The sequence below is a fragment of the Tessaracoccus yangjingae genome, assembly GCF_055326235.1.
This window is the reverse complement of sequence record NZ_JBUZNN010000009.1, coordinates 57672-104706: the sequence shown is the minus strand read 5'-3', so window position 1 is coordinate 104706 and position 47035 is coordinate 57672. Positions and strand designations below refer to the sequence as shown.

Genomic DNA, 47035 nt, shown 5'->3' with positions numbered 1-47035 from the left:
TTTTTTGGTGGTTTTGTGTGTGGGGTTGGGGGGTTGGGGGCCTCGTCTTTCTCCCCCCCCCCGACAGGGTGACGCTCAGAGCGCGTCGAGCTCCAGGCCGGCGCCGGCCTGCTGCTTCATCTCGGCCTGCTCGGCGAGCATCCGCAGGCGCTGCGCGCGGCGCGCCTCCTGGCGGTCCGGGTCCGGCACCGGGGCGGCCATGAACAGCCGCTGGGTGTAGGGGTGCTCGGGGTGCTTGGTGACCGCGTCGACCAGGCCGGACTCGACGATCTCGCCGCGGTACAGCACGGCCACGCGGTGGCTGACGTGCCGCACCACCGCGAGGTCGTGCGTGACGAAGAGCAGCGCCACGCCGGTGGCCTCCTGGATCTCGACGAAGAGGTCCAGGACGCGGGCCTGCGTGGACAGGTCGAGGGCGGAGACGGCCTCGTCGGCCACGATCAGCTTCGGGTCCAGCGCCAGGGCCCGGGCGATGGCGATGCGCTGCCGCTGGCCGCCGGAGAACTCCTTGGGGAGCCGGCTGCCGGCGTCGGTGGGCATGTGGACCTTGTCCAGCAGGTCCTTGACCCGGGCGCGGGCAGCCTTGCCCTCCACACCGTTGGCGGTGAGTGGCTCGGCGAGGATCTGCTCGATCGTCATCGACGGGTTGAGCGAGGAGTACGGGTCCTGGAACACCACCTGGATGTCCTTGGCCAGCTTCCTGCGCTCCCGACGGTGCAGGTGCGAGATGTCCTGGCCGTCGAAGGTGATCGACCCGCCGCTCACCGGGGCGAGCCCGAGGACGGCACGGCCGAGCGTGGTCTTGCCCGAACCCGACTCACCCACGAGCCCCACCGTCTCGCCCGGCATGATGTCGAGGGAGACGGACTTCAGGGCGTGGAACGGCTTCCGGCCGCCGCCACCGGGGTAGATGACGTCGAGGTCCTTGACCTCCAGCAGTGGCCGGCTCATGAGACGCCTCCTTGGACGAGCGGCGGGCGGACGGGGCCGTCCTCGTCGAGCATGGCGTCGAGGAGGGAGCGGGTGTAGTCGTGCTTTGGGGCCTTGAAGATGGAACGGACGGGCCCGGTCTCCACGATCAGACCCTCCTTCATCACCGAGACGCGGTCACAGAGGTCGGCCACCACGCCGAAGTTGTGCGTGACCAGGAGAACGGCCATGTGGAACTCGCTCTGCAGGTCCCGGATGAGGTCCAGCACCTCGGCCTGGATGGTGACGTCGAGCGCCGTGGTGGGCTCGTCGGCGATGAGCAGGTCCGGGTCCGAGGACACCGCGCCCGCGATGAGGACGCGCTGCGCCATGCCGCCGGAGACCTGGTGCGGGTACGCGTTGAACGTGCGCTCCGGCTCGGGGATGCCCACCCGCTCCAGCAGTGCGAGCGCCCGCGCCTTGGCGGCCTGCTTGTCCAGGCCCTGGGTCTTGCGGAGCGGCTCGACCAGCTGGCTGCCGATGGTGAACATCGGGTCCAGGTTGCTCATCGGCTCCTGCGGGATGTAGGCGATCTTCTTGCCACGGACCGCGGCATGCCCGCGGGTGGTGCCCGAGACCAGGTCCGTGCCCTCGAAGACGATGGATCCGCCGAGGACCCGGCCGCCGGTGGGCAGGAGCCCCAGGACCGCGAAGGAGGTCTGGGTCTTGCCGGAGCCGGACTCGCCGATCAGGCCGTGCACCTCGCCGCGCTTGATGGTGAGGTCCACGCCGTGGACCACCTCGATGACGCTGCCGTTGGGCTGGTCGTAGCCCACCCGCAGGTCCTTGACCTCCAGCAGCACCTCCCCAGTGCGCTCGGCGGTGCGGGCGTCGTCGTCGTGGCGCAGCGTGGCCGGGTTGGCCGGCCTGTCCGCGAGCGCCGACGGCTTGCGCTTCTTCCGGCCCGCCGTCGCGGTGCGCTCCAGGGCGTCGCGCATGGCGTTGGCCAGGAGGGTCAGCGAGATGGTGGTGAGGCCGATGGCCAGGGAGGGCCAGAGCATGTTGATGGGCTGGCGGTACATGACCTCGAACCCGTCCTTGAGCATCGAGCCCCAGGTGGGGGTCTGCGGGTCGCCGATGCCGAGGAACTCGAGGCCGGACTGGATGGCGATGGCGATGGCCATGATCATCGAGGCCTGGATGATGATCGGCGCACGGACGACGCCGAGGATGTGCCGGCTCATGATGCGCGCGTCGGACAGGCCGGCCACGCGGGCCGCGTCGACGTAGAGCTCCTCACGCACCGCGCTCACCGAGGCGTACACCAGGCGGTAGAACGACGGGCTCATGAGGAGGCCGAAGATGACCATGGACCAGTACACCGACGGCCCGACGACGGCGCGGGCGGCCAGCAGGACGATGATGCCCGGCAGCGCCATGGTCAGCGAGGTGACCCAGGTGAACGTGGTGTCCAGCCAGCCCTTGTAGTAGCCGGCCAGGAGGCCCGCGGTGACGCCGATGAGCAGGGCCACGATCAACGCGACGAGCGCCGCGGAGATGGAGATCTGGGTGGCGGACAGGAGCCGGGAGAAGATGTCGCGGCCGGCGCCGTCGAAGCCCAGCAGCGAGCCGTCGCCGGCGGGGGCCAGGATCTTGTAGGCGTCTGCCTTGTTGCCGTCGAGGGGGGCCAGCAGGGGCCCGAAGACGGCGGCGAGGCCGACGAGGGTGAGGAAGCCGATGGCCACGACGGCCACGGGGTTGCGGAACACTCGCCGCAGGACGCCGGACTTCTTCGCGGCCGGCGCGGCCACGGGGATCTGGAGTGGTGCTTCTTGGCTCATCCGAGTCTCACCTTCGGGTTCAGCAGGCCTTGTGCGATGTCGATGACCAGGTTGACGATGATGACGATGATGGCCGTGGCCACCACCAGCCCCATGACCATGGGGATGTCGCCCTGGGTCGTGGCGCCGACGGAGAGCTGGCCGAGGCCCGGCATCTGGAACACCTGCTCCACGATGACCGCACCGCCGAGCATGCCGATGAACTGGACGTTGAGGACCGCCAGGGCGGGGCTCAGCGAGTTGCGCAGCACGTGCTTGAAGACCACGCTGCGGGTGTCGAGGCCTCTGGAGCGGAGCGTACGGACGTAGTCCTTCTGCAGCGCGTCGACGACGGAGCCTCGGATCTGCTGGGCCACCGAGGACGAGCCGCCGATGGCCAGCGCCGTGATGGGCAGCGCCACCGACCGGGCCCACGGCCCGAAGCCTTCCCGCAGGGGACTGAATCCTGTGGCGTTGAACCAGCCGAGTTCGATGGCGAACACGAACACGAGGCCCACCGCGATGAGGAAGCCGGGAACGGCCATGCCGAGCACGGTGAGGAACTGGATGCCGCGATCCACCCATCCGCCGGACAGCGCGGCCAGGACGCCGAGGATCACCGCGACCACAGCCGTGATGAGGGTGGCGCCGATGACCAGCGAGAGGGTGACCATCAGGCGGCTGGTGACGCCGTCGATCACGAGCTGCCCGGAGAACCAGGAGCGTCCGAAGTCACCCGTGACGGCGTTGCCGAGCCAGGTGACGTACTGCTCCCAGAGGGGGCGGTCGAGGCCCAGCTCGGCCGCCTTTGCCGCCACCTGTTCCTGGGTGGCGGTCTGCCCGACGAGGCGGCGCGCGATGTCGCCGCCGCCGAGATACAGCAGGAGGAAGGCCAGGGTGGTGATGGCGAACACCAGCACCACCCCGGCGATCAGCCTGCGTCCGATGAAACGCAGCATCTGTCCCAGTTTCCGATCAGGCGGGCTTGGTGTCGTAGAGGTTGGGGATGGTGTTGGTGGGGAGCATCTTCACCGTGGTCTCCGGATCGGTGGCCACCACTCCCGTCACGCGGTAGAACGGCGCGAACCAGGCCTCCTCGACGATGTGGGCGTTGAGCTCCTTGATGAGCGCCTCGCGGCGGGCGTCGTCGGCGGTGCGGTACTCGTCCAGGATCGCGGTGACCTTGGGGTCGGCGTACTTGAACGGGTTGAACACGGCGGTCTCGGCGATCATGAACTGGGTGAGCTGCCAGTCCGGGTTCTGCTCGAGCGCCATGAAACAGGCGGAGAACTTCGGCGCCAGGAGGTCGGCGATGAAGTTCTGGCCGGGCTGCACGTCGTTGACGGTGATGTTGAGCTCGGACAGCTGCTGGGCGATGAGCGCGTAGACGGTGCTGCCCAGGATGGGCGAGCTGGGCATGTCCATGGAGAAGCCCGCCTCGTAGCCGGCGTCCTTCATGAGCTGCTTGGCCTTCTCGACGTCGAAGGGGTAACGCTCGTCGAGGGCCTCGTCGTAGGCGGCCGACGTGGGCGGGAACACCTGCGCGGTGACGGTGCCGTAGCCCAGGGCGACGGCCTGCAGCATCGCGGGGCGGTCGAAGACGTGGTTGATGGCCTGGCGGACGCGGACGTCTGCCAGTTCAGGGGTCTGCTTGCCGCCGCGGTCGAGCAGGAGGAGGCCCTGGAAGTCGAGCTCGTTCTTGTTGAGCGTCCATCCGGCGCCCTCGGCCTCCGGGAAGGTCTCGGCGGAGGAGAGCTTGCCGTAGTTGATCTCGCCGGCGCGCAGCGCGTTGAGCATGGCGGTGGTGTCCTGGAAGACGCGCATGACGATGGTGTCGTAGTGCTGCACGTCGGGGTTCCAGTAGCCGTCGCGCTTGACGAAGGTGTAGCTGGTGTTGGTGACCGTGTTGGCGACGTCGAGGGTGTAGGGGCCGGAGCCGACGGGGTTGGTCGGCAGGTCGGCGTTGCCCACAGCGGCGGGGCTGGCCACGAGGCCGGCGGTGCGGGTGAGGTAGTTGAGGAACGCGGGATCGGGCGCGGTGAAGGTCACGACGACGGTGGACTCGCCGTCGGCCGTGATGGTGTCGACGTTGGCCATGTAGCCGGCGTCGGGGCCGGTGCCGGTCTTGAAGCGGTTCATGCTCACGGCGACCGCCTCGGCGTTGAGCTTCTCGCCGTCGGAGAAGGTCACATCGTCGCGCAGGGTCAGGGTGAGGGTGGTCTGGGCCTCGTCGTACTCGAACGCCGTGGCGAGCCAGGGATCGATGGTGTTCTCCGGGGTGGCGACCAGCAGGGTGTCGTACACGGCCTGGTAGTAGGGGAGGCGGTTGCCCCACTCCGCGACGGAGGGGTCGAACGACATCGGCGCGGTGATGAGGCCCATCACGAGCTCGCCCCCGCCGGTGCCGCCACCGCTGGGGGTGGCCCCGCCGGACTGGGTGGAGCCGTTACCGGCGTCGTCCGAGCAGGCTGTGGTGATTCCCAATGCGGCAACCGCGAACGAGGCGGCGCCGAGCCTGAGGAAGTCCCTACGGATCATCTTTGGTCCCTTCAACACTATGGCCGCCGCACCCTTGCTGCGACCTCGTGAGGGAACTCTAGCAAGAAAACCGAGCGAGTGGTAGGTTTTGATATGAAGTCGTTACAATTGTTTGAGATCGCGACCAAAGGGGGTTGCCATGACGCTTTCGCCGATCCTCCCGGATGAGATGCCCAACGGTCCGAGGGGCAACTACCGCAAGACCGCGGTCACCCGCGCCCGGATCCTCGACGCCGCTCTCGAGGTCTTCGGCACGCAGGGCTACGACGCCGGATCGCTGCGGGAGGTGGCGGCTCTGGCCGGCATCAGCCAGGCGGGGCTGCTCCACCACTTCCCCAACAAGGTGGCCCTGCTGTCGGCGGTGATCGAGCGGCGCGACGAGGGCGCCAACGAGCTGTCCATCGGGAGGTCGACGGGCATCGAGGTGCTGGGGTCGCTGGTCGAGTACGCGCGCGAGAGCGCCTTCAAGCCAGGCGAGATCGAGCTGTTCGCGGTCCTGTCGGCCGAGGCGACCAGGCCGGAGCACCCGGCCAACTCCTACATGAGGCGCCGCTACGAGTGGGTCACCGAGATCGCGGTGGAGTCCCTGACGGTGGCCAGGGATGCGGGCCACCTGCGGCCGGGCGTGGACCCGGTGAAGGTGGCCTCCCAGATGTTCGCACTCTGGGACGGGCTCCAGATCCAGTGGCTGCTGAAGGTCAATGACGTGAACGTGGCCGACGGGGTGGAGCACTTCCTGGACCTGCATCTGGTCAAGCCGCTCCGCGAGCTCCTCGACGAGACCCGGACGCGCGGAGACGGCGACCCAGCGCCGCCGCGCAGATCCACCGCGCTTGCGCCTTCCCCCACCACCTGAAGTCCGGCGGTCCGGACAGGACGGGGCCCGGGTCGATGTCCGACCCGGGCCCCGTCCCCCTACGCCTCTCAGCGCTGCTTCAAAACCGCCTTGGCCGCCGCGAAGCGGGCGATCGGCACGCGGAACGGCGAGCAGCTCACGTAGTTGAGCCCCACGGAGTTGAAGAACTCCACCGAGTCCGGGTCACCGCCGTGCTCGCCACAGACGCCGGTCTTCAGCGTGGGCTTCACCGAGCGGCCCTTCTCCACGCCCATCGCCACGAGCTGACCGACGCCCTCGACGTCGATGGTCTCGAAGGGATTGCGCTCCAGCACCCGGTCCATCACGTACTGCGTGAGGAAGCCGTTCTCGGCGTCATCGCGGGAGATGCCGATGGTGGTCTGGGTGAGGTCGTTGGTGCCGAACGAGAAGAAGTCGGCATGCTCGGCGATCTTGTCCGCCACCAGCGCCGCGCGGGGCAGCTCGATCATCGTGCCGACGGTGTAGTCCAGCTCCCGGCCGGCCTTGGCCAGCTCGTCCTCGACAGCCGCCACGACGATGGCCCGCTGGGTGTCCAGCTCCTGCGTCAGCGCCACCAGCGGGATCATGATCTCGACGCCCACGGTCTCGCCCTCACGGTCCAGCACCGCAAGCGCGGCGCGGACGATGGCGCGGGCCTGCATGTCCGGGATCTCCGGGTACAGCATGGCCAGACGGCAGCCACGGGTGCCGAGCATCGGGTTCAGCTCGTGCAGGCGCTTCACCTGGGCCAGCGTCGCCTTCGCGTCCGCCAACTCCTCGGCGTCCCCGCCCTGGAGCTCGAGCCGCTGGACGAGCAGCGACTGCTCGACGAGGTTGGGCAGGAACTCGTGCAGCGGCGGATCGAGGAGCCGGACCGTGACGGGGAGGCCCTTCATTGCCGTGAAGATGCCCTCGAAGTCCACCTGCTGCATGGGCAGGATCTCGGCGAGCGCGGCCGCGCGCTGCTCCGGGCCCTCGGCCAGGATCATCTTGCGCACCGCGGGCAGGCGGTCCTGAGCCATGAACATGTGCTCGGTGCGGCACAGCCCGATGCCCTCGGCGCCCAGCTCGCGCGCCTTGGAGGCGTCCTCGAAGTTGTCGGCGTTGGCGCGGACGCCGAGGCGGCGCACCTCGTCGGCCCACTCCACCACACGGGAGAAGTCTTCGTTGATCTGCGGCGGGATGAGCTCCAGGCCCTCGCCGTAGACGAGGCCCTCGGTGCCGTCGAGCGTGATGATCTCGCCCTCGGCGATCACCCGGTCCCCGATGGTGAGCGTCTTGCCCACGGGATCGATCTTGATCCCCTGGGCGCCCGCCACGCAGGGCTTGCCCATGCCGCGGGCCACCACGGCCGCGTGCGAGGTCATGCCGCCGTGGGCGGTGAGGATGCCCTGGCACACGATCACGCCGTGGATGTCGTCGGGCGTGGTCTCGAAGCGGACCAGGACCACGGGCTCGCCGCGACCCCCACGCTCCGCGGCCGTGTCGGCGTCGAAGACCACCTCGCCGACGGCGGCGCCGGGCGAGGCCGGGAGGCCCTGCGCGATGGCGTCCTTGCCGTGCGACGGGTCGATGGCGGGGTGCAGGAGCTGGTCCAGCTGGCCCGGCTCGATGCGCAGCAGAGCCTGCTCCTTGGTGATCAGGCCCTCGTCGACGAGGTCCGAGGCCACCTTGAGCGCGGCGGCGGCGGTGCGCTTGCCGTTGCGGGTCTGCAGCAGGTAGAGCTTGCCGTTCTCGACGGTGAACTCCATGTCCTGCATGTCGCGGTAGTGCTGCTCCATCTTGTGCATGGTGGCGATCAGCTCGTCGTAGGCCTGGGGAAGCACGTCGCGCATCTCGCCCAGCGGCCGCGGCGTCCGGATGCCGGCCACCACGTCCTCGCCCTGCGCGTTGACCAGGAACTCGCCGTACAGCGACTTCTCGCCCGTCGACGGGTTGCGGGTGAAGCACACGCCGGTCGCGGAGGTGTCGCCGCGGTTGCCGAACACCATCTGCATGATGTTGACGGCCGTGCCGAGGTCTGCCGGGATGTTGTTGGCGCGGCGGTACACCTCGGCGCGCGGGTTGAGCCAGGACTTGAACACTGCGTCGATGGCCCGGTTGAGTTGCTCGACGGGATCTGAAGTCCACTCACCGCCCAGCTGCTCGTTCGAGATGTCCTTGAAGGTCTGGACCAGGCCCTTGAGGTCCTCGGCGGACAGGTCCGTGTCCTGGTCCACGCCGCGCTGGTGCTTGAGCGCGGTGAGCGCGTCCTCGTAGTAGTGGCCGGGAATGTTCTCGACCACCTCGCCGTACATCTGGATGAAGCGGCGGTAACAGTCCCACGCGAAGCGCTCGTTGCCGGACTCCTCCGCCACGGCCGCGACGGACTCGTCGGAGATGCCGAGGTTGAGGATGGTGTCCATCATGCCGGGCATGGAGTGGACGGCGCCCGAGCGGACGGAGACGAGCAGCGGCTTCTCGCTGCCGCCGAGCGTGCGGCCGGTGCGCTCCTCCAGGCGGGCAAGGCCCGCCGCGATCTGGTCCGCCAGACCCTCAGGCCACTCGCCCTTGCGCTTCATGGTCTGGACACACGCCGTGGTGGTGACGGTGAACGCGTCCGGGACGGGAACGCCCACGCGGTTCATCTCCGCGACGCCGGCGCCCTTACCGCCGAGAAGGTTCCGCATCGTCGCGTCGCCCTCCGACAGGTCATAGATGTAACGATCCTCGCTCATGCTGGGGAAATCTCCTTTGACAACCCTGGGGACCTCGATGTCCCCAACCGTCGCCCAGCCTAGACCCGACACCTAAGCGACGCGGGCTAGGGGTGAAGTTCTTCGCGCCGGGGACCGTCAGGGGGACCAGGGCGTGCCGGGGCGGACGATGCCCGGCGGCCGCCGAAGCCGCGAGCCCACCTTCTTGGCCCGCTCGTCGACCATCTCGATGATGCGCGACGCCGCCTCCTCGATGGCCACCCCGGTGGTGTCGACGATGGGGCAGCCGAGGCGCTTCTGCACCTTGCCGATCTCGTCGAGCTCGTCGTAGATCCTGACCAGGTCCGCGTAGCCGTCCTTGGTCCCGAAGCCGCCCATGCCGCGCACCCGCTGGCCGCGGATCTTCAGCAGCCGCTCCGCGTCCATCGTGAGCCCGACGATCCGCCACCGGTCCAGCTCGAACAGCTCCTTCGGCGGGTCGATCCCGGGCACCAGCGGCACGTTGACCGCCTTGTAGCCCATGTATCCGAGGTAGATCGACAGCGGGGTCTTGCCCGAGCGGGAGGGGCCCACCAGGCAGATGTCGCACTCGCGCAGCGCGGCCGGCAGCGAGCCGTCGTCCATCCGCACGGCGAAGTCGATGGCCGCCATCCGCACGAAGTACTCGGCCTCCACCCCGGGGGGACGCATCGGCACCTGGTCCGCCTCGATGCCGGTGATCCGCTCCAGCGCATGCATCGCGTCGGTCATGAGGTCGGCGTAGGGGAGGTCGGCGTCGCGGCAGAAGTTGCGCACCAGGTCCGCCAGCTCCTCGTTGACGAGGGTGAAGAAGACAGCGGCGGCCGGCGCGCTGTCGCGGACGGCCTCCAGCGCGCGCAGCAGGGCGGCCGTCTTGTTGATCTTCCGGTGCCGGACGATGGTGAACTCGCGGCTGGGGAACTGGGTGATGGCGGCGCGCGCGATCCGCGCGGCCGTCTCCCCCGTCGAGTCGGCGATGATGTGGATTTCCAGCGGCTCTGCTGACATGGCCCACACTCTATGACCCCCGGTCGCTCAGCAGGGCGGCGGGTGGTGGGGACGCGGGCCGCGACCCACGAGCACGAAACACCGCACGAAGACGCCTTCGGTGCCCTCTACGCACCCGACCACCGATCGCGACGGCGTGTCGTGCACACCCCTCACTGCCGAGCAGGGCGGCGGGGGCTGTAGGCCCGGCCCCCACCACACCCCGCCAAACCCGACCACAGCCCCCGACCACAGGAACTGCACGCACAACTGGGCCAAGTCGCTAGTCAACTCACGCTTCTTAGGCTTCGAGGCCGCTACGCGGCACCTCAGCCAGCGGAGGGCGACGCGGCTTCGCGGCACCTCAGCCAGCGGAAGGCGACGCCGCTTCGCGGCACCTCAGCCATCCAGAGGGGCGGGGGCGCTGACTCAGGCGGAGGCGACCCGTCGGCGCATGCCCTCGGCGTATTGCTCCGCCTCTAGGCCGGCGACGAGGTGCCACGCGTTCGGCGCCACCTGCACCGCGCCCGCGACACCGGCGCGTTGGAGCGCCTCGACGTCCACCAGCGAGTCGTCCTTCACCCCGACCCGCACGCGGGTCTCCGCGATCCACTCCACGCCGTCGATGTTCTCCTCGCCACCGAGGGCCGTCACCCACTGGCGGGCCTGGTTGACCTGGACGTCGTCGACGACGATGACCCGGGGCTCCGGCGTGGGCTCCGCGACGGCGTCCACGCCGCCACGACGCGCGGCGGCCTTCTGCTCGGGGGTGCGGTAGTCGGTGAAGACCACCAGCAGCATCGAGGTGAAGAACGCCGCCGCGATGGCCAGGGCGTACAGGGCGATGTTGTCGAAGGCGGGGATGGTCAGCAGCGACGTGAACACGAACGCGCTGGTCTTCAGACCGCCGCCGAAGCCGATGATGACGCCGCCGACGAGGCAGCCGGCCAGGAGGCGGGGATAGATCTTCTTGAACCTCAGGTGGATGCCGTAGAGGCTCGGCTCGGAGATGCCGCCGAGAAGGCCCGCGGCCAGCGCGCCCGAAGCCGTCTGCCGCATCTGGACGTCGCGCTCACGCCACGCCAGGAACAGCACACCCGCGGTGGCGCCGAAGCAGGCGAAGTTCCACGCGCCCATGGGGCCCTGGATGTAGTCGAACCCGTTCTGCGAGATGTTGAGCAGCATGATGGCGTTGATCGGCCAATGCAGGCCCAGCGGCACCATGAACGGGTAGGCCAACGGGACGACGATTGCGAAGATGAACGGCGAGAAGCCGTTGATGGACTCCAGCACCGAGGCCAGGCCGGCACCGGCGTAGACGCCGATCGGGCCGATGAGGAAGGCCGTCAACGGCAGCATGACCAGCATGGCGAGGAACGGCACGAAGATCAGGTGCAGATTCTCCGGGATGATCTTCTTCAGCAGCTTGTAGAGCGGACCCAGCACCCCTGCCATCAGCAGCGGCGGGAAGACCTGCGACGAGTAGTTGAAGATGGTCAGCGGGACACCGAAGATGTCGACGAGCGTCACCTCGCTGCCCGCGATCATCGCCGTGTAGGCCTCCTCGATGCCGCCCAGGGCGGTGAAGCCCGGGAGCATGACCAGGCCCATGATCGAGAACCCCACCCATGGGTCCGCGCCCAGCTTCTTGGAGGCGTTGTAGGCCACCATCAGCGGCAGGAATACGAACACCGACTGCCACAGCAGGTTCATGAACTGCCACGACGGCGGGAGCGTCACGCGCGGATCGGCCCAGTTCCCGATCACGCCCAGGGTGCTCATCAGCGACATGAACGTGATGAACAGCGAGGCGCCCAGCAGCGCGCCCAGGATGGGACGGAAGGAGTCGGAGAGGAACTCGAAGAAGGAGTCGATCCATTCGAACCGGCCCCTCACCCCACCCGCGCGGGCGGCCGCCTTGAGCTCCTCGTCGCTCAGCGGCTTCTGGTTGGACATCTCGGGCAGGGCGTTGATCTCGTTGTACACCGTCTGCACCGCGCCGCCGATGATCACCTGGAACCGCTCGCCCGACTGGGGCACGGCGCCCATGACGCCCTTGATGGACTCGACGGCGGCCACGTCGACCCCGGAGGCATCCCTCAGCTGAAACCGGAGACGGGTGGCGCAGTGGCTGAGGCCGGCGATGTTGCCCGCCCCGCCGAGTGTCTGGACGATGTCCTGTGCTGTGCTCATGTCCGGTTCCCTCTCAGTTCTCGTCCATGGGCACGAGTGCCCGGACCTCTTGCGGGGTGGAGCAGGCCACCGCGCGGGCGGCCAGCTCGCGGCACGTGGCCAGGTCGAAGCGGCGGACCATCGCCTTGACGGCGGGGATGGCGGGGATGGAGCAGCTCAGCTCATCCACCCCGAGCCCGACGAGGATGGGCACCGCCTGCGGGTCCGACGCGACGCCGCCGCACACACCGAGCCACTTCCCGTGGGCGTGCAGCGCCTCGGCCGCTCCCCCGATGAGGGTGAGGATGGCGGGGTTGCACGGGTCCACCTGGGCCGCGAGCTTGGGGTGGCCCCGATCCATGGCGAGGGTATAGCTGGTGAGGTCGTTGGTGCCCACGCTGAAGAAGTCGCAGCCCTCCTCGGCCGCGAACTGCTTCGCCATGACGGCCACCGAGGGGACCTCCATCATGATGCCCACGACGACGTCCGCGTCCGGTGCGTGGGCCGCGCGCTCCTCGTCGAAGATGGCCTTGGTGCGCCGCCAGTCGTCGATGGTGGCGATCATCGGGAACATCACGTGCAGCCTGGCGCCCGCGTCGGCGGCGTCCAGGATGGCCCGGATCTGCGTGCGCAGCACCTCCGGCTGCTCCAGGCCCACGCGTACGCCGCGGATCCCGAGGAACGGGTTCTCCTCGGCCGGGATGGGCAGGTAGGCCAGTGGCTTGTCGCCGCCCACGTCGAGGGTGCGGATGACCAGCGGCTGGCCGGGCGCCAGCGCGCGCGAGCAGGAGGCGTAGACCTCGGCCTGTTCCGCCTCGGTGGGGGCGGTGGTGCGGCCCATGAACACGAACTCGCTGCGCAGGAGCCCCACGCCCTCTGCGCCCTTGGTCATGGCGCGCTCGGCGTCCTCGACACCGCCGATGTTGGCCACCACGTGCACGCGATGCCCGTCCGGGGTGACCGCGGGTTCGTCCTTCGCGGCCTCCTCCTCGGCTTTCCGCGACGCCAACCGCTCCTGGCGGACGCGGATCTGGGCCACGTCGTCGTCGGTGACGTTCATCCGGAGGGAGCCGGCGGAGCCGTCGAGCACCACCTGCATGCCCTCAGGGATGTCCATCGCGCGGCCCTCGATGCCGGCCACGGCCGGGATGTCGAGCGAGCGGGCGATGATGGCCACGTGGCTGGAGGCGCCGCCGCTCGTGGTGGCGAAGCCGACGACGCGGCTCCGATCGAGTTGGGCGGTGTCCGACGGGGTGAGGTCCTCGGCGATGAGCACGGTGTTCTCCGGCAGCTCCGCACGCTCCGAGCGCTGGCCGGTGAGCTCCTCGAGGACGCGCTGGCCCACGTCGCGCACGTCGTTCGCCCGGCCGGCCAGCACCTCGTTGCTCAGGCCGGCGAGCTGGTCGGCGAAGGTCGTGAACGCGCCGCGCCACGCGAACGGGGCCGATTTGCCCTTGTCGATGGCACTGGATGCCAGGTCGAGGAGGTCCGGATCCGCCAGGATCTCCTGGTGCGCGGCGAAGATGGCCGCCTTGTCCGCCGAGGCCTCGTCCTCGAGGCGCTTCTCCAAGGCAGACAGGTCGAGCAGCGCACGGTCGATCGCGGAGTTGAGCTTGCGCTGCTCCTTGTGGTGATCGTCGGCCACCTCGTCGACGTGGATGTCCTTGCGGCGGAGCTGGACCACGCGACCGATGCCCAGACCCGGAGAGGCGGACACGCCCAGCAGGAGGTTCCAATCGCCGGACCGCGGGCCGACGAGTTCGGGCTCGGGCTCCGGCTCGTCGGCCGCCCTTCGCGCGGGAGCCTCCGCCCCCACGGGCAGCGGCGGGCAGTCCTCACCCAGGCCGTCGCGCACCGCCTGCGCCAGCGCAGCGACCGCCTCGTCGGCGTCCGGACCATGCGCGGTGAACGTCACCTTCTCGCCCAGGCCGACGGCCATGCCCATGACCGAGACGATCGACTTGGCGTTGGCCGAGTCGTCGCCGCGGCGGAGCCTGACGTCGGAGTGGAAGGTCTTGGCCAGGGCGGAGAGTGTCGCGGCCGGGCGCGCGTGGATGCCGGTGGGGTTGGGCACCAGGACGCCCTCAGATGCCGCTGTCCTCGACGGGCCCTCGGCTGCCGCGCCGTCCTCGGTGGGGGCGGCCAGCACGACGGTGGCCGCGACATCCACGCCCGCGCGGACCAGCCCGCCGGCCGGCTCGATGCTGGCCACCGCATCGGTATTTGTAATTACAATCTGGGTCAGGAGGCTCTTGGCCTTGCGGCCCACCTCGTCGAGATCGAACTCGATCAGGGGATCACCGACGGCGACGCGCGCGCCCGCCTTGACCTTCGGGGAGAAACCCTCGCCGACGAGGCGCACCGTGTCCAGGCCGATGTGCATGAGGATCTCGAGGCCCTCGTCGCTGCGCACGGTGATCGCGTGCGCCGACGGCTGGACGTCGACCACCTCACCGGCCACCGGCGAGACGAGGAGGTTGCCCAGCGGATCGATGGAGATGCCGTCACCCACCATCTTGCGGGCGAACACCGGATCCGGCACCTGGTCCAGGGGCACCAGCACCCCGGTCAGGGGCGCCACGAGCGTCACGGTCGTCGAGTTGCCAGTCATTGCTGAGACCCCCTCCAGCCACGCCGCCGACCCGCGAATCGGGCCTCGTCAGCGAGACCGTGTGTGATGGATCGGAGCGTATCCGGTGATCGCCCCCGCCTGTGCCCAAACCGGGCCACGGCCGTCGAAAGTCAATCCGCCCCCTCCCCTGTCGGCGGCTCCCGGGCGGTACTACGCTGGGTCAAACCAGGGCACCGAAGTCGTTGCCCGGCCTAGCAGGAGGTGCAGTCATGGACACCATGGAGGAGACCACCGAAGAGAAGAGCGTGCGGGTGACCCGCGTGGTCGCCCGTCCGTTGGACAGCGTGTGGGAGGTCCTCATGAAACCCCACGGAGCCGAGGCGCTACTCGGCGAAGGAGGACAACTCGGCAGCAAGGGCGAGGACTGGCGTGCGGCAGACGGCACGTACGGCGTGACCCGCAGCTTCCACCCCAAGGAGCAGATCCGGTTCTCCTGGCACGCCAGCGACGGCGCTCCGCGCACCCTCGTAGACCTGCACATCCGCCCCACGGGTGACCGCACGGAGCTCGAGATCGTCCACGAGCATCTGCCGGAGAGCGCCGACGCGGACGAGTTGGAGAGGCGCTGGGAGTCAGCCCTCGAGAGGATCGAGAGCGCTGCCTCATGACGCAGCCGCTGGCCCGGGAGTGATCCCGGGCCAGCGTCGTCTCCGCCTCACGGACCGGGCTTCGGCCCGTCGTCCCGCGCGTCCGGGCGCCGCGCAAATGTAATAACGAACCCCGCCCGGGCGCTGCTACTACCGGGCGTAGGATGAGCGCGACGGCGTGGTCGCCGTGGATCTGTTTCAAAGGACATGTATCGCAATGCAAGCTCCATCAACCACCGGGAGGGCCGCCCGTGCCCTGCCTCCCGAGGAGGACATCGTGACGACTCCGTCGCATCCCCACCCACCCACAGCCCGCCCGCGCGGTCTCGTGCGCGCCGCCATGTACGGCGCGTTCGGCCTGATGGCCCTGGCCCTGGCCGCCTGCTCCGGCGGCCCCGCCGAGCCCGCCGAACACGGCACCCACACCTCTGAGTTCGACCTGCCGCTGCCCGATCTGCACGCCGTGACCTTCTTCGGCGGCAGCATCAGCGGCTGGTGGATGCTGATGATCGGCCTGCTGATCTGCCTGGCCGGCTTCGCCTTCGGCATCTACAGCTACATGAAGCTGAAGAACCTCCCCGTGCACTCGTCGATGCGGGACGTCTCGGAGCTGATCTACCAGACCTGCAAGGCCTACCTGGTCCAGCAGGGCAAGTTCCTCATGCTGCTGTTCGCCTTCATCGGCGCCGTGATCTTCGTCTACTTCGGCTTCCTCAACACCACGGGCGGCTGGGGCCGCGTGATCATCGTGCTCGGGTTCGCCATCATCGGCATGGCCGGCTCGTACGGCATCGCGTGGTATGGCATCCGCCTCAACACCTTCGCCAACTCGCGGACCTCGTTCGCCGCCCTCGAGGGCAAGCCGTTCAACGTCTACAACATCCCGATGCGCTCGGGCATGAGCGTGGGCATGGTGCTGATCTCGACCGAGCTGATCATGATGTTGGCCATCCTGATGTTCGTGCCGGCAGACATCGCCACGGCGTGCTTCCTCGGCTTCGCCATCGGTGAGTCGCTCGGCGCGTCGGCCCTGCGCATCGCCGGCGGCATCTTCACCAAGATCGCGGACATCGGTTCGGACCTCATGAAGATCGTGTTCAAGATCGGCGAGGACGACCCCCGCAACCCCGGCACCATCGCCGACTGCACCGGCGACAACGCTGGAGACTCCGTCGGCCCGTCCGCGGACGGCTTCGAGACCTACGGCGTCACCGGCGTGGCCCTCATCACCTTCATCCTGCTGGGCGTCCAGGCGGACCTCCAGGCCCACTTCCTCATCTGGATCTTCTTCATCCGCGCGATCATGCTGGTGGCCTCCGCGCTGTCCTACTTCGGCAACAGCATGTGGGCCAAGGCGAAGTTCGGCAACGCCGACGAGATGGAGTTCGAGACCCCCCTCACCTCGCTGGTGTGGATCACCTCGATCGTCTCCATCGTCCTGACGTTCATCATGTCCGCCCTGCTGATCCCCGACGTCGGCGGCGACACCACCCTGTGGTGGAAGCTCTCGCTGATCATCAGCTTCGGCACCCTCGCCGGCGCGGTCATCCCCGAGCTGGTCAAGATCTTCACCGGCGTGCGGGCCAAGCACGTCGAGGAGGTCGTCAAGTCGGCCAAGGAGGGCGGGCCCTCGCTCGACATCCTGTCCGGGCTCGTGGCCGGCAACTTCTCCGCCTACTGGCTGGGCATCGCCATCGTGGCCCTCATGTCCGGCGCCTACGGCGTCTCCACGCTGATCACCCCCGGCTCGATGGTCGACGGCGTGATCACGGGCGGCGTCATGCTCGTCCCGGGCGTGTTCGCCCTGGGCCTGGTGGCCTTCGGCTTCCTGGGCATGGGCCCGGTCACCATCGCGGTGGACTCCTACGGCCCGGTCACCGACAACGCGCAGAGCGTCTACGAGCTGTCGCAGATCGAGTCGCTGCCCGGCATCGACCAGGAGCTCGAGCGCGACTACGGCATCAAGCCCAACTTCGAGCGTGCCAAGTACCTGCTCGAGGCCAACGACGGCGCCGGCAACACGTTCAAGGCCACGGCCAAGCCGGTGCTGATCGGCACCGCGGCGGTGGGCGCCACCACCATGATCTTCTCCATCATCATGGGCCTGACGTCCGGCCTGACCACCAACGTCGAGAACCTGTCGCTGCTGCACGTGCCGTTCCTGCTGGGCCTGATCTCCGGCGGGGCGATCATCTACTGGTTCACCGGCGCCTCCATGCAGGCCGTCACCACCGGCGCCTTCCGCGCGGTGGAGTTCATCAAGGCCAACATCGACCTCGAGGGCACCACCAAGGCCTCCGTCGAGACCTCGCGCAAGGTGGTGGAGATCTGCACGCAGTACGCGCAGAAGGGCATGTTCAACATCTTCCTGGGCATCTTCTTCGCCACCCTGGCGTTCGCCTTCGTCGAGCCGTACTTCTTCGTGGGCTACCTGATCTCGATCGCCATCTTCGGGCTCTACCAGGCCATCTTCATGGCCAACGCCGGCGGCGCCTGGGACAACGCGAAGAAGATCGTCGAGGTGGACCTGCAGGCCAAGGGCACAGATCTCCACGATGCGAGCATCGTGGGCGACACCGTCGGCGACCCGTTCAAGGACACCTCCTCGGTGGCCCTGAACCCGGTCATCAAGTTCACGACGCTGTTCGGCATGCTGGCGATCGAACTCTCGATCATCATCGGCAACCCGGCGGTCAACGCCGTGCTCGCCGTCACGTTCGGGCTGGCCAGCGCCTACATGGTGTGGCGCTCGTTCTACAACATGCGGATCGACCAGCCCATGCTCACCGCGGCGGACTTCGCCTACCTCAAGGAGGACGCGACGGCGGCCCGCGCCGAGGCGCAGGAGAAGGTCACCATCGCCTGATCCCACAACACCAGACGAGGGCCGGAGGCAGTTGCCTCTGGCCCTCGTCGTCTCCTGCTGCAAGACTGGATTGCCCGGTTCACCAGGACCGGTCCTTCAGATGGAGGCTGCAGATGAACAGTGTCGTCCACTTCGAGATCCACGCGGAGGACGTGCCTCGCGCCGTCGCCTTCTACGTGGCCGCCTTCGGATGGAAGACCGAGGACTGGTCGGGCTTCACCGGCTCGCCGTACATGGGCGTCACCACGCATGACGAGGGCACGCCGGGCATCCATGGGGCGATCATGCAGCGCGAGGGCGCCAACCCGCAGGCCGGAAGCGCCGTGATGGGCGCGGTGATCACCGTCCAGGTCGACGACTACGACGCCGCGGCCGACAGGATCGAGGCGGCGGGAGGCACCGTCGCAATGCCGAAGTACCCGCTCACCGGGATGGCCTGGCAGGGCTACTACCTGGACACCGAGGGCAACGTCTTCGGCATCCACCAGCCCGACGAGAACGCCGGCAGGTAGTGGCTCACCCGCTGCCGAGGTGCCCCTACCCGCTGAAACGTAGGCTGACAAGGAATGTTTGTTGGTCTTCGAGGCTCGTCGCACCTCAGCCAGCGGTTGGCGCCTCAGCCAGCGACGCTCGCGACGGGTGGTCGGCGCCGCTCAGTTGAGGGCGACGAGGTCGCAGACGAAGATCAGCGTCTCCCCCGGCGCGATGACGCCGCCGGCGCCGCGCTCGCCGTAGGCCAGGTGCGACGGGATGACCAGCTGACGCCGTCCGCCCACCTTCATGCCCTGGATGCCCTTGTCCCAGCCCTGGATGACCCGACCCGCGCCGAGCGGGAAGGACAGCGGGGCGCCGCGGTTCCAGGAGGAGTCGAACTCCTCGCCGGTGCTGAAGGCCACGCCGACGTAGTGCACGTGGGCGGTGTCGCCGGCCTTGGCCACGGCGCCGTCGCCCTCCACGATCTCAGTGATCTCAAGGTCGGCGGGCGCCTCGCCGCCGGGAAAGTCGACTTCGGGCTTCTCGTTCATGTTTGTCATGCCCACGAGCCTAACGTGATGGTCACCGTGGCCACGACCCTGGCGTCCGCCCCGACCCCTCCCCGACCGGGCGGAGCCCCCGCGCCCCGCCCGGCCTCCCCTCCACCCCCCCGGCCTCCCCTCACCCGCTGAGGGGTGGTGCACGACACGCCGTCGCAACCCGCCCTCGACGCCACCACCGACGCCGACCCCCACCTCCGACGGCGATTCGTGCCCGCCGGACCCGTGACCTCGACCCGCCGATGTGCGACAGTGACGGCGGACCCACCCACGAAAGGACTGCGCCATGAGCGACCAGTACCCGCAGTACCAGCCTCCCACCGGCGACGGGGCAGCCCGCCCGCAGGGCGGCAGCGACCAGCCCAGGCGCGTCGACGACCCCTTCGGCCAGTCCGCCCAGCCCGGCCCCTACGACCAGTCCGCGCAGCCCGGCCCGTACGGGCAGCCGCCCCAGTACGGCCAGGCTCCGCAGTACGGCGACCCCGGGCCCGGCTACGGCGGCCAGCCCTCCGGTCAGGCCCCGTGGACGCCGGACCCCGGCTACCAGTACCAGCAGCAGAGCACCCCTCCCCCGCCGCCCTACGCGCCGGCCGGGCAGGCGTGGGCCCCAGCTCCGCCGTCGGCGGGCAGCGACGTCGCGGCATCAGCCAAGGGGTTCCTCGCCGCCCTGTTCGACTTCAACTTCGACACCTTCATCACCCCCAAGATCATCAAGGCCGTCTACATCGCCGTGACCGCGGTCATCGGACTGACCGCCGTCGGGTTCCTGCTCTCCGCCCTCATCAGCGGCGAGCCGGGCGTGATCATCGCGGCCCTCGTGGGCGTCCCGCTGATCGCGATCGTGTACCTCGCCCTGGCCAGGATGACGCTCGAGCTGTACTTCGCGGTGGTCCGGCTGTCCGAGGACGTGCACGAGCGCCTGCCGCGACAGTGAGGCGCTGACACGCACCCGTCGCGGTAGGTTGGTGCGGTGAGCATCACCTGTCGCCCCATCTCCGCCGAGCAGCACCTGGCGTTCGTCCAGCAGCGCGGGTCGGCCTCGTTCCTGCAGACGCCCGCGTGGGCCAAGGTGAAGCCCGAGTGGCGCGGCGAGTCGATCGGGTTCTTCTCCGACGGCGAGCTCACAGGCGTGGCGCTGGTCCTGTACCGGCAGCTGCCCAAGCTGAAGCGCTACCTGGCATACCTCCCGGAGGGGCCGGTGCTGGACTGGTCTCGGCCGGACGTCGCCGAGCACCTGAGCGCGCTGGTGTCCTACGCCAAGCGGAGCAGGGCCTTCGCCGTGCGGATCGGGCCGGCCGTCCCCCACCGGCGCTGGCGGGCGGACACCATCAAGACGGCCATCGCCGACGACGCGATCACTCGGCTGTCCCAGGTGACCCCGGACGAGACCACCCTCGTCGGCACCCGGGTGATCAACCAGCTCATCCACGGCGGATGGCACACCGACGAGTCCGGACACGGCTTCGCCGCCGGCCAGCCGATGTTCAACTTCCAGCTCCCCCTCCGCCACGCCGACGGCACGCAGAAGACCGACGACGAGCTCCTCAAGGGCATGAACCAGCTCTGGCGGCGTAACATCAAGAAGGCCGACAAGGAGGGCGTCGTCGTCCGCCAGGGCAGCCGCGACGACCTCGCCGCCTTCCACCGCATCTACCTCGAGACCGCCCAGCGCGACGGCTTCAGCGGGCGGCACCTCTCCTACTTCCAGACCATGTGGGACGCGCTGAACGCCGAGGATGCGGACCGCATGCGGGTCTACCTCGCCGAGCACGACGGCGACCTCGTGGCCGCGACGACGTTCGTCCGCGTCGGGGAGCACGCCTGGTACTCCTACGGCGCCTCGACCAACGCCAAGCGCGAGGTGCGCGGCTCGAACGCGGTTCAGTGGCGGATGATCCGCGACGCCAACGCGGCCGGCTGCGCCGTCTACGACCTGCGTGGCATCGTCGAGGGTGTGGGCGCGGATGATCCGGAGATCGGCCTGATCCAGTTCAAGGTGGGCACCGGCGGTGAGGCCGTGGCCTACCTCGGCGAATGGGACTACCCCATCAACAAGCCCCTCTACTGGGCGTTCGATCTCTACCTGAAGAGGCGCTGACGATGCCGCTGACCCTCACGATCGACCGCCAGCTCTGGCACACGCACCACCGCGCCCTGCTCGACGACGCCCCCGGCCTGGTCCCGGTGGCCAAGGGCAACGGCTACGGCTTCGGCCTGCGGCTGCTCGCGGCCGAGTCGACGCGGCTGGGCGTGAGGACCCTGGCGGTGGGCATCGCGCAGGAGGTGGCTGCGGTACGCGCGGGCGGATTCACGGGCGACGTCGTGGTGCTCAACCCGTGGCGCCCGTTCGACGACGCCGCCACGTCCCTCCTCGACGACCCCCTCGTGATCACGACGGTGTCGCGCGCCGAGGACCTGCGTGCCCTCGCCACGACCCATCCGGGGGCGCGCGTGATCGTCGAGATCGAGACCTCGATGCACCGGCACGGCCTGGATCCGCGGGAGCTGACGGAGCGCGACTTCGGCGCCCTGACCTTCGAGGGCTGGGCCATCCATCTGCCCGCCGTCGGTTCGCTGGAAGAGGCGAAGCGGCTCGCCGCGGCTGGATTGGCGGTGCGGCGGGCCCCGGTGTGGGTCTCGCACCTCAGCGTGACCGACTACCGGGGGCTGCGCACCGCGCTCGGCGTCCGCACCCACCTGAGGGTCGGCACGCGCCTGTGGTTGGGCGAGAAGCGCGCCTACCGCACCACGGCCACCGTGCTCGACGTGCACCGCATCCGCCGCGGCGCCCCCTTGGGCTACCACGGGGTCAAGGCCCCCAGCGACGGGTGGATCGTGATCGCGTCCGGCGGCACCGCGCACGGGCTGGCCATGACCGCCCCCACCCCCCAGCGCTCGCTCCGGCAACGGGGCGTCACGGTGGCCCAGGGCGTGCTGGACGCGCTCGGCCGCTCGCTGTCCCCGTTCTCCATCGGGGGCCGCAAGCGGGCATTCGCCGAGCCGCCGCACATGCACTCGTCCATGATCTTCGTGGCCGGGGCCGAGGCGCCGGCGCAGGTGGGCGACGAGCTGCCCGTCACCGCCCGGATGACCACCGTCACCGCAGACGAGATCCGCCTGGTCTGAGCGCTCAGGCGCGGACGAACTCGCCGTCGTTCAGCACTCCGCCCAGGGGATCGGGCCGGTCCGGGGTGCGCAGAGGATCGCGCGTGGGCTCGACGATGTCCTGGAGCGACGCGCCCAGCACCCACGCCTCCACGCCGGCCCGCGCGAGGATCGCGGCCCAGTAGAGCCCGTACGGCCCCCACTGGCTGGTGGTGAGAGAGCCGGCGAGCCACCCCCAGATGGCCAGGTAGTAGGCCACGTGCGCCACCGTCGCCGCGATGAGCTCAGGCCGCAGCGGCCGCGACACCACGACGGCGAACAGCACCCACAGCGACGTCTGCGGCGGGAAGGACGGCCCCAGGATCGTCGCGGCGAGGATGAAGACGGCAACGAGGGATCCGACGCGGGGCCGCTTGCCGGAGACGTACATCCAGGCGATCAGGACGCCGAGGAACAGCACCAGCAGGATGAAGCCGAGCGAGCCGGCGTGCCGGAGGGGCACGCCGATGAGGGTCAGCAGGTACCACAGCGAGCCGTAGCCGGCCTCGCGGTGGATCTCCTGGTGGTAGAAGGCGTAGACCTTGTCGAAGTCGGCCAGCAGCAGCGGGAGGTGGACGGCCGCGAAGGTCACCGCCGCCGGGCCCGCGAACCGCGCCGCCGTCGCGGCTCCGCCCCTCAGGCCCGCCGCGACAATGACGGCCAGCGCCACCCCGATGGGCATCGTGCCCGCGCACGCGGCGAGCCCCATCACGATGCCCGCCTCCATCACGCGCCCGCGGGCGAACTGGGCGAGGCCGATCGCCGTGATCGCGAGCGGAAGGAGATCCCAGCTGATCAACCCCGAGGCCAGCACGATCGGCGACGACGCGACGATCACGGCGTCCCAGGAGGCTCCGCGCTGGCGGCGCCCGAGCGTCGCCGTCGCCATGATCAGGAGCAGGAAGCACACGAACAGCGCCACCGTGGTGATCCCGAAGAACGCGACACTGGCGTCGATCTGGGCCTGCGTCGGGGTGCCCGGGCCGATGGGCGCGAACACACCGGCCAGGCGGATCGACAGCAGGATCAGGACCCCGACCAGCGGCGAGACCGTGAGTGTCGCGGCGGTGAAGGGCGTGGCACCGGCCCCGAAGCCCTGCCCGAGGAACGTGCCCTGGATGTCCGAGTAACACAGCAGGGCGTAGCTGTTGACGGCCGTCTCCGCGTCCGTCTGGACGCACTGGGCGTGCCGGAGGAACAGCACCAGGAACAGCGCGGTGCCTGCGGCGAACGCCCACGGGAGGGGGTTGAACCAGGGTCCGCGGCCGGTGGCGTGGCGTCCCATCGGCCCGCCGAGACCGGGCACCAGCGCGTTGTCCACGGGCGTCACTCTAGCCCGTGGGCTTCACGCTATCCCGTGGCGGACGGCTTGGGCGCCGGCCCTCCGCCCACCCCGGGCGCCGCGTCCGGTGTGGGGGTCTCGGTCGGCGTGGGACTGGGGTCCGGGCTCTGTTGTCCTGGCGGAGTCGGCTTTCCGGACTGGCCGGGCGGCTCGGTGGGCTGCGGCTCGGCGGTGGTGGGGGGCGCGGTGGGCTCCGGCTCCTCCGTCGGCGTGGGCTCCTCGGAGGGCGTCGGTGACGGGGTGGGCGACGGCGTGGGCGACGGCGTCGGGGTGGGCGACGGGGACGCGCTCTCCGATCCCTTCGTCGCGTCGATCTCCCGCGGGGTGTCGAAGTCCTCAACGGGCATGCCCTCGGTGGCCTGGGCCATGAAGTCCACCCACGTCATCAACGGGTAGCTGGAGCCGAAGAACGTCCGGTCCTGCGGCCGCTTGTAGTCGTCGAGGTCCTCGTTGCCCGAGTCTCCCGCCACGTACATGACCGCCGTCGAGATCTGCCGGGTGTAGCCGACGAACCAGGCCGACGTGATGTCGTCGTCGACGCCGTTGGTGCCGGTCTTGCCGGCGACGGGGCGGCCGAGCTCGGACGCGCGGCGGCCCGTGCCCTCCTGGACCACGGAGGTCAGCGAGTCGGTCACGTTGGCCGCGACGTTCTGGTCGATGGTCTGCTCGGCCTCGGGCTCGGCCTCGAACAGGACCTCTCCGTTGCGCCCCTCGACCTTGGCCACGATGTGCGTCGAGTTGCGCCGGCCGCTGTTGGCCAGGGTGGCGTAGGCGTTGGCCATGTTGAGCGGGCTCACCTCGGCGGCGCCGAGCGCGATGCGGTTGTTGGGGTCCCAGCCGCGGCTGGTGGGGGCGCCCGCGTCGTTGGCGGCGGTGATCACCTGGTTGGCGCCGTCGGGGATCTGCTGGGTCATGTCGACGAACGCCGTGTTGATGGACTCGGCGGTGGCCTCGCGGAGCGTGACCGGGCCGTACTGGTTGCCGAACTCGTTGCGGATGGTCTTGGTGTCGCCGTCTGGCGTGAACGTGTCTCCGTTGAAGATGGACTTCAGTGAGAAACCGTTGCGGAGGCCGGCGATGGTGGCGAAGGTCTTGAAGGTGGAGGCGGCCGGGCGGTCCGTCGTGGCCCAGTTCCGCGAGCTGGCCACGTAGTCAGGCCCGCCGTACATGGCGAGCACGGCCCCCGTCGAGGTGTCGACCGACGAGATGGCGACGTGCAGCTTCGACGGGTCCGGGCTGCCCTCCGCGTCCGCGGCGGCCTGCGCCGTGTACTTCTGCGCGGTGGCGATGGCAGCCGTCTGCATGGCCTTGTTCAGCGTGGTGGTGACCTTCAGCCCGCCGCCCTGGATCTCGGCCTCGGTCAGCCCGAGGGCCAACAGCTCGTCCTCGACGGACTTGATGAGGAACCCCTTGGGGCCGCCGTAGCGGTCGTTGACGGGGACCTCCGGGAACACCGGCAGCTGCGGGCGCGCCGCTGCGTGCTCCGCCTCGGTGATGGCGCCCATCTCGAGCATGCCGTCGAGCACGTACTGGTAGCGGCCGAGGAGTCGCTCCAGCTTCTCCGGGCCGCCGGACGGGTTGAATCCGGCGGGGTTGTTGAGGATCGCGGCCAGGGCGGCCGTCTCGTCGATGGTGAGTTCGCTGGCGTCCTTGAGGAAGTAGGACTTGGCGGCGGCCTGGATGCCGTACGCGCCCCGTCCGAAGTAGATGGTGTTGAGATAGCCCTCGAGGATCTCCTCCTTGGACAGCTCGCGGCCCATCTTGATGGCGAGGAACAGCTCCTTGATCTTGCGCGACATGCGCTGCCCGGAGTCCAGGTAGAGGATCTTGATGTACTGCTGGGTGATGGTGGAGCCGCCCTGCAACTCTCCGCCGGTGGCGATGGAGACCACGCTGCGCGCGATCCCGCTGATCGAGAAGCCGGGATCCTCCCAGAAGCTGCGGTTCTCCGCCGCGACCACGGCGTCCTTCATCAGCTGCGGCATGTCCGCGTAGTCCAGCGTGACGCGGTTCTGCACGGCGAGCGAGCCGAGCTGGTTGCGCCCGTCGTCGTAATACAGGAACGTGGTGTTGGTCTGGAAGTCCGCGTTCGGGTCCGGAAGGTCCGTGGTGGCGTAGAGGAAGGCGAACGCGCCGAGGCCGCTGATCCCGACGATGATGAACAGCACCAGCGCGCTGATCCCGATCCGCTTCCAGATCTTCCCCGCCGACGATTTCTTCGCAGCCGCCCGTTTCGCCTTAGCCATAGAGGTTCTCTACCCGTCCGTTCTTGACACCAGTTCCGTTCAAGGGTAGGTGTCGCGGCGCGGCAGGCCAAAGACGCGACCGTGCCACGGGTCAGTACGGGTTGAACATGATGTAGACGATCACGTACACCCACGCGCCGATGACGCCCGCGCCGACGAGCAGACCTACCCAGGTGGGCCAGTGCCGATCGCCCCGCTTGAGAGCGAGCCCGGCCGTCACCGCCGCGGCGATACCCGTTGCGGTGCCCACCATGTACAGCCCCTGCGAGTCGAACTGCCCGGAGGCGGCTTGAGCCTCGGCCTCAGAGGCGAACTCGGGCGCGAACGCGTAGCCCACGACGACCAGCAGGACGGTCAGCGCGCCGAGGGCGAGCGACGCCCAGCCCATCCCCGTCGCGGAGCCCGTGGATCCAGCCGCCTTCGCCGCGCGCAGGACGAGGAGCACGACGACCGCCGCCACCGCCAGTCCGGCCACGACGGCCACCAACATCTGCGTCACAGCTCCTCCTCTCCCCTCGACGTCGCACGATGTGCCGTCGACCAGTACGAAAAGTCCGGCGGGCCTAGGCAACCGGGACCGCGGGCTCGGTGCGCCGCGACCTGAGCAGGCCGGCGACGACCGGGCCGAGGACGATCGCCAGGAGGTAGAGCCAGGTGCCGAACAGGCCGAACACCGCCACGACGCCGTTGCCCAGGCCGAGGAGGAACTGGCTGAGGCCGACCACGGCCACCCAGGCCGCCCCGCGTGCGGCGCCGTCTTTCGGACTCTTCACCCGGAGGATCAGTGCGATGACGAAGGTCAGGGCCAGCATGCCGACGGAGGCGAGCAGGAACATCGCATTGATCTGCTCCAGCAGCGCAGGCGGCACGCTCCCGTCCTCCGGGGCGGACTCGTAGGGCATCGGGATGCCCAGCAACGGACCGATGAGGCCGGCGGTGAGCTGCACGAACTGTCCGGCGATGGCCAGCCCGAGGCCGATCGCGACATCGACGAAAACCCGCTTGATCATGGGGTCCTCCGACCATGAGTAGTAGCTCTCACAGTACGCCGAAATGCCCTGTCAGGGCGGCAAAGCGCGGGTTTCTCGCGGAGCCAGGATTCCCCTGTGGAACACCCGCCACAGTGCTATACCGGAGGTACAAGGACCGCTTGGCCCTCGTGTTCGAAGGGAGCACGACGATGTGCGGAACCAGCTGGTTGAAGCGCCTCCTGGGTGTGGTCGCGGCCGTGGCCATCGCCCTCATGACGGCCCTTGTGGCCGTCCCACCCGCCCACGCGCGGGTCCTCACCACAGCCATCAAGGGCGTGGTGCTCGACGCCCAGACCGGGAAGGCGGTCAGCGGCGTCCGCGTCTACGTGATGGAGAAGTGGTACCCGTGGGGAGAGCAGTTCAACGATTCCGACTGGGCTCTCCGTCCCGCCGCGGAGGGGGTCACGAACAAGGGCGGGAGCTACACCGTCAAACTGTCGGAGGCCGGCACATACCGGGTGCTTTTCGTTCCCGCTGACCTGACCCGCTACGCGATGGAGGCCTACCCGAACGATGCCGTCCCGGAGGCCGGCGACCCCGTCGTCGTGAAGTACGGGCGCACCACCAGCGGCATCAGCGTGAAGCTCGACCCGTCGAACCGGATCGAGGGGCACATCTGGGCCGCCGAGTCACGGTGGGACAGCAACGGCAACGACGACGGTGGGTACCAGCCTCTCGCGGGCGTCACGGTCCGCGTGTGCTACCAGAGCCTGGTGATCATCAACTGCCACATCAGCTATCCGGAGCAAGGGTCTCCCGTGCCGCTGGGTGAGGCCGTGACTGGCGCGGACGGGTTCTACTCGATCCCCGGCTTCAAGGCGTTCAACTTCTTCGCGTGGGCCAACCCGCAGGAAAACGGGCCGATGGGCCTCGATCCGGACCTCAGTTCGCTCATGATCGACACGGGGAGCGCCGCCTTCCCCGGCGGGGTGAAGAAGTCTGACGCGTTCCTGCAGAGCACCTCGCTGGCCAACATCACGGGCCGCCTCGTCGACGGAGGGGGCAACGGACTCCCTGGCATGTCCATCGAGGTCTACGAGGTGGACCAGTCCGAGCAGGAGCTGAGCTTCTGGCAGAAGGACTGCGTCGTGACCACCAACGACGACGGCTACTTCGGCGTCTCCGGGGATGAGCCGTGCCTGAACCTGTACGAACCAGCAGCTCTGCTGAGGTTCGGCGGCGACGACCTCTACCGCGACGAGTACTACAGAGGCGCCTTTGAAAGCTGGGGCGCGGAGCAGATCGATGTGAGGTGGGGCTGGACCAACGACATCGGTAACTGGGTGCTGACCCCCAACCAGTGAGGTCTGATGTCGCGTCGGTTTCGACGCGGGCGCGCGTCGCTTCGCTCCTTGCGGCCCGGCTCAACCAGCGGTGAGGCGGCCCGGGGCTCAACCCAAGTCGACGCGCCTGGAAGTGGCCCTGACAACCATCTATAGCCGCACTGGGGTCGCCAACGCATCCTCGTGGACATTCGCGCGAAGCCCTGGAAAATTGGTCGAAGAATTTCCTGCGACGATGGCTTTCTGGGCCCGAATCTGTCGGTGGTCGCTGGCAGAATAGTTCACATGAGCGAGTCGGCGATGGACCTGGTGCAGCGGTCGATCGCTGCGTTGTGGGACGCCGCCCGGACGCTCGGCACGGACAAGGTAGCGGTGAAACGTCTGGCGGGGCTGGTGGAGTCGATCGGCGAGTTCGAGGCCCAGCTCGCCGGGCTCAGGCTGCATCTCCTCCACGAAGCCAGGCTGTCTGCGGCTGATCGGGTGGTGGAGGGGGTGCGGCAGTCGGTGCGCACCACCCCTGCACAGGCCACCGCCGCGCTGAGGCTCGCCGAAGATCTGGGGGAAAGGTTCCCGCTGATCGCCGCCGCGCTGAGCCATGGCGTGGTCTCCTTACCCCAGGCCGACGCGATCGTCTCCGGGCTGCGGAAGCTGCCCGCGCGTCTCACCCGCGCCGAGTTGGTGGAGTGTCAGGAGTTGATCCTGGCCCACGTCGACACCCTCGGCCCGTCCGAGTTGCGGATCCTGGCCTCGCGCCTGACCGAGGTGGTAGACCCGGACCGCGCGGACGCCGACGACGCGACTCGTCTCGCGCGGGAGGAGCGCGCCGCGCACCGGGACCGGTTCCTGCACCTGTCCCCGGACCATCACGGGTCGATGCGAATCACGGGACAGCTCCCCGTCGCCGACGCCGCCCTCCTCACCGCACAGTTGGACGCGTTGATGCCTCCGGCGTCGAAGTACACGAACACCGGTGAGCATCCCAGCCGTGGAGCCCGCCGCGCCGACGCCCTCGTGCTGCTCACTCAGCACGCCGCCAGCAACGGCACTTTGCCGAAGCGCGGGGTGGACCGCCCGCAGGTCCACATCACCCTGGACTACGGCACCCTGGTCACCGGCCTCGGCCAGGTGACAGTGCTCGGCGGGGCCGGCGTCGACGGGCTGTCTGCCAGCGAGGCGCGGCGTCTGGCGTGCGACGCGGACCTGATCCCGATGGTGTTGGGTACAGCCTCCCGCCCCCTGGACGTGGGGCGCACCCATCGCCTGTTCACACCCGCCCTCCGCGCCGCGATCGTGCAACGAGACCAGGGATGCGTCTTCCCCGGCTGCACCACCCCACCCGCGCCGTGCCAGGCGCATCACATCATTCCGTGGTGGGCCGGCGGGGACACCTGCCTGGCCAACGGGGTTCTGCTCTGCCCCCACCACCACCGCCTCGTCGAACCTGACCCCCTCCAATCGGAGGAATCCCAGTGGCAGGTGCACATCGACGATGAGACCGGGTTGCCGTGGTTCACCCCGCCGCGGCACATCGACCCGGCCCGCCGACCCCGCCTGCATCAACGGCACCGACTTCAACAACTCGACCTCCAGTCAGGGGCACCACCCTGCCCACAGGACGCTGCCGAACCACCAGACCCGCCGGAATGGGACGTGGATCCGCCCGATCCGGACACCTGCGCCATGCCCGATCACCACGGTCCTGCCTTGGACGAGCTCATCCGCCGTAACGCTGCCTGGGGCGCAGACGCGGCCTGAGCCCCCGAACCGGGCGCGAGAAGGTGGTTCAGCGCGCGGGACCCCAGTCACGAGCCAGGGCCGCCTGCCCCGTTGCCGCGTCAGGGGGCGGTGCGCACACCCGGGAGGATGGGGCCGCGGATCCCCTCCGCGGCCAGGGCACGCTGGGCGCGGGCGCGCGCCTCGCGCATCGGTCCCCACTGCTTGTCAGGGCCGGTCTTGAGGAGGATGCGCAGCACCATCGTGCCCTCGCTCATGGACTCCACACCCAGCACCGTCGGATTCTCGAGCAGCACCTCGGACCACTCGGGCTCCTCCGCCATGGTCCCGACGGCGGTGCGGAGCACCTGCTGCACCCGGTCTGCGTCCTCGTCGATCGCCACCGGCACCTCCACCGACGCCGTCGAGAAGCCCTGTGACACGTTGCCCAGGGTCAGCACCTCGCCGTTGCGCACGTACCAGACGGTGCCCGACGGGTCCCGCAGCTTCGTCACCCGCAGCGTCACCTCCTGCACGGTGCCCCGCAGCTCACCCACCTGGATCAGGTCCCCGACGCCGAACTGATCCTCCGCCAACATGAAGATGCCGGACAGGTAGTCCTTGACCAGGGACTGGGCGCCGAAACCGAGCGCCACGCCGCCCACGCCGGCGGAGGCCAGCAGCGGCCCCATCGGCACGCCGAACACCGCCAGGACGGTCAGCACCACCACCACGATGAGGGCCACGTCGACGACGCTGCGCAGCAGCGACCCGAGGGTGGCGACCCGCTGCCGCTGACGCTCGTCGTGCAGGCCGCTGGCCTTGGCCAGGATCGACGCGGCCTTGGCACCCAGGTCGTCGTTGCGCTCCTTCGGCTTGGCGGCGAGGACCCGCACGGTGCGTTTGATGACCTGGACGAGCACGGCGCGCAACACCACGGCCACGACCAGCACGATCCCGCTCAGCAGCAACTTCTCCCAGACATCAGCCATGCGCCCATCATGGCGCACGCGCCGGGGGGCGCCCCGAACGGTGGCCAACGCCGAGGGGGTCGCAGCCGCGGGCACGACGTAGACTCATCCCTCGTGCCGAACCTCACCCAAGCGCAGACCAACGCGATGCACGAACTGCTGCGCATCGCGCCCGTCATCGACGACCTGGGCCGCCTCTTCAGGGCCGAGGGGCACCAGCTGTACCTCGTCGGCGGCTCGGTCCGCGACGCGCTGCTGGGCGCGCTCGGCCACGATCTCGACTTCACCACCTCGGCCACTCCGGAGCAGACGCACGAGCTGCTCAAGCAATTCACGCCCACGACGTGGGACATCGGCAAGGAGTTCGGCACCATCGGCGCGCTCAAGCGGGCGGCGGACCAGGACTGGCAGATCGAGGTCACCACGTTCCGCGCCGACATCTACCGCAGCGAGTCCCGCAAGCCCGAGGTCTCCTTCGGCGACACCATCGACGGCGACCTCCACCGCCGCGACTTCACGGTCAACGCCATGGCGGTCGACGTGTCCACCCGCGCCTTCGTCGACCCGTACGGCGGCCTGCAGGACCTCGCGGAGGGGGTCCTGCGCACCCCGTCGACCCCCGAGCAGTCGTTCTCCGACGATCCCCTGCGGATGATGCGCGCCGCCAGGTTCGCCTCGCGGCTGGGCTTCGCGGTGGCGCCGGAGGTGGTGGCCGCGATGACGGACATGGCGGAGCGGATCACCATCGTCTCCGCCGAGCGCATCCAGGGCGAGCTCACCGGGCTGCTGCTCACCGACAATCCGCGGGTGGGCCTGGACCTGTTGGTGAACACCGGGATCGCGGAGCACATCCTCCCCGAGCTGCCGGCGTTGCAGCTGGAGGTCGACGAGCACGCCCGCCACAAGGACGTGTACCAGCACACCCTCACGGTGCTGGACCAGGCGATCGAGTTGGAGAAGGCGCGCGGTCATGAGCCGGACATCGTCAACCGGCTCGCGGCTCTTCTCCACGACATCGGCAAGCCGGCCACCCGCCGCTTCGAGGGCTCGAAGGTGACGTTCTACCATCACGACGCCGTGGGCGCGAAGCAGGCCACCAGGCGCCTCAAGGCGCTCTGCTACCCCACGCAGGTGGTCAAGTCGGTGGCCAAGCTGATCGAGCTGCACCTGCGGTTCCACGGCTACTCCGACGGCGAGTGGACCGACGCCGCGGTGCGGCGCTACGTCCGCGACGCCGGCGGTGAGCTCGAGCACCTCCACATGCTCACCCGGGCGGACTGCACGACCCGCAACCGGCAGCGCGCCACGAAGCTGCGGCGCGCCTACGAGGAACTGGAGTGGCGCATCGACGAGCTGGCCGCCCAGGAGGAGCTCGCGTCGCTGCGTCCGCACCTCGACGGCACGCAGATCATGGAGATCCTCGGGATCGGACCGGGCCGGGACGTGGGGCAGGCATATTCCTTCCTGCTGGAGCATCGCACCGAACACGGGCCCATCCCCCACGACGACGCCGTCGAGCTGCTCAGACAGTGGTGGGCCGATCGCGGCGGGCAGTGACCACGGCGCCCGGCGGCCCCCGGCAACTACCATGAGGACGTGATGGTCGGTCGGTTCGCGCGTGCGCTGGTGGCGGCGGCGCTGCTCGCACTGGCGGTGGTCGTGGCCCCGCGGCCCGCCGTCGCGGCCACCGAGTACCTCGATGTGCAGCTGACCAGCGTCTCGACTCCCACCCTCGACCTGGCCGATCCTGCGCAGGTGGTGGAGCTGACTGGCACGCTCACCAACGTCTCGACCGTCCCGATCCGCTACGTCAACGTCCACTTCTGGCGCCTGAGCGCGCCGCAGACCACCAGCGCGCAGCTGGCACAGACCCTGGCCAGCGTGCCGGTCGGCGCCAGGCTCACCGACGAGGCCGCCGGAAACCTGCACATCCTCACCCGCGACGAGGAGTTCGCCCCCGGCCAGCGCGCCGAGTTCACGGTCAGGACCACCGTCGGCCAGCTGACCGCCGGACGATTCGCCCTGACCACGACGGATGCCGCCTACCTCCTCGGGGTCCAGGTCCGCGGCATTCCCTCGGACGGCGGCAACCAGGTGGTGGGCGCGGATCAGGTGGTGGTGGCCGCCACCACGGACCCCGTCGAGTCCAGCGCCGTGGTCCTGCTCAGCGCGCCGCCCAGCTGGACTCCCGACGGCGACTTCACCGACGACTCCCTCCTCACCGACCTGAGCGGCCGGCTCGAGACTCTGCTCGCCAGCGCGGAGCGCGACGGGGTGGTCGCCGCCGTCGACCCCGCGTTGGCGGGGGCGGTGGATCGGATGACCGGCGAGCACGTGGTCGGCGGGGTGAGCACGCCGGGCAGCGGAGTGGCCATCGGGTGGCTCAACCGGCTCGAGGCGCTTGCCGAGGCCGGCAGGCTCTGGCGGCTCCCGTACGGCAACCCCGACCTGGCCACGGCGGACGCCAGCGGCGAGCTGCAGCGGGTGCTCGGCTGGGCGGAGGCGGCCACCCCCGACGAGCTTCTTGAGCTGCCCACCGTCGCCGTGCTGGAGGCCGGCGCGGGTGAGGACCTGGCGGCGCAGCTCTCCGGCTTCGACACCGTGGTGCTGCGCAACGCCACCGGCGCCAGGCCAGGTAGGCCCACGCTGCTGGGCGCCTCGCCCCTGAGCACGTTCGCCGCGTTGCCCGCCGGGGTCCGCCCCGGGCGGCTGATCGCAGAGGAACTGCTGGCCGAACGGCCCCCGCTCTACCTCATCGCGACGGTGGAGGGGGCCGAGGCCGATGCCGCGTTGGGCGCTTCCCGGCGGCACGTGGCACCGTCGGCGACCCCGGAGGCGCCCGTCGTGTGGCCGGACGCCACAGCGCCGGGTGCCTGGGCCTCCGTCTCCGACGCCCTCGACGCCGCGGAGGCCGACGCCGAGTTCCTGCGGACCCTCATGGGCAGCGACGAGCCTGTGGACCTCTCCAGGGTGGGCGCCACGGCGTTCTCCAGCGACTTCGCCGACGAGGGGGCCGCCCTCGCCTACCTGGACGCTGCCACCCCGGCACGCCTGGACGCCTCGCTGATCACCCTGAAGGCGGCGCAGTCGTTCGTCATGGGCTCGCGCACCAACACCTTCCCGGTCACCGTCAGCAACGGCCTGGGCGTGCCCGTCCAGGTGCAGGTGGACTTCACCTCCGACTCACCGCAGCGCATCCGCGTGCCCTCGGTAGGGCCCGTGGCGGTGGGCCCCGGTGAGTCCGCGACCGTCGACATCACCCCCGAGGCCACCGCCAACGGGGTGGCCATCGTGCGCGCCCAGCTCACCACCGTCGACGGCGAACCCCTCGGCACGCTCGTGCCGATCGAGATCACCGCCACCGACTTCGGGCGCGTCGGCTGGATCATCATCCTGGTATCGGGTGCAGTAGTGGTCGGGGGCACCGCCTGGCGCATCCGCGCCGTGCAACGAGAACGGGCGGCCAAGGAGAACCATGAGCCAAGTCAGTAGCACCAGGAAACTCGTGGGCGCCGGGGCCGTGATGGCCTCGGGCACGATGATCTCGCGCATCCTCGGGGTCATCCGGGTGATGCTGATCGCGTTCATCCTCGGCAACGGCACGCGGCAGGCGGACATGCTCGCCCTCGCCACCATGGTGCCCAACTCGCTCTACATCCTCTTCGCGGGAGGCGCGCTCAACACCGTCCTCGTGCCGCAGATCGTGCGGGCCATCAAGAACGACGACGACGGCGGCGAGGCCTACACCAACCGGATCGTGACGGCGTTCATGCTGATCATCACGGCGGTCGCCGTGCTCGTCACCATCGGCGCCCCCCTGGTGACGAGCATCTACACCTCGCCGGACTGGCGCGAGGCCGACCTCGCCGCCCAGTACGCCTCGATGGTGGCGCTGACCTACCTGACGCTGCCGCAGATCTTCTTCTACGGCGCCTTCTTCGTGCTCGGCCAGATCCTCAACGCGCGCGACAAGTTCGGCCCAATGATGTGGGCGCCCATCGCCAACAACGTCATCTCCATCGCTGTGATGGCCCTCTACTTCGTGGTCTGGGGCAACCAGCAGGACCACGGCGGCGCGTTCACCACGCCGCAGATCCTGCTGCTCGGCATCGGCTCCACCCTCGGCATCGCCGCCCAGACCGCCGTCATGCTGCCCGCCATCAAGCGCCTCGGCTTCAAGCTGCGTCCCCGGTTCGACCTCAAGGGCACCGGCCTGGGCCACACGTTCTCGCTGACCAAGTGGACGATGGGCTTCGTCGCCGTCAACCAGGTGGCACTGATGGTGGTCAACCGCCTGGCCACCTCCGCCACCGCCGGCGGGCACGGCGCGGGCGTCACCGTGTACGCCAACGCCCACCTGCTGTGGATCCTGCCGCATTCTCTGATCACCGTGTCTCTGGCCACGGCCATGCTGCCCAACGCGTCGCGGCTGGCCGCCCAGGGCGATCTGGGCGGTGTCGCGGAGGAGTACACCAAGACGGTGCGGCTGGCCATGATCGCCATCGTCCCCGCCACCGTCGCCTTCCTGGCCCTCGCCGGCCCCATGTCCGGGCTGCTGTTCGGCCACGGCACCGGCTCGAGCGACGCCATCTGGATCGCGTGGGCGCTCATGGCGTTCGCCGTCGGCCTGATCCCCTTCACCGTGCAGTTCGTCTGCCTCCGCACCTTCTACGCTCTGGAGGACACCCGCACGCCGTTCTTCCTGCAGACCCTCATCGCGGGGCTCAACATCGCGGGCGCCATCGCGCTGGTGTGGTGGGCGAACTCCGACGCCTGGGTGGCGGCCGCGCTAGCCCTCGCCTACTCGCTGGCCTACAGCGTGGGCGTGTTCGTGACCTGGCGCACCCTCCGACGGCGCGTCCCCGGCCTGGACGGACGCGCCGTCACCATGCACGTGCTGAGGCTGGTGCTGGGCGCCGGGATCGGCGGCGTCGCGGCGTACTACCTCTCCGCCTGGCTCACCGCGGTGATCCCGGGCGGGGCGCTGGGGCACATCGTCTCCATCCTCGTCGGCGGAGTGGTGATCCTCACCTCGTTCCTCGCGGTCGGCAAGCTGCTGAAGGTCAAGGAGCTGAGCAGCCTCGCCGAGCTCGTGGGCAGCCGGTTCGGGAATCGCCGGGCCGTCGCGAACTCGGGCTCCGCGCCGGGCTCCGACGAGCACACGCCGACGGCGGTGGTTCCGGCCATCCGCGACGACATGATCGACGCGTTCGACACCGGTCCCGCCACCGTGATCCGCAACCGCCCGGCGGTCACCACCCACACGTTCCCCGGATCCTCGCCGTCGCCGAGCCGGCCCGCCGCCGTCGACGAGGAGACGGGGCCGATGGATCCCTTCCCACTGCCTCCGGTCCACGCCGCGGTGGCCGACTGGGACGACGACGCCGACGAGCCGGACGACGAGAGCACCGGAGCGCTGGACATGCCCGGACTGTTCCGGGACGCACCGGGCGGTCGGATCGCCGCCGTCGGCACGCTGCTGAGCACCCGCTACGAGTTGGTCGAGCGTCTGGCGGACCGGTTCGGCACCGAGACGTGGCGTGCGCACGATCAGGTGCTCTCGCGCGACGTCGTGGTCCACGTCGTGGCCCCCGGGGACCCGCGCATCCAGGACCTGATGCTGGCCGCGCGCAAGGGCGCGGTGGCCACGGACTCGCGGTTCCTGCGCGTGCTCGACGCCGACGAGGTGCTCGATCCTGAGCAGGGCATCGGCGCCTACGTGGTGCGCGAGTACGCCCCGGGACGGTCGCTGACCGATCTGCTGGCTGCCGGGCCGTTGAGCGCCATCGAGGCGGCGCACATCGCGCGGGATCTCGCCGACGCCCTCGTCGGCGTGCACGCGCAGGGCCTCTTCCACGAGCAGCTCACCCCGGACAACGTGATCATCACCACCTCGGGCGCGGTGCGGCTGGGCGGATTCGGCGTGGAGGCCGCCCTGGCGGGCCGCGAGGACCACCAGCACGCCTGGTCGGCCCGCGAGCGTTCCGATGTGATCGGGCTCGGGAGGCTCCTGTACGCCATGCTCGTGCGGCACTGGCCAGGAGGCGCCGCGTTCGGCATGCCTGCGGCACCCATCGTCGCGGGAGAGACCGCGCCGGCCCACACCGTCCAGGCGGGGGTCTCGCCCGCGCTGGACCGGCTCTGCACCGTCATCCTCACCCAGCGCGGCAGCGTGAGCGAGCCGCGGATCACCTCCGCCTCGCAACTCGCGGAGGCCTTGTCGATAGTGGTCGGCAGCGCCGATGCGTCGGCGGACCTCGAGGATCGGGTGCGCGGGCTGGAGGCCCGCGAGGCGTCGACGGGCACCGGATACGAGTCGTTCCGCCGGCCGGGCGCCCCGCAGGTCGGGACCTGGACCCCCGTCGCCAAACCGAGCACCTCCGCCGACGACCTCGAGGCCGCGACACTCGCGCGGTCGGCGGGCCTGTCGCGCGACGTCCCCCCGGCGTCCGCGGCGCTCAGCGACGACATCTTCGCCGGGCCGCGACGAGCGCCCGGCGGCGGGGCTCCGGCCGGTCCGCCCACGCGCGTGGCCGCCCCTGACGACGATGCCCCAAAGACACGCCGCGGCCTCTTCGCGCTGCTCGCGCTCGTCGCGTTGATCGCCATCGCCTCCCTGATCGCGCTGTGGACGACGGATCCGGACCAGGCCGCCACCACCCCGTGGGGCACCGGCTCGCCGAGCGCCTCAGCCCAGTCCCAGTCCCCGTCGCAGACGGCGGCAGGGGCGCCGACCATCGTCGGGGTGCGGGACTTCGATCCGGAGGAGGACAACGGCAACGGCGAGGAGAACGCGGACCGCGCCGCCAACGTGATCGACGGCGACCCGGAGACCACCTGGGTGACCATGCGCTACCTGCGCCGGCCGGACATGGGGGGCCAGAAGCCGGGCGTGGGGCTGATCCTCGACCTGGGCGAGCGGCGTACCGTCACCAGCGCGACGATCACGCTGGTGGGCGGCGAGACCGCCGTCGAGCTGCGCGTCCCGTCAGGCTCGGAGCCGTCGATGCGCACGGAGGCGGACTGGAGCATCGTCGGGGCGAACCCGACGGCGTCCGGCACCGCCACCATCGCGCTCGACTCCCCCACCGAGACGCAGTACCTGATGGTCTACCTGACCAGCCTGCCCCCCGTCGAGGGAGGGTTCCGCGGCGAGATCGCGGAGATCACCCTCCAGTAGCCCCCGTCCCGCTGTCCGCGCCGAGGACCTTGGCCAGGTCGTAGCTGACGGGCTCGTCGAGCTGGGCGTAGGTGCACGAACCCGGATCCCGGTCGTCCCTCCACCGGACGAACTGGGCGGTGTGGCGGAAGCGCGCGCCCTCCATGTGCTCGTAGCGCACCTCCACGACCCGATCTGGCCTCAGCGGAGTGAAGGACAGATCCTTCTTCGCGTTCCAGCGCGAGTGGGCGGCCGCCGTCGGCGTACGGGGGAAGGACTGGTCCCTGAGATCCTCCCCGGCCTCCTCCGGCTCGGCCCAGGCCCAGGGGTGGTTCTCGAACGTGGTGACCAGAGGCTGAAGCTCCTGGAACAGCTCCCGCCGCCGCTCCATCGGGAACGCCCCGATCACGCCGACGGAGTTGAGGGTGCCGTCGTCGGTGTAGAGACCCAGCAGCAGCGACCCGATCGCGTCCGTCTGGTCCTTGTACAGCCGGTAGCCGGCCACCACGCAGTCCGCAGTGCGTTCGTGCTTGTACTTGAACATCACCCGCTTGTCCTCCGCGTAGGGCTCCCCGAGTGGCTTGGCCACCACCCCGTCGAGGCCCGCCCCCTCGAACTGCTCGAACCACTCCTCCGCGACATCCGGGTCCAGCGTGGCCTGCGTCAGATGGATGGGGGGCCTGGCCCCGGCCAGCGCCTTCTCCAGGGCGGCCCTGCGCTCGCGGAAGGGCCGCTCGACGAAGTTCTCCTGGCCGAGCGCCAGCAGGTCGAACGCGACGAAGCTCGCGGGGGTGGCCTCGCTCAACTTCTTGATCCGCGACGCCGCGGGATGGATCCGCTGCTGCAGGAGGTCGAAGTTGAGCCGGTCTCCGCTGTGCGGGTCCACCATCACGATCTCGCCGTCGATCACCGAGTGGTCCGGGAAGTTCTCGACGATGGCCGCCACCAGCTCCGGGAAGTAGCGGGTCATGGGGCGCGTGTTGCGGGACCCGATCTCCACCTGGTCCCCCGAGCGCCACACGATCGCGCGGAACCCGTCCCACTTGGGCTCGTACAGCACGTCGCCCTTGGGCAGCTTCTTCACCGCCTTGGCCAGCATCGGGCCGTAGGGCGGCGCGATGGCCGTCCCCCACTCGGCGTCCCGCTCGGCCTTCGGGGCCATGTACTCGTCGTCGGCCCGGTCCGCCTTGCGTTTGCTGGGCGGGACGCGGGGTGGCTCGCCCGGCATCTTCGGGTAGTCCGGCGGGAAGTTGAGCTCGCCGAGACCGCGCGCGAGGTCCGCCTCCCACAGCGCAAGGGCCCCCGACACGTCGCCCGGGGAATCGTCGATGTCCGCCCACGCGCAGCCGCGACCCTCGAGGAGGCCGGGCACGGTGCGGACGGTGAACTCGCGCGGGTCCGCGTCGGGCAGTTCCTCCCAGGTGAGCGGCATGGACACCGGCGCCCAGGGCAGGGGTCGCGGCGAGTAGGCCGCGGCGATGGTGCGGTCGCGGTTGGCCTGATTGAAGTCGACGAAGATCCGCTCGCCGCGTTCCTCCTTCCACCACGACGTGGTGACCAGGTCCGGCATCCGCCGCTCCAACTCCCGTGCGACCCCGATCACGCCGTGCCGCACGTCCTGGAACTCGTGGGTGGGCCTGATGCGGGCGTAGACGTGGATGCCGCGGTTGCCGGAGGTCTTGACATACGCCTTCAGCCCGGCCTCGGCCATCACCTCGCGCAGCGCGAGGGCTGCCTCGACGGCGTCGCGGAAGTCGCGGCCCGGCTGGGGGTCGAGGTCGATGCGGAACTCGTCGGGGTTGTCCAGGTTCGAGGTCCGGACGGGCCAGGGGTGGAAGGTGATGGTGCCCATCTGAGCGGCCCAGGCCAGGGAGGCGGGCTCGTCGAAGGTCAGTTGGTCGTGCCGACGGCGGGACGGGTAGGTGCACGTCACGCGCCTCATCCACGACGGCGCCCCCTGCGGCGGGCGCTTCGAGAAGAACTCCTCGCCGTCGACCCCCTCGGGGAACCGCTGCAGCGTCATCGGCCGGTCACCGTTGAGGTGCAGGAACGGCTCTGCCACGGCGACGAGGTAGCCCGCGAGGTCTCGCTTGGTGACGGCGGCCCCGTCTGCCATCCCTGCGGCGGGCCACAGCTCCCTGCCGGGCGAGGTCAGCTTGACCTCGCGATCCCCCACTGACAGCACCTCATGCTCTGGCATGCGCCCAGGCTAGCCCGCGAAGCACCGGAGGAGGTCCGTTGACGAGGACCGCAGCTGTGACGGACCGCCGAGCGGTGGCTCAACCCAGCGGAAGGGTCTGTCGGCCCGGCTCACCCCCCGACGGCTGGGTGAGGGGACGCGACGTGTCCGCGGAGCGGTGGATGAGGGGGACCGGTCGCGGTGGGTCGGGCGTTGGGCGAGGCACGCCGGCGGTTTTGGGCGTGCCGAGGGCGCCCATGGGCGAGGCCGGTCCCCCTCAGCCGCCGCGGAACCCGACCGACACCCCTAGCCAGCGTCGGTTTCGACGCGGGCGCGCGTCGCTTCGCTCCTTCGGCCCGGCTCAACCAGCAGAAATGGGCAGCCCGGCTCAACCAGCGTCGAGGGACGCGAAAGGGGCGCCGGTCTCCCGGCGCCCCTGACGTGACATGCGTCAGTTGGAGGTCACTCCTTGACGTCCTCGTCGACCCAGTCGAACGTGCGGGTCACGGCCTTCTTCCAGTTGCGGAAGAGGCGGTCGCGATCGGCCTCGTCGACGTTGGGCGTCCAGCGCTTGGCCTCTGCCCAGTTGTCGATGACGTCCTGCTCGCCCGCCCAGTAGCCGACGGCGATGCCGGCTGCGTAGGCGGCGCCCAGGGCGGTGGTCTCTGCGACGACGGGGCGGACCACGTCGACGCCGAGCTGATCGGCCTGGAACTGCATGAGGGTCTCGTTCATGGTCATGCCGCCGTCGACCTTGAGCTCGGCCAGCTTCACGCCCGAGTCCGCTTCCATGGCTTCCAGCACCTCACGCGTCTGGTAGGCGGTGGCCTCCAGGACGGCGCGGGCGATGTGGCCGCGGTTGACGTAGCGGGTGAGGCCGACCAGCGCACCGCGTGCGTCGGACTTCCAGTACGGGGCGAACAGGCCCGAGAACGCGGGCACGAAGTACGCGCCGCCGTTGTCCTCGACGGTGGCCGCCAACTCCTCGACCTCGGGGGCCGAGCTGAACATCTTCATGTTGTCGCGCAGCCACTGCACCAGCGAGCCGGTGACCGCGATCGAGCCCTCGAGGGCGTAGATGGCGGGCTTGTCGCCGATCTTGTAGCACACGGTGGTGAGCAGGCCGTTCTTCGACGGAACGATCTCCTCGCCGGTGTTGAGCAGCATGAAGTTGCCGGTGCCGTAGGTGTTCTTCGCCATGCCGGGCTCGAAGCAGGCCTGGCCGAAGGTGGCCGCCTGCTGGTCGCCCAGGATGCCGGCGATCGGCACGTCGGGCAGCAGGCCCGCCGCGCGACCCACGCCGTAGACCTCGGCCGAGCTCTTGATCTCGGGCAGCATCGACATCGGGATGGTCATGTCGGCCGCGATGTCGGCGTCCCAGCTCAGGGTCTTGAGGTCCATGAGCATGGTGCGCGACGCGTTGGTCACATCGGTGACGTGCACGCCACCGTCGACGCCGCCGGTCATGTTCCACAGCACCCAGGTGTCCATGGTGCCCATGACCAGGTCTCCGGCCTCTGCCCGCTCGCGGGCGCCGTCGACGTTGTCCAGGATCCACTTGACCTTCGGGCCACAGAAGTAGGTCGCCAGGGGGAGGCCCACGCGCGCCTTGTACTTGTCCTGGCCCTCGTCTCCGCCCAGATCCTCGACGATCTTGGCCGTGCGGGTGTCCTGCCAGACGATGGCGTTGTAGACCGGCTCGCCGGTCTTCTTGTCCCACACGACGGTGGTCTCGCGCTGGTTGGTGATGCCGACCGCCGCGATCTCCTGGTGGTTGATCGATGCGCTGCTGAGTGCCTCGGCAACGACGGCGCGGACGTTGTTCCACACCTCGACGGGGTTGTGCTCAACCCAGCCGGCGCGGGGGAAGATCTGCTCGTGCTCCTTCTGACCCGTGGACACGATCTGTCCGCTGTGGTCGAAGACGATGGCCCGGGAGCTCGTGGTCCCCTGGTCGATTGCGAGTACGTACTTGTCAGCCATTACTTACCCAATTCCTTTCGAGAATCAGACTGCGGGGAGGAGGACGCCGGAAAGCAGGCCCGCGAGGACACCGCCGATGATGGGGCCGACGATCGGCACCCAGGAGTAGCCCCAGTCGGAGCCGCCCTTGCCCTTGATGGGGAGGATGGCGTGGATGATGCGGGGGCCGAGGTCACGCGTGGGGTTGATGGCGTAGCCGGTCGGGCCGCCGAGGCTCGCGCCGATGCCGACGATCAGGACCGCGACGCCGAGCGCGCCCAGCCAGCCGAGGTTGGCCGGGTCCGAGCCGCCCGCGCCGGTGAACTTGCCTGCGCCGAGGATCACGAACACGAGCACGAAGGTGGCGATGGCCTCGGTGACGACGTTCATCGCGTAGTTGCGGATGCCGGGGCCCGTCGAGAACACGGCGAGCTTGAGGGCCGGATCCGGCTCCTCGTCGAAGTGGTCCTTGTAGGCGAGCCAGCAGAGGACGGCACCGATCATGGCGCCGACGAGTTCAGCGGCGAGATACACCATGGTGGACGCTGCGGTGATCGGCACGCCGGCGGCGTAGGTCTCAGACCCGGAGGCCAGGATGCCCAGCGTGACGGCGGGGTTGAGGTGGCCGCCCGACTTGTACGAGACGAGGACGCCCGCGAAGACCGCGATACCCCAGCCCCAGTTGATGAAAAGGAACCCTTGCCCGTTGCCCTTGGTCTTGGTGAGGATCGCGTTGGCGACGACACCACCACCAAGCAGCAGCAGCATTGCTGATCCCACGACTTCCGAGAGGAAGACAACACCCAAAGAGGTTTCCATCCCTCACTCCGTTCCTGACAGCTTTGTCAGATCGGCGCCGACAGTGGCGCATACTTCACGACGGCCGGATCGGCCGCCGCTGACAAGCCAACTCGTTGCTGCACGTCGTTGCAAGTACAGTGCACGTTCGTGCACGATCACGCTCTCACACTGCACTTCGGGCTTTAACTGCGCGTCGACTTGCTCGGCGTGCATGTCCACACCTCCAGCCGTCGCGCGGGACGCCACGACCAGACAAACGTCACACGATTGTGCCCGCGACGACCGGAGACAGACTCGCGGGCAACGAGGAAACGGCGGACAAGGGCCGCGCGGGCGTCGTGTCAGGGCTCCCGGCACCTGACAGCGAGACCCCACGCTAGGCGCGGCCCACCCCAGCGGAAGAGACTTGACTCAGGCGGCCCTGCGGTACTGCTCCACCGTGAGGCGCCGTCGGCTCGAGATCGCCAGGACCGACATCGTCAGTGCGATCGCGGCCAGAAGCAGCGCCATGGAGGCCAGACCGATCCCACCGCTGCCGTCGGAGAGCCAGGTGCGCACCAGCAGCAGACCGTTGTGCAGCGGCGAGACCGCCGCCACCGGAGCCAGCCATGATGCCGCCGAGGACAACCCGAGCGCCACCGTCACCACGAGGAGGAGCACCGACACGGCACGGCCCGCGTTGCCCAGCCAGCCTGCGAGGGCGTGGTTGGCGAAGACGAACGATGCGCCCAGCGCGGCCAGCAGCAGCGACAGGCCAAGGGTGGCGCCGATCCCCGCCTCGAGGATCACCCCGCCGACGATGCCCAGCACCAGTCCCTGTCCGGCGACGATGGCCAGCGGCAGCCAGACGGTCCTCGTCCAGAGTGCGAGGCTGGAGGCGCGGGAGCTGACCACATCCGCCGGCACCGGCCGCGACACCACGAACCCGGCGAGGGCACCCAGCCACAGCGCCGACACCAGCAGCAGCGACACCATCGGCACACGCCCGCTCGAGATGACGTCGTCGGGGGCGTCCACCGGGGCTGCGACCACCTGGGAGAGCCGTTGCCTGTCCTCAGGCGAGTAGGTGGGCACCTGATCGGCGCCCTTGGCGAGCTCGGTGGCGAAGGTGGAGAGCCCGTCGTCGAGCTGGGCCGCGCCGTCCGAGAGCTGCGCCAGCCCGTCGGCGAGCAGGGCCGTGCCGTCGGCGGCCGAGACCACGCCCTCGGTGTACTGCGTCACGCCGTCGACGAAGGTGGCCGCCCCCGCCTCGAGCTCGCCCACGCCCTCATCGAGCTGGGTGACCCCCGAGGCGAGCTGTGAGGCGCCGTCCGCCAGCTGGCCGGTCGCCGCGTTGAGCTCCGTGGCGCCGGCGGACAGCACCGGTGCGTTGTCGACGAGGGGCTGGGCCTCCGTGGCCAGCGTGTCGGCGCCATCGCGGATCTGGGTGAGCCCTGCCTTCAGGGCGGCGGTCTGGGCGGCGGTCTGCGCAGGCAACTCCGTGGCGAGCTGGTCGACGCCGTCGGCCAGTTGGTCCGCGCCGGCTGCGAGCGCCGAGGCCCCGTCGACAAGCGACGACCCCGAGGCCGGGTCGGGCGTGGTGAGCGCCGTCGATGCGGTGCCGGTGCCCGCCTGGAATCCCGCGGTGACGCCCGCGGACGCGCCCGCGGCGAAGGTCTGCTGCAGCATCTCGCAGGTGGCGGGGTCGGCGACCGGGCATTGGAAGCCCGCCGCGATCTGGCCGCCGATGGCGGTCACCTGGTCCGGGACTGGGATGGCGCCGGAGCTGAATCCCTGCATGGTCTGGTTCACCTGGGCGATCCCGCCGGACAGCCCGGCGACGCCGTCGGCGGTCTGACGCGCGCCGGCGGCCAGCTGATCGAGCTGCGAGAAGTCCTGCGGCTGGTCCAGCCCGGCGATGACCTGGTCGAGCCCGTCGCGCAGCTGCCCGACGCCCCCGATGGCCTGGGCGGCACCGTCGGCGAAGGCGGGGATGCCGCCGAGGAGCTGGTCCGCCCCGTCGGCGTACTGCTCGACACCGTCAGCGAGCTCCTCGGCTCCATCAGCCAGCTGCGACGTGCCCGTGCGGAGCTCACCGATCCCGATGACGAGCTGGTCGCCGCCGTCGGCGAGCCGAGGCCCGTTCTCACCAAGGAGCGCCATGCCGTCGCTCAGCTGGTTGGCGCCCTGAGAGGACTGGAGCGCGCCGTCGGCGAGCTGGGTAGCGCCGTCGCTCAACTGCCGGGCGCCGTCGACGATGGTGGCGAACTGCTCGCCGACTGTGTTGAAGCCCACGTAGATGCCGTCGAGGTAACCCTCGGTGAGGGTGGCGTTGATGGTGTCGGTGGCCAGGCGGGCGATCTGCTGGGCCAGCTGCGCGTCCGTCACGGGCGCGTTCTCGCTGACCTGGACCTGGATCGTGGCCTGGGTTGCCGAGTCCGCGTCGTTCTCCGAGAACGAGGTGGCGGAGGCCGAGAAGTCCTCCGGGATGGTCACGACAGCCGAGAACCGGCCTGAGGCCAGGCCCTCGGAGGCGCTTGGGGCGTCGGCCAACGTCCACGTGACGTTCTCCCCCTCACGCTCGATCATCGCCGCGGCAAGTTGACGGCCCAGCGGCACGATCTGATCGCCGACGGTGACAGCCTGGTCGAGGTTCACGACGGCCGCCTCCACCTGCTCGTCGGCCCCCGGCGCGGTCAGCCCGATGAGCGCGGCCACTGCGAGCAGCGGCACGACCGCCAACGCGACGATGGCCGGCCAGGTGACGCGCCCTCCGGTTGCTGTGTCGGGTGTCATGCCCGGCTCCCCTCGTGAGCGATGGCGGGGGCGGCGTAGGTGCCGTCCAGCGAGAAGTGGCTGAGGTGGTCCTCGACGGCGGCGCACAGCACCACCGCGCCCCCGTGCCGGATCCTGTCGAGGAGCCCGGAGAGGGCCGCCTCTGCGTCGGTGCCCGTGACCAGGTCCACCGAGTCGATGAAGACGACGGTGCCCGGCCTCACCGCGTTGAGGGCCGCGGCCGGGTCGTCGACGTGGGCGAGATCGAGGTAGGTGACCCGGCGGCGGGCGTTGCCCGCAGCCTGGGGCAGCAGGGCTCCGGCCACGCGGGCCCGGCCGCCCGTGGTCTCCAGCCGGCCGCTCAGCGCCAGAGCTGCGCCCGTGCGTGCCCCCACTGGTCCGGTGAGCCCGATCACGTTGCCCGGCACGAGCCTGAGGTCCATGGGTCCGACCACGCCCTCGACCTCGAGCCCATCGGCGTACAGCACCGAGCCGTCGCCCGGCCAGCCCTTCAGCGCCATCTCGGTGGAGAGCACCTCGCCCTCCACGTCGAAGGTGGGCAGCAGCCGGTCCAGCCACGCGGGCAGCCACCAGGCGCGGTGGCCGAGCAGTGCCAGCACGGCGGGCACCAGCGTCATGCGCACCAGGAACGCGTCCACCGCGACACCGACAGCAAGCGCAAAGGCGATCGGCTTGATGGCGCTCATGCCCTGGGGCACGAAGAACGCGAAGACGGAGATCATGATCACGGCCGCCGCCATCACGACGGGGCCGGACGCGACGAAGCCGCCGCGGATGGCCTCGAGCGGGGTCTTGCCGTGCACGTACTCCTCGCGCATCCGGCTGACCAGGAACACCTCATAGTCCATGGCCAGGCCGAACAGGATGCCCATGAGCAGGATGGGCAGGAAGGAGATGATCGGCATGCCGCGCTCGAGGTTGACCACCTCCTTGAGGAAGCCGTAGTTGAACACGAGCGCCGTGGCGCCGAACGCGGCGCCGACGCTGAGCAGGTAGCCCACCGTCGCCTTGATCGGCACCCACACGGAGCGGAACACGGCGGCGAGCAGGATCAGGGACAGGCCCACCACCAGCACGCCGAAGGGCAGGAGCGCGGCGGTGAGCTTCTCGCTGATGTCGATCTGGACGGCGGTGAGGCCGGTCACGTTGGTGGTGACGCCGTACCTCTCCTCCCACTCGTCAGCCCGGCCCTGGAGCAAGCGGACGAGGTCGGCCGTGGCGGGGTCGTCGGGGCCGGTCTCGGGGACGATCTGGATGAGGCCGGTGTCGGCGTTGGGGTTGGGGGTGGCGAGCGGCACGCTGGCGACGCCGTCG

General features: G+C 69.8%; 31 protein-coding genes (1 of these 31 running past the window's edge). 12 read left to right on the top strand and 19 right to left on the bottom strand.

The window, feature by feature from the left end:
* Nucleotides 1-75 precede the first annotated feature (75 nt).
* The 4 genes from ACZK5D_RS12940 to ACZK5D_RS12925 are packed head-to-tail and all read right to left on the bottom strand — an operon-like array spanning nucleotide 76 to nucleotide 5267.
* Entirely contained in the window at nucleotides 76-951 is an 876-nt protein-coding gene (locus tag ACZK5D_RS12940; RefSeq protein WP_458995790.1) for an ATP-binding cassette domain-containing protein, read from the bottom strand.
* Nucleotides 948-2750, bottom strand: a complete 1803-nt coding sequence (locus ACZK5D_RS12935) for a dipeptide/oligopeptide/nickel ABC transporter permease/ATP-binding protein (protein ID WP_458995789.1) — start codon at nucleotides 2748-2750, stop codon at nucleotides 948-950. Before ACZK5D_RS12935 ends, ACZK5D_RS12940 begins: the two co-directional genes overlap by 4 nt.
* Nucleotides 2747-3688, bottom strand: coding sequence for an ABC transporter permease (locus ACZK5D_RS12930; protein WP_458995788.1), 942 nt, complete (start codon nucleotides 3686-3688; stop codon nucleotides 2747-2749). Before ACZK5D_RS12930 ends, ACZK5D_RS12935 begins: the two co-directional genes overlap by 4 nt.
* Before the next feature lie 16 nt (nucleotides 3689-3704).
* Nucleotides 3705-5267 (bottom strand): ABC transporter substrate-binding protein, encoded by a 1563-nt coding sequence (locus ACZK5D_RS12925; RefSeq protein ID WP_458995787.1) that lies wholly within the window; start codon nucleotides 5265-5267, stop codon nucleotides 3705-3707.
* A gap of 139 nt (nucleotides 5268-5406) precedes the next feature.
* Between ACZK5D_RS12925 and ACZK5D_RS12920 the strand changes: the two genes are divergently transcribed.
* Complete coding sequence (locus ACZK5D_RS12920; RefSeq protein ID WP_463665575.1) at nucleotides 5407-6123, top strand: TetR/AcrR family transcriptional regulator; 717 nt, start codon at nucleotides 5407-5409, stop codon at nucleotides 6121-6123.
* Between the two features lie 68 nt (nucleotides 6124-6191).
* Here the strand turns inward: ACZK5D_RS12920 and ppdK are convergent, their stop codons facing one another.
* The 4 genes from ppdK to ptsP form a co-directional block, all read right to left on the bottom strand.
* Nucleotides 6192-8840, bottom strand: coding sequence for a pyruvate, phosphate dikinase (gene ppdK / locus ACZK5D_RS12915; RefSeq protein ID WP_463665574.1), 2649 nt, complete (start codon nucleotides 8838-8840; stop codon nucleotides 6192-6194).
* Nucleotides 8841-8957: 117 nt separating this feature from the next.
* Nucleotides 8958-9845, bottom strand: coding sequence for a pyruvate, water dikinase regulatory protein (locus ACZK5D_RS12910; protein ID WP_458995784.1), 888 nt, complete (start codon nucleotides 9843-9845; stop codon nucleotides 8958-8960).
* Between the two features lie 408 nt (nucleotides 9846-10253).
* Nucleotides 10254-12017 (bottom strand): PTS transporter subunit EIIC, encoded by a 1764-nt coding sequence (locus ACZK5D_RS12905; RefSeq protein WP_463665573.1) that lies wholly within the window; start codon nucleotides 12015-12017, stop codon nucleotides 10254-10256.
* Between the two features lie 13 nt (nucleotides 12018-12030).
* Nucleotides 12031-14607 carry a phosphoenolpyruvate--protein phosphotransferase gene (ptsP, locus tag ACZK5D_RS12900; RefSeq protein WP_463665572.1) on the bottom strand — a complete coding sequence of 859 codons (2577 nt, stop codon included), beginning with the start codon at nucleotides 14605-14607 and terminating at the stop codon, nucleotides 12031-12033.
* A gap of 230 nt (nucleotides 14608-14837) precedes the next feature.
* On the opposite strand from ptsP, the gene ACZK5D_RS12895 reads away from it, so the two are divergent.
* From ACZK5D_RS12895 to ACZK5D_RS12885, 3 genes are all read left to right on the top strand, one after another.
* Entirely contained in the window at nucleotides 14838-15236 is a 399-nt protein-coding gene (locus ACZK5D_RS12895) for an SRPBCC family protein (RefSeq protein WP_458995781.1), read from the top strand.
* A 319-nt stretch (nucleotides 15237-15555) separates the two neighbouring features.
* Nucleotides 15556-18081, top strand: coding sequence for a sodium-translocating pyrophosphatase (locus tag ACZK5D_RS12890; RefSeq protein ID WP_458996481.1), 2526 nt, complete (start codon nucleotides 15556-15558; stop codon nucleotides 18079-18081).
* A gap of 113 nt (nucleotides 18082-18194) precedes the next feature.
* A complete protein-coding gene (locus ACZK5D_RS12885) occupies nucleotides 18195-18593 on the top strand; it encodes a VOC family protein (protein WP_458995780.1) in 399 nt (132 codons plus the stop codon).
* A gap of 141 nt (nucleotides 18594-18734) precedes the next feature.
* Here ACZK5D_RS12885 and ACZK5D_RS12880 read toward each other — a convergent pair whose 3' ends face one another.
* Nucleotides 18735-19106 (bottom strand): FKBP-type peptidyl-prolyl cis-trans isomerase, encoded by a 372-nt coding sequence (locus ACZK5D_RS12880; protein WP_463665610.1) that lies wholly within the window; start codon nucleotides 19104-19106, stop codon nucleotides 18735-18737.
* 295 nt (nucleotides 19107-19401) lie between these two features.
* Here ACZK5D_RS12880 and ACZK5D_RS12875 point away from each other — a divergent pair, with 295 nt between their 5' ends.
* Genes ACZK5D_RS12875 through ACZK5D_RS12865 form a run of 3 tightly spaced genes read left to right on the top strand, consistent with a single transcriptional unit; the run spans nucleotide 19402 to nucleotide 22241 of the window.
* A complete protein-coding gene (locus tag ACZK5D_RS12875) occupies nucleotides 19402-20049 on the top strand; it encodes a DUF4282 domain-containing protein (protein WP_463665571.1) in 648 nt (215 codons plus the stop codon).
* A 36-nt stretch (nucleotides 20050-20085) separates the two neighbouring features.
* On the top strand, nucleotides 20086-21213 hold the full coding sequence (locus tag ACZK5D_RS12870; protein WP_458995778.1) for a lipid II:glycine glycyltransferase FemX: 1128 nt from the start codon (nucleotides 20086-20088) through the stop codon (nucleotides 21211-21213).
* Nucleotides 21214-21215: 2 nt separating this feature from the next.
* Nucleotides 21216-22241 (top strand): alanine racemase, encoded by a 1026-nt coding sequence (locus tag ACZK5D_RS12865; protein ID WP_458995777.1) that lies wholly within the window; start codon nucleotides 21216-21218, stop codon nucleotides 22239-22241.
* A gap of 4 nt (nucleotides 22242-22245) precedes the next feature.
* Here the strand turns inward: ACZK5D_RS12865 and ACZK5D_RS12860 are convergent, their stop codons facing one another.
* The 4 genes from ACZK5D_RS12860 to ACZK5D_RS12845 all read right to left on the bottom strand — a co-directional run bounded on the left by ACZK5D_RS12860 (nucleotide 22246) and on the right by ACZK5D_RS12845 (nucleotide 26857).
* Nucleotides 22246-23580: a glycosyltransferase family protein gene (locus tag ACZK5D_RS12860; RefSeq protein WP_458995776.1), complete on the bottom strand. Its 1335-nt coding sequence runs from the start codon at nucleotides 23578-23580 to the stop codon at nucleotides 22246-22248.
* A gap of 29 nt (nucleotides 23581-23609) precedes the next feature.
* Nucleotides 23610-25847: a transglycosylase domain-containing protein gene (locus ACZK5D_RS12855; protein WP_458995775.1), complete on the bottom strand. Its 2238-nt coding sequence runs from the start codon at nucleotides 25845-25847 to the stop codon at nucleotides 23610-23612.
* A gap of 91 nt (nucleotides 25848-25938) precedes the next feature.
* Entirely contained in the window at nucleotides 25939-26346 is a 408-nt protein-coding gene (locus ACZK5D_RS12850) for a hypothetical protein (RefSeq protein ID WP_458995774.1), read from the bottom strand.
* A gap of 64 nt (nucleotides 26347-26410) precedes the next feature.
* Nucleotides 26411-26857 carry a hypothetical protein gene (locus ACZK5D_RS12845; protein ID WP_458995773.1) on the bottom strand — a complete coding sequence of 149 codons (447 nt, stop codon included), beginning with the start codon at nucleotides 26855-26857 and terminating at the stop codon, nucleotides 26411-26413.
* Nucleotides 26858-27027: 170 nt separating this feature from the next.
* Here ACZK5D_RS12845 and ACZK5D_RS12840 point away from each other — a divergent pair, with 170 nt between their 5' ends.
* Together ACZK5D_RS12840 and ACZK5D_RS12835 are read left to right on the top strand one after the other, a co-directional pair.
* On the top strand, nucleotides 27028-28182 hold the full coding sequence (locus ACZK5D_RS12840) for a peptidase associated/transthyretin-like domain-containing protein (protein ID WP_458995772.1): 1155 nt from the start codon (nucleotides 27028-27030) through the stop codon (nucleotides 28180-28182).
* A 264-nt stretch (nucleotides 28183-28446) separates the two neighbouring features.
* Complete coding sequence (locus ACZK5D_RS12835; protein WP_458995771.1) at nucleotides 28447-29916, top strand: HNH endonuclease signature motif containing protein; 1470 nt, start codon at nucleotides 28447-28449, stop codon at nucleotides 29914-29916.
* Between the two features lie 80 nt (nucleotides 29917-29996).
* Here the strand turns inward: ACZK5D_RS12835 and ACZK5D_RS12830 are convergent, their stop codons facing one another.
* Nucleotides 29997-30866, bottom strand: coding sequence for a mechanosensitive ion channel family protein (locus tag ACZK5D_RS12830; RefSeq protein WP_458995770.1), 870 nt, complete (start codon nucleotides 30864-30866; stop codon nucleotides 29997-29999).
* Between the two features lie 126 nt (nucleotides 30867-30992).
* On the opposite strand from ACZK5D_RS12830, the gene ACZK5D_RS12825 reads away from it, so the two are divergent.
* The 3 genes from ACZK5D_RS12825 to murJ are packed head-to-tail and all read left to right on the top strand — an operon-like array spanning nucleotide 30993 to nucleotide 38025.
* Entirely contained in the window at nucleotides 30993-32402 is a 1410-nt protein-coding gene (locus tag ACZK5D_RS12825) for a CCA tRNA nucleotidyltransferase (protein ID WP_458996479.1), read from the top strand.
* 42 nt (nucleotides 32403-32444) lie between these two features.
* A complete protein-coding gene (locus tag ACZK5D_RS12820) occupies nucleotides 32445-34337 on the top strand; it encodes a DUF6049 family protein (RefSeq protein ID WP_458996478.1) in 1893 nt (630 codons plus the stop codon).
* The gene (gene murJ / locus ACZK5D_RS12815; protein ID WP_463665570.1) at nucleotides 34321-38025 is read left to right on the top strand and encodes a murein biosynthesis integral membrane protein MurJ; all 3705 of its coding nucleotides are present in this window, start codon (nucleotides 34321-34323) and stop codon (nucleotides 38023-38025) included. The genes ACZK5D_RS12820 and murJ overlap by 17 nt, the downstream gene beginning before the upstream one ends.
* Here the strand turns inward: murJ and ACZK5D_RS12810 are convergent.
* The 5 genes from ACZK5D_RS12810 to ACZK5D_RS12790 all read right to left on the bottom strand — a co-directional run.
* Nucleotides 38012-40204 (bottom strand): ATP-dependent DNA ligase, encoded by a 2193-nt coding sequence (locus tag ACZK5D_RS12810; protein WP_463665569.1) that lies wholly within the window; start codon nucleotides 40202-40204, stop codon nucleotides 38012-38014. The genes murJ and ACZK5D_RS12810 overlap by 14 nt on opposite strands.
* 441 nt (nucleotides 40205-40645) lie before the next feature.
* Nucleotides 40646-42166 carry a glycerol kinase GlpK gene (gene glpK / locus ACZK5D_RS12805; protein ID WP_458995766.1) on the bottom strand — a complete coding sequence of 507 codons (1521 nt, stop codon included), beginning with the start codon at nucleotides 42164-42166 and terminating at the stop codon, nucleotides 40646-40648.
* A 24-nt stretch (nucleotides 42167-42190) separates the two neighbouring features.
* A complete protein-coding gene (locus tag ACZK5D_RS12800; RefSeq protein ID WP_463665568.1) occupies nucleotides 42191-42964 on the bottom strand; it encodes an MIP/aquaporin family protein in 774 nt (257 codons plus the stop codon).
* Nucleotides 42965-43357: 393 nt separating this feature from the next.
* The gene (locus ACZK5D_RS12795) at nucleotides 43358-45721 is read right to left on the bottom strand and encodes a YhgE/Pip domain-containing protein (protein ID WP_463665567.1); all 2364 of its coding nucleotides are present in this window, start codon (nucleotides 45719-45721) and stop codon (nucleotides 43358-43360) included.
* Nucleotides 45718-47035 carry the 3' portion of an MMPL family transporter gene (locus ACZK5D_RS12790; RefSeq protein ID WP_463665566.1) on the bottom strand. Its footprint extends 1340 nt past the window's final position, so the window shows 1318 of its 2658 coding nt (coding positions 1341-2658); the start codon falls outside the window, past its right edge; its stop codon occupies nucleotides 45718-45720. The genes ACZK5D_RS12795 and ACZK5D_RS12790 overlap by 4 nt, the downstream gene beginning before the upstream one ends.

What these genes read in the sequence shown, in the direction of transcription:
- ACZK5D_RS12820 (WP_458996478.1), top strand. Translation starts at nt 32,445, where the DNA reads ATGGTCGGTCGGTTCGCGCGTGCGCTGGTGGCGGCGGCGCTGCTCGCA.
- ACZK5D_RS12865 (WP_458995777.1), top strand. Translation starts at nt 21,216, where the DNA reads ATGCCGCTGACCCTCACGATCGACCGCCAGCTCTGGCACACGCACCAC.
- ACZK5D_RS12885 (WP_458995780.1), top strand. Translation starts at nt 18,195, where the DNA reads ATGAACAGTGTCGTCCACTTCGAGATCCACGCGGAGGACGTGCCTCGC.
- ppdK (WP_463665574.1), bottom strand. Translation starts at nt 8,840, where the DNA reads ATGAGCGAGGATCGTTACATCTATGACCTGTCGGAGGGCGACGCGACG.
- ACZK5D_RS12825 (WP_458996479.1), top strand. Translation starts at nt 30,993, where the DNA reads ATGCACGAACTGCTGCGCATCGCGCCCGTCATCGACGACCTGGGCCGC.
- ACZK5D_RS12935 (WP_458995789.1), bottom strand. Translation starts at nt 2,750, where the DNA reads ATGAGCCAAGAAGCACCACTCCAGATCCCCGTGGCCGCGCCGGCCGCG.
- ACZK5D_RS12920 (WP_463665575.1), top strand. Translation starts at nt 5,407, where the DNA reads ATGACGCTTTCGCCGATCCTCCCGGATGAGATGCCCAACGGTCCGAGG.
- glpK (WP_458995766.1), bottom strand. Translation starts at nt 42,166, where the DNA reads ATGGCTGACAAGTACGTACTCGCAATCGACCAGGGGACCACGAGCTCC.
- ACZK5D_RS12940 (WP_458995790.1), bottom strand. Translation starts at nt 951, where the DNA reads ATGAGCCGGCCACTGCTGGAGGTCAAGGACCTCGACGTCATCTACCCC.
- ACZK5D_RS12905 (WP_463665573.1), bottom strand. Translation starts at nt 12,017, where the DNA reads ATGAGCACAGCACAGGACATCGTCCAGACACTCGGCGGGGCGGGCAAC.
- ACZK5D_RS12835 (WP_458995771.1), top strand. Translation starts at nt 28,447, where the DNA reads ATGAGCGAGTCGGCGATGGACCTGGTGCAGCGGTCGATCGCTGCGTTG.
- ACZK5D_RS12800 (WP_463665568.1), bottom strand. Translation starts at nt 42,964, where the DNA reads ATGGAAACCTCTTTGGGTGTTGTCTTCCTCTCGGAAGTCGTGGGATCA.
- ACZK5D_RS12925 (WP_458995787.1), bottom strand. Translation starts at nt 5,267, where the DNA reads ATGATCCGTAGGGACTTCCTCAGGCTCGGCGCCGCCTCGTTCGCGGTT.
- ACZK5D_RS12930 (WP_458995788.1), bottom strand. Translation starts at nt 3,688, where the DNA reads ATGCTGCGTTTCATCGGACGCAGGCTGATCGCCGGGGTGGTGCTGGTG.
- ACZK5D_RS12840 (WP_458995772.1), top strand. Translation starts at nt 27,028, where the DNA reads ATGTGCGGAACCAGCTGGTTGAAGCGCCTCCTGGGTGTGGTCGCGGCC.
- ACZK5D_RS12895 (WP_458995781.1), top strand. Translation starts at nt 14,838, where the DNA reads ATGGACACCATGGAGGAGACCACCGAAGAGAAGAGCGTGCGGGTGACC.
- ACZK5D_RS12890 (WP_458996481.1), top strand. Translation starts at nt 15,556, where the DNA reads ATGTACGGCGCGTTCGGCCTGATGGCCCTGGCCCTGGCCGCCTGCTCC.
- ACZK5D_RS12810 (WP_463665569.1), bottom strand. Translation starts at nt 40,204, where the DNA reads ATGCCAGAGCATGAGGTGCTGTCAGTGGGGGATCGCGAGGTCAAGCTG.
- ACZK5D_RS12880 (WP_463665610.1), bottom strand. Translation starts at nt 19,106, where the DNA reads ATGAACGAGAAGCCCGAAGTCGACTTTCCCGGCGGCGAGGCGCCCGCC.
- ACZK5D_RS12855 (WP_458995775.1), bottom strand. Translation starts at nt 25,847, where the DNA reads ATGGCTAAGGCGAAACGGGCGGCTGCGAAGAAATCGTCGGCGGGGAAG.
- ACZK5D_RS12910 (WP_458995784.1), bottom strand. Translation starts at nt 9,845, where the DNA reads ATGTCAGCAGAGCCGCTGGAAATCCACATCATCGCCGACTCGACGGGG.
- ACZK5D_RS12875 (WP_463665571.1), top strand. Translation starts at nt 19,402, where the DNA reads ATGAGCGACCAGTACCCGCAGTACCAGCCTCCCACCGGCGACGGGGCA.
- ACZK5D_RS12845 (WP_458995773.1), bottom strand. Translation starts at nt 26,857, where the DNA reads ATGATCAAGCGGGTTTTCGTCGATGTCGCGATCGGCCTCGGGCTGGCC.
- ACZK5D_RS12830 (WP_458995770.1), bottom strand. Translation starts at nt 30,866, where the DNA reads ATGGCTGATGTCTGGGAGAAGTTGCTGCTGAGCGGGATCGTGCTGGTC.
- murJ (WP_463665570.1), top strand. Translation starts at nt 34,321, where the DNA reads ATGAGCCAAGTCAGTAGCACCAGGAAACTCGTGGGCGCCGGGGCCGTG.
- ACZK5D_RS12795 (WP_463665567.1), bottom strand. Translation starts at nt 45,721, where the DNA reads ATGACACCCGACACAGCAACCGGAGGGCGCGTCACCTGGCCGGCCATC.
- ptsP (WP_463665572.1), bottom strand. Translation starts at nt 14,607, where the DNA reads ATGACTGGCAACTCGACGACCGTGACGCTCGTGGCGCCCCTGACCGGG.